This is a genomic window from Algibacter agarivorans (genome assembly GCF_039543245.1).
GTDB classification, from domain to species: Bacteria; Bacteroidota; Bacteroidia; order Flavobacteriales; family Flavobacteriaceae; genus Algibacter_G; species Algibacter_G agarivorans.
The window spans coordinates 1-46,430 of sequence record NZ_BAABJJ010000033.1; the positions used below are offsets into that span (position 1 = coordinate 1).

A 46,430-nucleotide genomic window follows, 5' to 3' on the forward strand; every position below is an offset into this window, starting at 1 on the left:
TGAAGAAATATGAATAATACTCCAATCCTTTTTAAAAATGAATAGTTTTTGGACTTACTTCTGAAAGTGCCTTTTCAGACAGCCTCATTTTTATTTTTGAGAGCCGTACAAAAAAGCAGGTCCGCTTAACGTTTAGGTCTTTTATTGCTCATGAAGGTTTTTGTGGAGTCTTCTAAAAGGTTATTCAATTCCTTGAACTCTTCTTTAGTCAATTCACGATATTGACCAACTGGCATATCCAACTTAACATTCATAATTCTTACCCGCTTCAGCGTTTCAACTTCATAAGTTAAGTATTCGCACATGCGTCTAATTTGTCTGTTTAAACCTTGGGTTAAAATAATACTGAAGGTATATGAGTTTATCTTTTTAACAACACATTTTTTTGTTGTTTTTCCTAACTCTTCTAAGATTATCCCGCCAGACATGCGCTTAAGAAAAGTTTGCGAAATAGGTTTGTCTACGGTAACAATATATTCTTTTTCGTGATTATTACTAGCACGAAGAATTTTGTTTACAATATCGCCATCATCTGTTAAAAGGATCAAGCCTTCGCTAGGTTTATCAAGTCTTCCAATTGGGAAAATACGTTTTGGGTAATTTAAGAAATCAATGATATTGTCTTTTTCTACGGAAGTGTCAGTAGTGCAAACAATACCAACAGGTTTATTAAAAGCAAGGTAGACAAAAGATGTTTTGGTATTCTTTATTTCTTCACCATCAACTGCAACCACATCATTAGGTGCTAATTTTGTTCCCATTTCAGGTATAACGCCGTTTATGGTTACTCTACCAGCTTCAATAAGTTTGTCTGCTTCTCTTCGTGAGCAATACCCCACTTCACTTAAAAATTTATTGATGCGCTTTAATTGTACTTCCATGGTGCAAAAATACAATAATCTTATACCAAATAAACATCAAAATAACTGAATAAATTCATTTGGTATTAAACGTTTATAAAGTCTAAAACATGTTGATAAACTTTATCTGATTTAAGACCATGACCTAGTCCTATCGTTTTTATCAGTTTAGCATCTTTATAGTGTTTCGAAATTTCTAAGGCATCTCGATAAGATATAATTCTATCTTTTTTGTCGTGAATGATGAGCCCTTTAAATGGAATGTTTTTAAATAAATTTTCTGTGGTAAAATATTCTGATAAATGGTCGTAGCGTTTTAAGTAATATTGATTCATAGCATCAAAAACCTTTTTATTGTAACTCATCATGTCAACATAGTTGTCTAAAAGTCTAATTAAACTAGATGGAGCGCCCAATAACACCAACTTATTAACCGATGGGAAGTTGTGTTTTTGTGTAGAAATAGCAGATGAAGTACCACCTATTGAATGCCCCACAATAATATTGGCTTCATATTTTTTGATGACGACATGCAAGCATTCCGAATATAATAAGGCATTGAACACTTTGCTTCCGGAATTGCCATGAGCTGGTGCATCTAGAGCGATTACGTTATAATCAAATGCTCTGAGTTGGTCAATTAAATCTTTCCATCTATAGGCGTTGCTTTCCCACCCGTGTGCTAATAAAACGGTATCCTTTTTCCCATTCCAACGATATGTTTTTAAGGTGAAATCATTATAGGTTACATCTTCTTGAATAGACGTGTTAAGGTAGTTTACTTCGTCTTCAGTACGTTTTTCCTTTTTAGGTGTTGAAAATAGTTTTACTGCTATTTTAGTAGCATAATGAATCGAAAAATGACTTATAAAGTTTATTGTAGAGCCAGCAATTTTTGGAAGATAGTTACTCATTTAATCTTCTCTGTTAACTAAATCCAAAGAGAAAGCTGGTGTGCAAATTGCAATATATTCGCATACTTCGGTAAACGGATTGGAATATTGAACTCTGGTATGTCTTTCAATTTTTATAGATTGCCCAGCTTCTAAAACAACTTGTTCTCCTTCTATAATGAATTGTTTTTTGCCTTTTATAATAAATGTAAATTCATCGAATTCTGGGGTTTGAAAAGGTTCGCTCCAACCAGCAGGAGCTATCATATGAGCAATACTTATTTCTGAATTTCCATCGGTGGTGTTTCCAAAGTGTTCTTTGATTATTTTTCCATCTGTTGTTGGAACAACAAATGGATTGTTTTGAATAATATATTTTTTTTGAGTCACAATTTTTAATTTTTATTCTAACTTTATTTCATTGGTTTTTTCTTTATCATCCCGCCTTTTAAATCTTTTACTACACCCATAATTATGAAAGCCTTTTTGTCTATTTTGTCAATTTCAGTTTGAAGTTTAGCAATTTCTAATCTAGTGATAACGGTGTAAATAATATCTTTATCATAACTTTCACCTGAAGTGCCATAACCACCTTTACCAGCATAAATAGTGCAAGCACGTCTCAGTTTTTTAGTAAGCATAAATCTTAATTCTTCATGTTTATTAGAGATAATAGTGACACCAATATATTCTTCAACACCATCAACAACAAAATCTACAGTTTTGGCGGCTGCTAAATACGTTAAGATAGCGTAAAGTGCAACTTCAATAGATAATACATAAGCACCTACTGAAAATATTACTAGATTAATAAGAAACAAAACATCACCAATTGTTAGTGATAGTTTTCTACTTAAAAAAATGGCTAAAACTTCTGTGCCATCAATAACACTTCCTCCTCTCATAGATAGTCCTATTCCAGAGCCTAAAAAGAATCCACCAAAAATGGCAATTAAAAGTTTGTCTTCGGTTATTGTTGGATAGTTAACAAAGTGAACAACGATTGCTAAAAGTGTAATGGCAACAATGCTTTTGATGGCAAATTTTTTACCAATAGTTCTTGAAGCTAGAATTACAAAAGGAAGGTTTATAATAATTAATAACCAGCCTAGGTTCAAACTTGTAGTATGTTCTAACAATAAAGAAATACCTGTAGCTCCACCATCAATAAAATGATTTGGTAATAAAAATCCTTTTAAGCCAAATCCTGCTGAAAACACACCAATAATTATATAAATATATTCTTTTATAGCATGAGAAACTTCTACTTCATACGTGCGTACTAAAGGCTCTATTTGTTTTTTTGTTACAGGCGTATTGACTTGTTTTTTCTCAAGTTTTTTGCGGGCAACATCTATTAATATTTTTGATATGAATGGGTTCATTTAGTTTTTTTAATGGTTCCAATTGATAAAAAAGTATTTCACTTTGGCATTATCCGGAATATGAGTGGGTTCAAACTTTAAATCCATATCAAACCTTAAGTTTGCAGGAAGTTCTTTTTTGTCAATAGTAAAACTAGCATTTATATCATCTACAGCAATGACGATAGAATTGATTATGTTGCTTATTCTAGATATTTTGTGTTGGTCTTTTATGTCTTTAAAAGTGCTTATAGTTGAAATGTTTTTTTCTGTTTTATATCGGGCATCAAGAAGCCTGACACTCCCTATTGTAGATGTTGAATCTAAGGCCTGTTTTGGTGTTAAGGTTAGTAGTTTTTTGCCGCCCTTTTCAAAAATTTCTATATTATTAATATTGCCAGTAAACTCATCACCACTAATAAATTTAACGATAGAATCGTTTGTGTATATATTTTTTAAATCTTTAACTTGAGTTGAATCTGTTAATAAACCTATATGTTGGTTGCCAATTTCAAAAGGATTTTTGGTTTTGTTGCAACTAGTAAAAAGAAAAGTAATAATAATGAGGCTGAAAAATGATTTATACATAAATTAAATAGGTTTTATTTTTTTGATTTTTTTCTATTGATTGTAAAGAAAGTGGTTTCTTTAGAATAATGGTTGTGATTCATGAATTAATAAATGTCGATTAGCGACCTATCTTTTCATCACTTTGGTTAAAATGCCAAAAACGCTTCTTATAAATGTGGCACTGGTTAATACTTTAACAATTGGATTCATTCTAGTGCTTTTTGCTCTAGAACGCGTTGCTCGTTTTTTAGATTCCGCTTTTTCAAGTGCTTCTTGTTCTTTTCGTGCTTTTTCTTTGGCTTCATCAGCCTCAGCTTGTTTTATTTTTTCATTAAGCATTTCATAAGCACTTTCTCTATCAATGGTTTCATTGTATTTTTTTACCATTTTAGATTTTGAAAGAAGTGTGCTTAATTCAACCTCAGTTAACACATCCATTCTACTCATAGGTGCGCGCATCATGGTAGCGGCCAATGGAGTAGGGCGCCCTTTTTCATCCAATGCAGATACTAGAGCTTCTCCAATTCCTAAAGATGTTAATACGTCTGCAGTATCATAATACTCAGAATCCGGATAGTTTTGAGCCGTTAATTTAATAGCTTTTCTATCTTTTGCTGTAAATGCTCTTAAGGCATGCTGAATTTTTAAACCGAGTTGCCCTAAAATAGCTTCTGGAACATCGGTTGGGTTTTGGGTTACAAAATATAAACCAACACCTTTACTTCGTATCAATTTTACAATACTTTCAATTTGGTTTAAAAGCGCTTTTGAAGCTTCGTTGAAAATTAAATGCGCTTCATCAATAAACATGATGAGCTCTGGCCTGTCGCTATCACCTTGTTCAGGGAATGTGGAATAGATTTCAGCTAATAAGCTTAACATAAATGTTGAAAATAATTTTGGTCTATCTTGAATGTCTGTTAATCTCAGAATATTTATATAACCACGACCGTCATCATCTACGCGCAATAAATCATCAACATCAAAAGAGGTTTCTCCAAAAAACAATTCAGCGTCTTGTTGTTCTAACTCTATAACCTTTCTTAAAATAGCACCTGTTGACGCCGTTGAAATTCTACCATAAGCTTCGGTAAATTCTTGTTTGCCTTCATTTGTTGCATATTGTAATATTTTTTTAAAATCTTTTAAATCTAGAATTGGCATTTTGTTATCATCGCAATACTGAAATATGACGGCAACAACACCAGATTGTGTTTCAGATAGATCTAAAATCCTCGATAATAATACAGGGCCAAATTCGCTAACCGTAGCGCGTAATCTTACACCATCTTGTTCAGAAAGTGTTAATATTTCAACAGGAAAGGATTTTGCTTCAAACGGAAGTCCTATTTTTTCGTGGCGTTCATCAATTTTTGGATGTCCAGGACTTGGTTGTGCCAGACCACTTAAATCGCCTTTTATATCCATTAATAAAACCGGAATGCCTTTATCGCTTAAATTTTCAGCTAAAACTTGTAAGGATTTTGTTTTTCCTGTTCCCGTAGCACCAGCAATTAAACCATGGCGATTCATGGTTTTTAAAGGGATTTTTACGTGAGCGCCTGTAACGGTTTCTTCATCTAACATGGCAGCGCCAATGGGTATAAAATCGCCTTTAGTTGTATTGCCTTCGGTTATGTATTTAAAAAACGTCTCTTTAGTGCTCATCTATGCTAGAATTTTGCATAAAAATACAGGAAAAATGAAGAAAAAAAAAATGGTGCTTTAGTGGATAATTATTTTATTCTTTCAATATAAATATTAGAAGTACCAATGCTTCTAAAAACAGCAGGTGCAGAATTTCCGCCTCTTTTGGTTTGTACACTAATGGTTTGTCCTGCCGTTATATTGAAAACCTCAGTAACGTGCAGAGAGGCTTCTACATGACCATTGGAATGTCGTACATAGCCGGTGTTTCCGATAGCGCCTGTTGGTGTGCCGTTTATGGCTATTTGCGCTTCTACAGAAACACGTAGATCAGAATTATTGGCAATGGTAGGTACTATATAAGCAATGTTAGCAGTGATTTTATATCTGCCTGTAGTATTTATAGTCATGGTATTGCCTAATAGGTTGTATAAAGTGGTATCGTCGTTCCAATCTAGAGATCCAAAAATAGGAATGTTGGTATAGGCTGCTGAGTTAATATTGGTGGCTGTATTGGTATTGCTATATTTTACAGAGCTACCATGTGAGATCTTACTCCAATCGGGAGTTGCTGGAACACTACAGTTAAACTGAAATTCATTCAAGTCAGAGTTATATACCATTAAACCAGTTGCAGGACTAACCATATTACTAATTTGTAAAGTCGTTAATCTGGGTATTAAAATACCTTGGCTATCTGATTTAATTTCCAATATGGATGAAGGGTCTGGATTAGTTGTACCAATTCCAACTTGTGAAAAAATATAGCCGTGACTAAGAGCCATAGCTATAAGCAATATTTTTTTTAACATCTTGAGAGAAATTTGAAAAAACAATTTACATTTATCGGTCAAATGTACTAAAAATAAGTTGAAGTGCAAATTATGGCGCTGAAATGTTTGAAAATGTGAAAAATCAAATTATTTATACGCAGCATTTTTGTTTTATTTAGTTAAGTCTCTTTAAATAGATGTACATTTGTTTCCTAATTTTTTTAGATGAATCAAGAGGTTTTAGCATTGGTTGAAAAAGGTGAAATGTTACCTTTAATGGAAGAGTTTTATACGATTCAAGGTGAAGGCTTCCATAAAGGGACTGCAGCGTATTTTGTGCGCATTGGTGGTTGCGATGTGGGGTGCCATTGGTGCGATGTTAAGGAAAGTTGGAATGCCAAATTACACCCACCAACAGAAATCTCAAAAATTGTAGAAAACGCTAAAAAATATAGCGATACCATTGTGGTAACAGGAGGAGAACCGCTAACTTGGGATATGACTGCGTTAACGTCTCAACTAAAAGCTGTAGGTCTTCAAGTGCATATTGAAACCTCAGGAGCATATAAACTTACAGGGGTTTGGGATTGGATTTGTTTATCTCCAAAAAAAATGAAATTGCCTACCCAAGAAGTTTATGATAAAGCCGATGAACTTAAAATGATTATCTACAATAGAGATGACTTCCGCTTTGCGGAAGAACAAGCAGCTAAAGTTAATAAAAACTGTATTTTGTATTTGCAACCAGAATGGAGTAAACGCGATAAAGTAGTTCCTGAAATTGTGGATTACGTCATGGCTAATCCAAAATGGAAAGTGTCTTTACAAACGCATAAGTATTTAAATATTCCTTAAAATAGAGGTTGTCTGAAAAGTTGTCCCGGTTGTCATTTTGAGCGCAGTAGAAAAAAATATAATCTTGATTTTCAATGCATTTCGACTGCGCTCAATGTGACAGTTAACTCTGAAATTGACTTTTCAGACAGCCTCTTTAGTTTTAAAAAGTAAGTAGGAACTATTCTGTAAAAGGAACAGCAACTCGAACAGTTCCCCAGCCTATGTGCATGGTGCCATCTTCAGAAAAAGCAATGGAAAAGGCTTCTAATAAATCCCCGGTGCTTACAGGAGCCGTAACTCTAACAATATCGTTAGTTTCTTTATAAGAATAGGCGCCCCAAACATTAATATCTTTATTAAAAATAATAGTCCATTCTTTTTCACCTGGAATAGTAAAAAGCGAGTATTCTCCAGCACTAACAGCTTTCCCAGAAATTTTCAGATTCTTATATAAAGTAATATTAGCCGCTTCGTTTGCCCCAGTTCTCCATACTTTTCCGTTCGGTGCAAGCTTAGATAGCGCTCTTCCTTTAAGCTGAGGTCTACTATAAACTATTTTTATCAGTTTGTTAGATTCCTTGTAGCTGGCAGGAAATGCAGCAGCATCCATAGGGCTTTTATCTAATTTGCTAAATTTTTGAGCGTTTACATTTGTAGTTAATAGCATAATAAATGCAAAAGCCATACTTGTAAATAAAGTTGTTTTTTTCATGATGAAATTTTTAATTGTTAGAATTTTTAAAGTTAAAACATAATGGTCTTAAAGTTTTTATAAAAGTCAAAAGCGAATGTTAAAGTTTACATTTTATGGTAAATATTTATCTAAATAAAATTCGTGAATATCTCGTAAATTGGTTAAGTTTTATTTGTTGTAATCGGCTTGTAGATAGGATTTTATTATGTTCAGTAAATCGGCCTATATTGATAAGTGTCATTTTTTAAATTAAATAAATAATTTATATTTCGCTTAAATGTCAAACACTATAAATTTACATTTTTGAAAGTAAGCAAATTAAAACAAGCAAAGATTAATGAAACTTTAAAAATGAGTATTATGAAAACACTAATAATGATTATTTCAGTTTTAGGATTTATAATTTTAAGTAATTGTACCCAGAAAATAGACGTCAATAAATTGCTTGATAATTCTGAAATAAGAAGTGATATTTTTGAAGCCATTGCGAACGACCATGACCAAATGACGTTATTTATGGAATCAATACAAAGTAATAAACATGCCATGCAAATGATGCAAGGTCATTATATGATGAAGGGAAATATGATGAAAGATAGTATGATGATGCACAATATGATGGGCAACATGATGAAGAACGAAAAAATGATGGAAAAAATGATTCAAATGATGAACAATGAAGGAATGATGAGCAATGAATGTATGCAAGCTATGAGTAAAACAATGAATGATAAGGGTATGCATATTAGTGGGATGGAAATGAACCAAGATGAAGATAATAAGTAATTATAAAGATAGTTAACAACTTAAAGATTAGTTTGATTATGCATCACTGTAATGGACATTTTTTTGGAATGCATTTTCTATGGTGGATTGTAGGATTATTTGTGTTGATTGGAATTTTCTGGTTTCTTTTTAAAACATCTTTTCGAGAACCAACCAAAGATAACGCTTTACAGATCCTTAAAAAACGATTTGCTAATGGTGAAATCTCGAAAGAAGAATATGAAGAGTCAAAGAAAACTTTAGAAGCGGATCTTTAATTATTTAAAAATCAAATAAGCCCTCTGTTGTATTTCTGAGTCGACTCTTTTTGTAGCTTGTTTACAACGGCTTGGTCTATACTTTCGTTGTGGAAAAATATGATAGATTTTTATACTATAACACTTTTCTTATAAAAAAACAAGGATTTTTCTGGTATAAAAACCTACAACAATACAATATAGTCATCGTTGTACTTTAATATAAATAAATTATTGGTCCTTCTTTAATGGTTTTTAAGATGCTTGCATTCAGTTTTTTAACGTTATTTAATTCATTGGTGGCTTCTTGCATCCTAGTATAGCGATTTGAAATATAATCCTCAAACAAAGGTCTAAAGCTAATCCTTTATAGTTTGAATTAAATTTACTTTCACCTAATTCTTTTCTAACGGTGCTTCTGAAATTTACATTTCGAATATATTTTTCAATTACAGGCTGTGATATCATACGTGTATTATATGCTATTTCTTCATTTTCCTTGGCATCAGCAACAACGTCATCCCAGCTAAAAAGCATATAAATTAATATTTTATTTTCAATAAAATTGATTTCTCCTGAAGAAATACCAGACCGCAAAGTTCCATTTTGTGGATCAAAAGTCCAGACCCAGCTGGTTTCTTGCATTAAAAAACCCCTATAAGTCATAGCATTAAGCAAAATGTTTAGGCAATCCAAATAATGAACTTAAATGTGTAACAGTGGTTTTGATTTTAGGAATTTTTTATACTAGAAAACAATAATTTAAACTTTTTTGCTTATAATCTATGTTATTGGTAACATAATCTGATAAATTGTTTTGATGATTATGACATGGTATATATTTATAAAATAAAGATACCTACTTATGTTTTTAAATTCAATTAATCATTTTAGAGCAATAGCTATTGTAATAATAGTAGCTGGCCATCTTTATGGTGTGTCCGACATTAAATTTGATAGTTTTTCGCAAAATGTATTTGGAAACCTGATTACCGGAGGAACTATTAATTTTGTTTTTATTTCTGGATTTTTATTCCATTCTGTTTTTTATGATCGTTTTAAATACAGTAAATTTCTTAAAAGTAAAATGAAGAGGGTTCTGGTGCCTTATTTTTTTCTATCAGTAATACCAATATTAATTAGTTTATATACCGTTCCTGATTATTGGAATAGAATAAAATCAGATGATGTTATTTTTGGAATGTATTTTATATCTTCTTTAAAGTTTCTAATAAGTGGCTCTCATTTAATTGCATATTGGTATATTCCATTTATAATCTTAGTCTTTTTAATGTCTCCTTTACACATTAAATTTATTCAATTAAAATTTACAAATCAAATTTTAATTTTGATTCTTTTAGGATTAGTATCACTTTTCATACATAGGCCTTTCGAGAGAATTGAAGTATTCCAAGCTATTCACTCATTAGTTTATTTCACGCCAATATATCTTTTCGGAATTATTTGTTCCATGCATAAAGACAAAATTTATAAAGCAGCAAAAAATAAAGAGTTAGTTTTACTATTGGCAGCAGTTTTGTTAGCGGTTATACAAGCGTATCTTGGACAAAATGGTAATTATATGCAGCCTTTAAACAATATTAGTGGTATTGTTGATCTTGTGCTTATTCAAAAAACGATTATGTGTTTGTTTTTTATGGTGTGGCTAAACAGATTTGAAAATATTACTAACCCTTATGTCAACACTGTCGCTAAGTTTAGTTTTCCAATCTTCTTTTTACATCCTTATTTTTTAAGTTTTTCATTTAGGGTTAAAAGCCACTTTAATATTAATTTCGATTATCCATGGTTAATGCTTATTGGGTTTACTATGTTTTTTGGGATAGGAAGTATTCTAGTTGCTAAATTGATTGGGGAAATTCTTCCAAAATATTCTGTAATGTTGATTGGTTATGGTAAGAAGAAAAAAAAATACAAAATTTTAAAAAAAACTTAGTGGAACAGAACCTAGCGGTTTCTAAGGCATAGAGAATACTTTCTAGGAATTAATAGATGAATTTCATTTTTAAAATCATTAAGCTTAAATTTATATAAAGACTGTAGCAATACGGTCTTTATTTTTTTATATTTGGCGTATGATTGCAAGATGGTGCATTAGTGTTTTAATTTTTAGCCTTACCTTATTTGGTGTTGTGTCTCAGCATCAGGTTTCGGTGCCTAATCAAGAAATTGTATTGCAGTTTGAAGATGTTGACTTAACATCAGAGGATGCTGAACATACAGTTGCCATTGTAAAGAAACAATTGCATGATTTAGGCGCTAAAAATATTAAGGTTTTATCACAAGAAAAAGGCAAACTAAAAATAACGTATTATAGTGACGCTGGTATTGCAAGCATCAAAAAAACGTTTTCAAAAGAAAATAGTTTAACACTTCATATTACTTCTCAAACTCAAGATAAAGAGTCATCGAAATTTCCTAGAGATGAAAATAGTATCAGCTATAACCTTGATGTTTACGAAATACAAAAAGGGCAAAACTCTGGTTGGGATTTAGATGGTACATTTACCTTAGAATTTGAGCCAAAAAGTAATCGGTTTTTAGACCCCAATTATCTGTCTATAGATAATGTTGGTTATGAATATGAAGATAACTTAATAAAAGTTGCTTATAAAAATCGTAAACACATTACGATTCAATTAAGTGAACCATTACACAATAAACCCGAAGTTAGAGCAGGACCCATTTGCTAAAAGGGTTAAATAACTTGTTTCTGAGGGATATATGATGACTTCAAAAAAAACACGAATATTTTAAAACGCCCCAAACACATTTACAAAATAAATCTAAAGAAATAGGGGTGTTGTTCTGAATTTATTTCAGAATCTCAAAAATCACTTTCAGACAGATTTATAAAAATCATACTCAATAAATAAAAAATTGTCAAATCATACAGTAAATTCTATATTTGCTCGTTTTAAAAATTTGACCACTAAAAAATACAACAATGCAAAACAAAGGATTAGTAAAACTATTTGCCATTTTATTTGGACTGGTAAGTATTTACCAATTGTCTTTCACTTTTAAATCAAATCAAATTGAAAAAGAAGCTGAAGAAATAGCAATTAATAAAATTCCAGAAACGGAAGCCAATTATCGTGCACTCCGTAGTCAAGAAGAAGCCAACTATCTTCAAGAAAAATCTACCGATACCGTTTATAATATTGGTATTGCAAAATTCACTTATAACGAAGTGAAGCAAAAAGCCATGAACCTAGGTCTTGACTTAAAAGGTGGTATTAACGTTATTCTTCAAGTATCTGTAAAAGACATATTAAAAGGATTGGCAAACAATACAACCGACCCAGTATTTAATAAAGCATTAGATGATGCTACCGAGCTTCAAAAAAATAGCCAGAACACCTATCTAGAAGATTTCTTTATTGCTTTTGATGCGATTAAAGGTGATGTGAAATTAGCATCTCCAGATATATTTTATACCAAAGCACTAGATGGTGAGATTGATGGAAGTATGTCTGACGAAGACGTAAAAACAGTTATAGAAACCAAGATTGATGAATCTATTGTTTCTGCTTTTGAAGTATTACGTAAACGTATTGATGAGTTTGGGGTAACATCTCCAAACATCCAACGTTTAGGAACATCTGGACGTATTTTAGTAGAGTTGCCAGGTGTTAAAGATGTAGAACGTGCTACAGGATTATTACAAAGTACTGCTCAATTAGAGTTTTGGGATGCCTATAAAGGGGAACAGTTCTTCCCGTTTTTGTCCCAAGCCAATACCGTTTTGAAAGATATTGTTGATGCTAAAATAGCTTCTGAAGAAGAGCCTCAAGATGAAGAAGATGCTCAGGATTCTCAAATTGATGCCTTATTAGGTGATGCAGAAACAGATTCTACAGCAGTTGCAACAGTAAATCCTATCTTCGATTTGTTAAGAGGGCAAGGGTACCCTGGTGGTCCGATTATTGGAAAGTTTGAAATTAAAGATAAAGAAACGGTTCTTGAATATTTAAGCAAACCAGAGGTTAGAGCTTTGCTTTCTCCAGAACAACGCTATGCAAAGTTTGTTTTTGGAAAACCAGAAAAAGATAGTGAATTAGTAGATTTATATGCCTTAGTTGGCAATAGAGAAAACGTGCCGCAATTAAGCGGTGCGGTAGTAACCGATGCTCGTAACCAATTTGGACCAACAGGAAAGTCTGAAGTATCTATGCAAATGAATGCAAAAGGTGCTAAGATTTGGGAAGAAATGACGGGTAAAGCGTATTCTCAAGGGAGTCAAATTGCTATTGTTTTAGATAACGTAGTATATTCTGCGCCTGGTGTTACTACAGGACCTATAGCAGGAGGAAGTTCTTCTATTTCTGGAAACTTTACTTTAAACGAGGCAATCGATTTAGCAAACGTATTACGTGCTGGTAAATTACCGGCTTCAGCAGATATCATATCTAGCGAAGTTGTTGGGCCCTCATTAGGAAAAGAGGCTATTGAAAGTGGTACCATGTCGTTTTTAATTGCTTTAGCTTTAGTCTTGTTATGGATGATTTTTTACTATGGAAAAGTTGGTGGTTTTGCCGATATTGCCATGTTATTAAACCTGTTGTTAATATTTGGTATTTTATCGGGACTAGGCGCTGTGTTAACCTTGCCTGGTATTGCAGGTATTGTATTAACCATTGGTATGTCTGTGGATGCAAACGTACTTATTTTTGAGCGTATTCGAGAAGAATTAGCTAAGGGTAAAGGTCAAAAAGAGGCTATACAAGATGGATTTAGTAATGCCTTATCATCTATTTTAGATGCGAATATTACAACAGGATTAACCGCATTAATTCTATTCATATTTGGTACAGGGCCAATTAAAGGATTTGCAACGACCTTATTAATAGGTATTGCTACATCTTTATTCACTGCAATTTTTATTACTAGATTATTAGTCGATTGGTACTCTAACAGAGGTGGTAAATTAGACTTCTCTACAGCAATTACTAAAAATTTATTTAGAAATATAAACATCGAATTTTTAAAGAAACGTAAAGTGGCTTATATGATTTCTGGTGCTTTTATTCTTTTAAGTTTAGGGTCGCTGTTTACAAACAGTTTAGATCAAGGTGTCGATTTTGTTGGAGGTAGAACCTATCAAGTGCGTTTTGCTCAAGATATAAGTGCTTCAGAAATTACAGATGTATTATCCAAACCAGAAATTTTTGGTAGTGCAGATGCAAAAACCTTTGGTGATGCCAATCAGTTAAAAATTACCACTAAATACAAAGTCAATGAAACAGGTGCTGAGGTAGATGAAGAAATCAGAAAGGCCTTATATGATGGACTTGTACCTTATTTAGAAGGTGTGTCTTATGAGAAATTCTTAGATTTAAACGATGAAAATAAGCAAGTTGGTTTATTAGAATCGTATAAAGTATCTCCAACCATTGCAGATGATATTAAGCAAGCATCAGTTTGGGCGGTATTAGGATCATTAATTGTTGTATTTCTATATATCTTAATTCGTTTTAAAAAGTGGCAGTACTCATTAGGAGCAGTTGCAGCGGTATTCCATGATGTATTAATTGTATTAGGCGTATTCTCTTTAACGTACAGATTTATGCCATTTAACATGGAAATAAACCAAGCGTTCATTGCAGCAATACTAACAGTAATTGGTTATTCATTAAATGATACGGTGGTTGTATTTGATAGAATTCGTGAGTTCTTTAACGAGCACACAGGTTGGAAATTCGACCGTGTCGTAAACTCATCATTAAGCAGTACATTAAGTAGAACCTTAAATACCTCATTAACAACATTAGTTGTGTTATTAGCCATCTTTATTTTTGGTGGCGATTCTATCAGAGGCTTTATGTTTGCCTTAATAGTAGGTGTTATTGTAGGTACGTATTCATCATTATTTATTGCAACACCAATAATGTATGATACTGTAAGTAAATTAGAAGATAAAAAGAAGAAAAAAGACTAACTCAAAATTTTTTCTTTGCAAGAAGCCTATTAACTTATGTTAGTAGGCTTTTTTGTGTTTATTAAAATGTTAGTTGGGCGTTACCACAAGGGTCGGGCTATCACTACTCGCTCCCTCCTTTGGTCGGGGGGCTCAAACAGACCGTTCTATCCCTAACGCAGCTATCTGCTAGTTTTAGTGTTTTTGTCAATGCAGGTGATGTATTTACTATGCACTTCTTTAACACTAAAAAAGAAATAATTTTGAAGCTTCGTTTAACAGTTTGTATATAAAATCATAGCACCTTGATAGGGTGCTATGATTTTATATACTTCATAAGTTTGTCTTTTGTTATTTTTACAATAAGCGGAAATTGAAAATGATAAGTAGCTGCTTTTCTTATTCGATTTCAGCGTTTACTTGGGCAACTCGTTTTTCTATTTCATTCAAAATGATGTTCGCTATTTTACACAGAAAATCAATATTACTTTATAAAAAGCTCCTCAATAGAAAGGTAGCGTTCACCAGTATCGTAATTCATAGTTAGTATTGTTTCTTTGCCATTTAAAGTTTGCAATTGTTTTCTAACAGCAGCTAAGGAAGCTCCTGTAGAAATACCAACTAAAATGCCTTCAGTCGTTGCTATATTTTTAACTTCTGCAAAAGCTTCTTCTTTAGTTATTCTAATGGCACCGTCAATTATTTTAATATTGAATACTTCAGGAACAAAACCAGGTCCAATGCCTTGTAAGGGGTGTGGTCCAGGTTCGCCCCCAGAAATTATGGCAGAATCATCTGGTTCTACTGCAAACACTTTTAAATCAGGGAGTTTTTCTTTTAAAACTTCAGACATACCGGTAATGTGTCCGCCAGTACCAACACCAGTAATTAAATAATCTAAGCCTTCAGGAAAGTCTTTAATAATTTCTAAAGCAGTCGTTTTACGGTGTATTTCTGGGTTTGCTTGGTTTGTAAATTGAGAAGGCATCCATGCATTTTTATTATTAGCAACCATTTCATTTGCTTTTGCTATAGTTCCTCCTAAGCCTAGCTCTTTTGGAGTTAGTACAAGATTAGCGCCATAAGCCGCCATAAGTGCTCGTCGTTCAACAGACATGGACTCTGGCATTACCAGTGTAAGCTTGTAGTTTTTTACAGCAGCAACCATTGCTAAACCAATACCAGTATTTCCAGAAGTAGGCTCAATAATTTCTGTGTCTTGAGTTAAAATATTTCTTTTTTCAGCATCCTCAATCATTGAGAGTGCAATTCTGTCTTTAATGCTTCCTCCAGGATTAGCTTTTTCAAGCTTCATCCAAACATTTGCATTCGGAAATAATTTAGACAATCGTACAACAGGTGTGTTTCCAATGCTTTCTAAAATGTTATTGATTTTCATATTTAATATATTAATGATTTAGTTCTGAATACGTTTTATCATTTAAATGCCAGTATTTTTTTTAATTGTTTTGTTCTTTGAAAGATATGAAAAAGTATAGTATTTAATAACTAATATGGTCACCAACAGCAACACCCCAAGTATCAGCCAAACCTGCATTAACTTCTAAAACATATTTAGCAGGAGCGTTTGATGGTAATGAGGATTCATCAAAAGGTTGAGCATGCTTCTGAAAACTGACAATCTTTTTATTGTTATCAATAAAAATTAAGTCTAACGGAATTTTTGTGTTTTTCATGTAGAAGAAACGTTCTTTAACATCATCAAAAACAAAGAGCATGCCTTGGTTTGTTTTCATGGCGTTTCTATACATTAAACCTGTTTGGATGTCAAAATCGGTATCAGCAATTTCTATATCTAATTTTATTTGAGTAGAATCAGCGGATTTAAAAATAGTAAGCTCGCCTTCTTTTTTAAAACTAACTTCAGTCTGCTTTATAACTTTTTTGTCCTCTTTACATGCGCAAAGACTCAAAAAGATACTTAGCAATAAGAATAAAGTATAGCGTTTTAAAAGCATATTGTGCTAATTATATTTTTGAATTAGTTCTGAATTATTTGGTGTAATTCCGATATAGTATGCAAACAGTTCCAATGTATTGGACAGTATTGAATACATAATCGTTACTATTTAACTTCAGATTTCGGTTTGTAAATAAACATAAAATACAAGCCTAACAAAACAAAAGGAATACTTAACCATTGCCCTGTATTTAATCCAAACCAATTGATGTATTCTTCGCCTTGTGGTTCTTTTGTGAATTCAACAAAGAAACGAATGGTCCAAAGTAGGATTAAAAACAAGCCAAATAGAAAACCTGATTGGTTTTTTTTATCCGTTTTAGTATAGAAATATAATAAGATTAAAAACACAAAAATATAACAAAAAGATTCATATAACTGTGAAGGATGCCTATATGGTACAGCGTCTAATAGATTTTGAAATTGAGGATTATCAGTTACCGCATTATACGCTTTTTGAACATCTTTAATGCCCGTTCGTTGTACAATTTCTCTTTTATAATATTGGTCTTGGATAAAACGAACACCTAAATTAGAGTCTGTTATTTTTCCAATAATTTCAGAATTGATAAAGTTTCCAATTCTAATAAAAACAGCTCCTGAAGCTACTGTTATTACAACGCGGTCTAAAATCCAAAGTAATGATTTATAGTTGTATTTTTTTCTATATAAATACATGCCAATTATAATACCAATGGCCGCGCCATGACTTGCAAGCCCTTGAAAACCTGTAAACTCAAAGCCGCCTTTAAACTTGAAAGGCAGAAAGATGCTAAAAAAATCTTCTGATATTAATTCCGATTGGTAAAACAAAACATGCCCTAATCTAGCACCAAGCATGGTGGCTAAAACCGTGTATATAAAAAGTGGGTCTAAATAATCTAATGATACTTTCTCTTTAGTGAAAATACGCTTCATAATATACCAACCTAATATAAAAGCGATAACCCACATAAGGCTGTAAAAGTGGAGTTTAAAATTTCCAACAATATCAATTCCCGTTATCGGATTCCAATCAAATTTTAATAGTTGCATAGGTTTTGTTTTTCGACGTAAATATAAACGTTCGAGATGTTATTAGTGTTAAAATTTATTTAAGAAGTTCTATGACTTCAACTTCAAAAATAATATTAGATTTCCCAGGAATGCCTCTTGTTCCAGCTTCGCCATATGCTAAATGGTAAGGAATAAACAGTGTGGCTTTATCGCCTACACTCAATTGCCGTAAGCCTTCTTTAAACCCTGGGATCATTCGTGCATCGGGACCAATATCAGCAGTAATAGGTTCGTATTTATTGGCTGCTTTACGTTTTTCATTAACAGCATCTAGTGCTTCAGCAATTGCCAATTTACTTGTTTCTAGTAATTTTCCGTCTTCAAAATATACAGCATAATGCGTTGATACTTGAGCTTCATTTGGTAATTTTTCACCTGTTCCTTTTTCAGAAATAAAATATTTTAAGCCAGAGTCTAATGTTATTGCTTTTGCGCGTTGTATTTCAAATTTTTCTTTAGTGGCGTTCAATATAGCTTCAGCTTTAGCCTTTTTTTCTTTTTTAAGGCGTTCATCTTCAGCAAAATGATCATTAAAAATTTTAGGAGCATCAAAAGATTTTGCTGCTTTCCCTTTTCTAATAATATTTAGTTCTTCTATAACAACATCCTTAATTGGTTTGTTTCTGTTATCAACTTTCACATTTGAAATAGAATCCTGAATGTTTAATCCTGATACCAATTCTCCAAATACATTATAACCATTATCTAGGTGAGGTTTAGGGATTTCTGTGATAAAAAATTGACTTCCATTGGAGTTTGGGCCAGAATTAGCCATAGATAGAATACCGGGTTTGTCGTGTTTTAAGTCTGGATGAAACTCTCCCTTAAATTTATAACCAGGGTTTCCTTGTCCGGTTCCTAAGGGGTCGCCACCTTGAATCATGAAGCTGTCTATAACCCTATGGAAAATTGTGCCATTGTAAAATTTCTTCTCTTTATATTTACTATCCACCATCGTATTGGTGCCCTCTGCTAACGATACAAAATTAGCTACCGTAATTGGGGCTTTGTCTTCTGCCAATTTAGCAAGCATAACGCCTTTATTGGTAATGATTTCTGCGTAAATACCATCTTCTAAGTCTGGGTATTGGGCTTTACATGACGTAAAAATTACAAATAGTACAAGTGCTAAAGCTTTAATAGCATTTTTTAGTAAGGTCATTATTAATTTGTTTGATTTTGGGTAATTGAATTGACGGTTACTTCACAAATTAAAGGGGTGTTACGTCCAATTTTGTTAGCGTCGCCGTAATAGCCATAGGCTTTTTGAGATGGAAATAAAAACGTGACAGTCTCTCCGGTTTTCATTAGTTTTAAACCTTCGCGTAAGCCTGTAAACAACTCTTGTTTGTCCATAGCATAGGTTTGTGTTTTGATGACTTCGGTAGAATATATAACGCTGCCATTAAGACTTTTAACGTTGTAATTATAATTCACGATATCTCCAAAGTCCGGGGTCTTTAAAGTGTCTATGTCAATTTTATTATTGTAGTAGTACCAAAAACCACTTTCGGAAGCCATATAGTTTTCTTCTTGTTGCTTCATAAGTTGTTCTATGGCATGCTGTTCTTTGGCGTTGAGTTTTTTATTACGTTCTACAGAAGCATCAATAAAAGAGCCTGTTTTTACAGAAACAGGTTGTCTGGCTTCTGGTGTTTTACAGCTAAATACTAGTAAAACAAAGACCAGTGTTAGTAATTTATTCATCATTCAGGGCTTTATTATAACTAGGCAATATACTAATAAATTTTTCAACGGTATCGTTTAAGGATAGATAGCTCTTGCCGCCAGCGGCATTTGTATGGCCACCACCTTCAAAATGTGCTCTAGACATTTCATTAACAGAAAAATTACCTTTTGATCGTAATGAGATTTTTATAATACCTTCTTTCCTGTCTTCTATAAAAATTGCAGCAAGTACAATGCCGTCCAAAGATAATCCATAATTTACCACGCCTTCAGTATCACCTTTTTTATAGTTATACTTTTGAAGTTCATTTTGTGAAAGCGTTATAAAAGCTGTACGAGATTCAGTAATAACTCTTAAATTGGTTAGTGCGCATCCTAAAAGTTGCAAACGCTCATAGCTATTGGTGTCATATATCTTGTTATGAATCTCAGTGTTATTAGCACCTTTCTCAATAAGTTTGGCTATAACTTGATGCGTAGTACTTGTCGTGGAACGAAACCTGAAAGAGCCTGTATCGGTCATAATCCCCACATATAAAGCGGTGGCAATATCGGTATCAACTAAATTGGTGTCGCCTAACATATTTATAAAATGATATACCATTTCGCAGGTAGAACTCATGCTAACATCACTAAATATATAAGTGGCATAATCATCTGGTGCTTGATGATGGTCTATCATTATTTTTAAGGCGCTACTTTCTGTTAGAACCGTTTCCATGTTACCAGTTCTATGAAATGCATTAAAGTCTAAGGTGAAAATAATATCTGCATCTTTAATTAAAGCATTGCACGCCTTAGTTTGAGTATCGTGTTTTAAAATAGTATCATTCCCAGGAATCCATTTTAAAAATGTTGGGTAATCATTTGGCACCAAAACATGAGCTTGATGATGGCCTTTTAGAAGGTAATGATATAGTCCTAATGTAGAGCCAATAGCGTCTCCATCTGGGTTTTTATGAGGAACAATGACTATCTTTTTTTTAGTAGATAATAACTGTTTAATACTTGCAATGTCTTCTTTATTCATAGCTGACGAAGATACAATTTTTTTAAAATTGATTGTCTTGTTTTAAATAGAAATACATTACTTTTGCACGCAAATAAAACAATAAAATGGCAACAAATAGAACATTTACAATGCTTAAGCCAGATGCTGTTGAGAAAGGACACATTGGTGCAATATTAGAAAAAATTTCAGCTTCAGGGTTTCGAATCGTGGCTATGAAATTAACACAAATGACAACATCAGATGCACAAGCATTTTATGCAATCCATAACGAACGTCCGTTTTTTGCAGAGTTAGTTGAGTATATGACTAGAGGTCCAATAGTTGCAGCTATTCTAGAAAAAGACAATGCTGTTGATGATTTTAGAACTTTAATAGGTGCTACAAATCCTGCTGATGCAGCTGAAGGGACTATACGTAAATTATACGCCGCTTCTATTGGTGAAAATGCAGTACACGGAAGTGATAGTGATGATAACGCAGCTATTGAAGGTGCTTTTCATTTCTCAGGAAGAGAGATGTTTTAGTCGATAATATCTCCTGCAAGCTTTTTAAAACCTTGCAGGTATGAATTTCATATAAAACAAAAGTCCCGCAACTAAGTTGCGGGACTTTTTGTTTAAAAAAGTATTTATGTTATACTAAATTACTTTAACGTTTACGGCGTTTAAGCCTTTTCTACCTTCCTGTAAATCAAACTCAACGTTGTCGCCTTCGCGAATGTCATCGATTAATCCAGAAATGTGAACAAAATGTTCGTTGTTTGAACCTTCTTCAGTTATAAATCCGAATCCTTTAGAATCGTTGAAGAATTTTACTGTTCCTTTACTCATTGTATTTAAATATTAAATTATTAGAGTGCAAAGTTTGTGCCACAAAAAAAACCTATCAAATAAATGATAGGCCCTTAATTGTAATTGTTAAAGTATATATCTTAGATTACTTTTACGTTTACGGCGTTTAATCCTTTTTTACCTTCTTGTAAATCGAATTCTACGGCATCACCTTCACGAATTTCATCAACTAATCCAGAAATGTGTACGAAATGTTCTTTGTTGTTGTCATCTTCAGTTATGAATCCAAATCCTTTAGAATCATTGAAAAATTTTACGGTACCTTTACTCATTGTATTTGTGTTATAATAATTAATATTATGCGAATATACTGCCAATTAACTTATAAATCACTAAAAACAAAAAAAGCCTATCAAATAAATGATAGGCCTTAAGTTGTAATTGTTAAAGTATAAATCTTAGATTACTTTTACGTTTACGGCGTTTAATCCTTTTCTACCTTCTTGTAGATCAAATTCAACTGCATCACCTTCACGAATTTCATCGATAAGTCCTGAAATGTGTACGAAATGTTCTTTGTTGTTGTCATCTTCAGTTATGAATCCAAAACCTTTTGAATCATTGAAGAATTTTACGGTACCTTTACTCATTGTATTTGTGTTAAAATAATTAAGTGCCAAAGATAACACAAAAATCAATAATTTGGTAATTTTAATTAAAAAAAATCTATTAAATATGAATTTGTAATCATCTTAGAACCAGTTTTTTAATGATTTCTTTTCCTAATTCGTCATTAAGCATATCAATTATTTTTTGCTTACCGTAGCTTAGTTCTTCTCTTAGTACGCTAGAGCTGAGTTGTACATATAAGGTTTCGCGTTCTAAATTTACTGAAGTTGTGTAGTTGTTAACGCCATTACCCATAAGGCTGGCCCAAGCATCGGCAACATTAACTTTATTTAAACCTTTTTCTAGCTTATTGGTTTCCACAAATTCTTTTAAAGCGTCTTGAATACTGATATGTTCGTTGTTGCGTTTTGCCATAACACTGTCGTTTTTCTTTTAATATTATTTTGGCTTTACACTCCCGATAGCTATCGGGAGGTCGAGCTAGGAATTTATCTTGAGCGTAGTCGAAGGGTTCCAAGTCCTCGTTTCTGCGGGCTTTCCTTTACTATCCCTAACGCAATTATTTGTTATCTTATTTTTTAAATTGAAAGTTATTTTGTTTTTGGAAAGGTTCGTTTAACGTAGGTTGGGTGTAGTTTTATTCTTTTTCAATTTGTATATCATCAATCCAAAAAGTTCCCGGTTTTAAAATATTGACTTCAAGTCTAATTTGGTCAAATTCTTCTGTTATAGGTACACCATATACATATTGCTTCCAGTCATTAGTTTGATCGCTAGTTTGTAAAAGTGTTTTCATGTCTCCAGTTTTTGGTGCAACTCCACCAGCCATTACACGAAATTCTGCCCCATCATTCTTAATCCAGAAACTCAATTTATAAGTATTTCCTTGTTCTGCATTAAATTGGTTTGTAAATCCTGGTGAACCCCAACCTCCATTAGAAGAACATTCTTCTACTTCAAATTTTAGCGACTGTTTTCCCTCTTTAAATTCTTCTTTGTCTAGAATGATTTTAAACTTCCCATTTGGTACAGTATTCGGTGTGTACATAAGCCAATTTACAGGAATCCCATTCTTTGTTACTTCAAATCCACCGTTCATACCAGCAGATTCATCTTTTATTTGCTCACTCATTTGATTACAACTACCAAGCATTAAAAGTGAGCAAAGAGTTATCAAAAAACTCAATTTACTTCTTAATTTTAGTGTTTTCATATCTATTGTTTAAAAAAAAACATTCTTTTTTAATTACACCCAACCTACGTTAAACGAAGGTAGCTGAAAAGTTTTACAAAGTCAAATAATAAACTAAATCGATTTATAAATTATTAGCTTAGTAATTAATTTAAGCCATAGAAAAAACATTCGTGAATTTCCCGAAAAAAAATCGGGACAAGCTGTGGCAAAAAAAAAGCATCACAACCTGAAAATCTCATAAGATTGATGCACCTGCTTCACAGCATTTTCGGTACGTTCTGCATGTGTATCGCTAATAAAAAGTTGCCCGAAATTTTCATCATCTACTAATTTAATGATTTGAGCGACACGCTGTTCGTCTAATTTATCAAAAATATCATCCAATAACAAAATGGGATTCACGCCGCTTTGTGCTTTTATAAAATCGAATTGTGCCAACTTTAGGGCAATTAAAAACGATTTTTGCTGCCCTTGGCTCCCGAATTTTTTAATAGGATGTCCTGATATATTAAAATGTAAATCGTCTTTATGGATACCTACGCTTGTGTATTGTAAGGCTTTATCTTTATTAATTACGGTTTTTAAAAGCGTGTTTAAATCGTCTTCAAATAAATCACTATGGTACACTAAATCTACCGTTTCGTTACCATTACTTATAGCCTCGTAACGCGATTTGAAAATAGGAATAAAGGTTTTTAAAAACGCATCACGTTTTTCAAAAATTTGCGTTCCGTAATCAGTAAGCTGAATATTGTATACTTCTAAAGTATCATTATTAAACGTATGGTTTAAAGCAAAATATTTTAACAAGGCATTTCGTTGCGCTAATATTTTATTGTAATTTATTAAGTGGTTTAGGTAACTTTTATCGCTTTGCGAAATCACTGAATCAATAAACTTTCGGCGCGTGTTACTGCCTTCGGTAATTAAATCTCTATCTGCAGGCGATATGATGACTAAGGGTAAAAAACCAATGTGTTCGCTAAATTTTTCATAAGCTTTTGCATTGCGTTTAATCACCTTTTTTTGTCCGCGTTTTAAACTGATAGCTACTTTTTCTATTTTGTCATCTTTTTTGTAATCACCATTAATTACAAAAAAGTCTTCGTAGTGTTTAATGTTTTGAGTGGCAACTGGATTAAAATAACTTTTTCCGAAAGATAAATGATAGATCGCATCAAGCACATTTGTTTTCCCAATACCATTATTACCAACAATACAATTTATTTTATCATTGAAAATGAACGATTTACTATCGAAATTTTTATAATTAAGTAATGAAAGTGATTTTAAAATCATACAAAAAGCAACTTAAATCAGGTTTATAGGCTAAACTCTTGAAAAGAAGTGCAAATTATTGAAAAATATCAATTAGACTATGGTTTTATGCTAAAATAATTTTAATTAATTTTCGCTGTAAATAGCTACAAAACTCAAGAATAGCATTGCTATTGTTGTGTTTTTTAGTGAAGTTACAGTAGAATAGAAAACAAATTATTAGTATAAAATTATGGTTTAATTGGTATTTGTTATGAAGAAAAATTATATTTTTGCGCCACATTAATAAAAATGTGTTCAAACGTTTTGTTCTGAACCAAATCATATAGAGAAACAGATGGCAACTTATAGTAAGAGAGGTTACAAACCAAAAACAAAAGTAGAAAAGGAACAAAATATAGAAGACGGTTCTACAACTGCAGAGGTTTTTAACACACTTGATGAAACAGCTTCTAAAACAGAAGACTTTGTAGCAAAAAACCAGAAATATATTTTTATAATTATAGGACTGGTTGCAGTTGTAGTTTTAGGGTCTTTGGCATATAAAGAATACATTGCTAAACCAAAGCAAACAGCTGCTATGAACGATATGTTTCAAGCGCAAAAATATTTTGATGAAGCGGTTACTGGTACAGCAAAGGACTCCTTATATAATTTAGCGTTAAATGGTGGAGAAGGTAAGTTTGGTATGCTAGATATTATTGAAGAATACAGCGGAACACCATCTGCTAATCTAGCTAGTTATTACGCGGGTACGGCGTATTTAAGACTGAAGGATTATAAAAATGCGGTTGAATATTTAGGTGATTTTAAAAGTGATGACGAAATATTGGCACCTTTAGCAAAAGGGAATATAGGCGATGCCTTTGTGCAATTAAATCAGAAAGAAGATGCCCTAGGATATTATGAGCAAGCGGCTGAAATGCGTGATAATGAATTTACAACACCAATGTATTTATTTAAAGCTGGAACAATTGCTCTAGATTTAGGAAAAGCGGATAAGGCATTGGCTTATTTTAAAAGAATAAAAGACGATTATGCTAATTCTACTGAAGCTGCTAAAGTGGAGGTGTTTATTGGAAAAGCGCAAGTATTGGCTAATAAATAATAACATGGCTACGGTAAATAACAATTTATCCGATTACGATAAAACAACAATCCCAAACGCGAATAAATTTCGGTTTGGGATTGTTGTTTCAGAATGGAATGACACTATAACCGAAGGCCTGTATCAAGGCGCGTACAATACATTAATTGAGCATGGCGCATTACCTAATAATATTGTCCGTTGGGATGTTCCTGGAAGTTTTGAGCTTATTTACGGAAGTAAAAAAATGCAGGAGCAAATGGTAAATGCCGTTATTGCTATAGGTAGTGTTATTCAAGGTGAAACCAAACATTTCGACTTTGTTTGTGAAGGCGTAGCTCAGGGCATAAAAGACTTAAATGTATTACGTGAAACTCCGGTAATTTTCTGTGTACTTACAGATAATAACATGCAACAAGCCATTGACCGTTCAGGCGGTAAACACGGGAACAAAGGTACGGAAGCTGCTGTCGCGGCTATTAAGATGGCAGAGCTACGTGAAAATAGTTAATTAGTCTCTAGTCAATTTCTTAACATTTTTTGGCATTTCAATCCTTAGTTTCTGAGCAATTTTGAGTACTTTTGAAAGATAAGCAGTACTAGATTTTGTTTAAACAGCGAAAAAATAAAAACTTCAATTATCAATCTCGGTTTTCTAAAGAAAGTCAAACAGACTCTAGTTTAGATGATGATTCTAAAACCAAAGATTTTATTTCTAAATGGCGACGAAAAAGTGGTAGTAAACCCAAAACTCGTGCTGCCATGCCTATAAGGACTTTAATTTTGATTTTGGTATTATTATTGATTTGTATGTATTTATTAGAAAAAAAATACATGTAACCAAAAAACTTAGAAAACATGGGACTTTTAAAAACGCGTAAAAATAAAAAATTCAGTTATACACCTCGTTATTTTGATGATAAAGGCGAAGGCAACCCTTTTGAAATTAAGCATAAGTTTGATGAACACAGAAAAACGATAGGTCCTAGCAAAGGCTTAAAAGGAAAATTTATTGATGCATTTGATGACTTAAAAAGCAATCCAAATAGAGATGTAAATAGGCGCACTTTAATTATTATTGCTGTGCTTATTTTAATATTTTTGTTCATCATCGATTTCGATTTATCTATATTTTTTTCCAAATAATATATGGCTGATATTATTCAACTTTTACCCGATCATGTAGCAAATCAAATAGCTGCTGGAGAAGTTGTACAACGTCCGGCGTCTGTTGTAAAAGAGCTTCTTGAAAATGCCATTGATGCAGGAGCAGATACCATAAAACTAATTATAAAAGACGCAGGTAAAACCCTTGTTCAAGTCATAGACAACGGGAAGGGTATGAGTACTACCGATGCTCGATTGAGTTTTGAGCGCCATGCGACTTCAAAAATTAGAAGTGCCGAAGATTTATTTCAACTCCATACTAAAGGTTTTCGTGGTGAAGCTTTAGCAAGTATAGCAGCTATTGCTCATGTAGAATTGAAAACCAAACAAGAACACGACGATGTTGGTAATGTACTTGTTATAGAAGGCAGTAAAGTCACTTCGCAAGAAGTAATTGTAACGCCTACAGGGACTTCCGTTTCAGTAAAAAACCTCTTTTTTAATATTCCTGCAAGACGAAACTTTTTAAAGTCAGATACCGTAGAGTTGCGTCATGTTATAGATGAATTTCATCGCGTAGCATTAGCACACCCTAATATAAGTTTTGCTTTGTATAACAATGGAAGCGAATCGTTGAACCTTCCGATTAGTAATTACAGACAGCGTATTGTAAATATTTTTGGAACTAAAACCAATGAAAAATTAGTACCTGTAGAAGAAGATACCGAAGTGCTGAAAATTTCAGGGTTTGTTGGGAAACCAGAATTTGCTAAAAAAACCAGAGGAGAGCAGTACTTTTTTGTGAATGACCGTTTCATTAAAAGTGCTTATTTAAATCATGCTATTGCTTCAGCTTTTGAGGGTTTGTTAAAAAATGGGACGCATGCTAGTTATTTTTTAAATTTAACGGTCAATCCGCAAACTATTGATATAAATATTCACCCAACAAAAACAGAAATTAAGTTTGATGATGAGCACACGCTTTATGCTTTGCTGCGTTCTGCAGTAAAACATAGTTTAGGGCAGTTTAATATTGCGCCGGTACTTGACTTTGAGCGAGACCCCAATTTAGATACGCCATATAGTTATAAAAGTGAGGGTTCTAATATCCCAAAGGTAGAAGTGGATAGAAGTTTTAATCCGTTTCAAGAGGAAACTAGTTCTCGTACAAAGGCAGTTGCTTATAAAAAAGAATCAACCGAAAATTGGGAAGGGTTGTACGTAGGTTTAGAATCCAAAGGGAATATATCCCAACAAGATTTTGGAGAAGTCCGTTTTGAAAGTGAAGAAAGTACAGCCTCAATTTTTGATAATGATAATCAGGTCGAGCAAAAAAACTCAACTTATCAACTTCATAACAAATATATTGTTAGTACTATTAAATCAGGGATGTTGATTATAGATCAGAACCGTGCACATCAACGTATTTTGTATGAAGATTTTCTTAAGAATATGACCATAAAAGAAGCCGCAAGTCAGCAATTATTATTCCCGCTTGAGCTTTATTTTTCAAAACAAGATATTGATATTATTAATCAGTTAAAAGATGATTTAGAACATACAGGTTTTGTGTTTTCGGACGTTAAAGAAGAGTCTGTTGCTATTACAGGTGTGCCGGTAAGTGTTCCAGAAAGTGAAGTGTCGATTATTTTGGAGCAATTAATAAGTGATGTTGAAAACGAAGTGCCTGATAGTAATTTTAGTGCTACCGATTTATTGGCAAAATCTATGGCGAAAAGTTTAGCTATTAAAACGGGACAGTTTTTACAAAAAGACGAACAAGAACATTTGGTAAATAAGCTTTTTGCTTGTAAAGAACCCAATGTATCGCCCACTAATAGAACAACATTTGTGACTATGAGTGTTGATGAATTAGATAAAAAATTTATTTAGAATATGATGAGAATTTCAGATACCGTTAAACATTTATTAATCATTAACGTGATTATGTTTATTGGTACATTGTTTATTGGAAATGGTAATTTGTTTTATGAATGGTTTGCCATGTATTTTCCGAAAAATGATGCGTTTCAGCCTTGGCAAATCATTACTCACATGTTTATGCATGGTGGAGCCATGCACATTTTCTTCAACATGTTTGCCCTTTGGATGTTTGGTGTACCTGTAGAACAGACTTTAGGTTCAAGGCGATTTTTGTTTCTCTATATTTCGGCTGGTTTAGGGGCTGTTTTGTTACAAGTTGGACTTTACTATTTTCAATATGTCCCAAGTTATAATGCTTTGTTAGAATCTGGATTATCTTCAGAAAGCATTAAACAAATGCTTACTAATAATGAAACCATTACTGGCGTAACTCAATCTCAAGTTTCAATGCTGAAGGATATTTATCCAGCTTACAATGCGTCTATGGTAGGTGCATCTGGTTGTATTATGGGAGTTTTAGCGGCTTTTGGTATGATGAATCCTGAAGCTAAACTCATGATGATTTTTTTACCTATTCCTATTAAGGCAAAATATTTTATTCCAGGTATTATTATTTTAGACTTAATTTCTGGGTTAACAGGGCAATCCTTTTTTAGTCCAAGTAATACGGCATATATGGCTCACGTTGGAGGCGCTTTAACAGGGTTTTTAATTATGTGGTATTGGAAAAAAACGCAGTTTAACAGAAACCGTTGGAATTAATGACTTCGCTCAATCAAGATATAAAAGACAAACTGTCTAACCTCAATGTTTTAGAGAAAATAATAGCCATTAATGTTGTGGTTTTTCTGTTGGGACTCATTCTAAAACCTTATTTAATTTGGTTTAAGTTACCAAGCGATTTTTCCGATTTCATATTTAAACCATGGGCAATTATTAGCTATGCTTTTCTGCATTATGATTTTTTACACCTCTTTTTTAATATGCTATGGTTGTATTTTCTTGGGAAAATGTTTTTAAATCTATTTAGTTCGAAAATGGCATTAAACATATATTTTCTTGGGGCTATTTCTGGTGGTTTATTGTTTATGTTGGGTTACACGGTGTTTCCTGGGTTATTTGGATTAAATTCTACATTAGAAGGAGCTTCGGCTGCAGTCAGAGCTTTGTTGATTTTTCTTTGTGCTTATATGCCCAATCAAGGCATGCGTTTTTTTACTTTTAATTTAAAACTTTGGTATATAGGTGCTGCAATTGTAGTTATAGATGTTATTGGTTTATTTGGAGTTAATGCAGGTGGTAACTTAGCGCATTTAGGAGGAGCTTTATTAGGTTATTTTTACGCAAAACAATTACTAAAAGGCCAAGATATAGGCAAAGGCTTTGAGCGATTTATGGATGGCATAGCTCATATGTTTAAACCTTCTAAAAAAGGTCCTTTAAAAACGGTACATAAAAACAAAAGTAAAGTTGGTGGTTATACGAAAGGTGAGTTTGATAAATTTAATAACCAGAAGAAAATCGATGTTATTTTAGATAAAATCAGTAAAAGTGGTTATGATAGTTTAACCGCTGAAGAAAAAGAGTTTTTGTTCAAGGCAGGGAAGTAGTAATCTATGAAAAAGCTGAGTTTTATAAATAAAATCATCTATTTCATCAATAGTATTGTTGCGGTATTGCTTCTGCTCTCATTTACGCTACCGTTTTTACCTCCAAAAACATTTCCCTTTCTATCTGTAATCAACTTAGGAGTCTCTTTTTTAATTTTGATTAATGGTTTGTTCTTTATATACTGGTTAGTCAAGTTGAAGAGGCAATTGATGCTATCGCTTATAGTACTGGTAATTGGATATTTTTCTTTTGGTTCATTATACAAGTTTTCATCTTCAAAAAAGATTGAAACCCCGGAGAATTTGAAAGTCGTCAATTATAATGTGAGGCTTTTTAATCTTTATGAATGGATTCCTGAAAAAGGTATTGAAACCAAAATTATCGATTTTATAAAAACGGAAGCTCCAGAGGTTTTAAGTGTTCAAGAATATCATCCGCATAAAAACATTGATTTATCTTTTTTTAAATATAAATACGAGCATTTATCAGGAAAAAAAACAAAATACGGGCAAGCTATTTTTTCGCAATTTCCTATAGTGAATTCTGGTTCTATTGAGTTTCCCGATACGGCTAATAATGCCATCTTTGCTGATGTTGTAAAAGGAGAAGACACTATAAGGGTTTATAATATTCATTTAGAATCCATGCGGATTGACACTAAAGTTGAAAATCTTAAAAAAGAAGATTCTGAAAGACTTTTTAAAAGGATAGGCACAACCTTTAAAATGCAAGAGTTCCAAACAGAATTGTTTTTAACACACAAAAAACAATGCAAATACAAAATGGTGATTTGTGGCGATTTTAATAATACCGCGTTTTCGTATGTGTATAGAAAGATTAAAGGGAATTTAAACGATACTTTTAAAGAAGCAGGAAATGGTTTTGGACGTACATACGATTTTAAGTTTTTTCCTGTTCGTATCGACTTTATTTTTGCTGATGAGGCCTTCTCTGTAAACGGGTTTAAAGCGTATAATGACCATTATTCTGACCACTACCCAATTATGGCAACTTTGAGTTTGGGAAAATAGTTTTTAGTCACAGTCACAGTCACAGTCACAGTCACAGTCACTGTCACAGTATTCAGTTGTTCACGTAAAGATTAAGATATATAGGTTTTTAATACATTTATGTGTCCTCTCAGTTAGCAGCGAGTTGCGTGTCGCTTTGTGCCTTTGCGTCTCTGCGCGACAATATTCACATAAACGAACAATCCACTGCATCTGCAATAATATGAATCACTAAGCCCAAAGCAATTAACCGTGTTTTCCTAGGAAGGATTAAAATAATATACAAAACAAGGGCATAATACGTATGCAACGGATGGAAATTAATACTACATCTATTGGAATCAAAAATAGGGTTTGCTACTAGATGGTCTAAATCAATCCACATTCCTGAAAACATAATTAAAAAGGCTATTTTCCAATTTGATTTATACCAAACAAGTGCAACTGCAAGCGGAATAAAAATATGACTACCATAATGAGCAAAAGTTTGAAGCATTATAGTGGAATTATAGTTTGCGATTCTAAATAGTTAAGTGCATTGGGGCCTTCATTAAAGAGTAAGTCTAAAATGCTTAAATTAGGAATGAAACCATATTTACTATTGAAAACCTGAGTGTAGGTGTCATAATCTTGAGGATGTTCTTTTTTCGCGTTTACAAGAAACCTAAAGTCCATTTTGTTTTCAATAGATTTCTGATAGGTTACGGTTTTTGAAGTATTCAATTCTAATTGTAAACAATCACAAATCACCTCAAAACACTTCAAATTAAAATCTAAGATATATTCAGTTTTTTCTGTGAATAAAGGCTGAAGTTCATCTTCATAGTATTCAAAAAAAGGGGATGTTCTGTAGGCTGAAAGTAATGATTTCCAATGTAGACTTTGCCAGTTTTCTTCATTAAAAATTTTAACATTTCTATGTTTTTGACGATTTTTTTGTGAGTGGATAACAGGAACATTTAGGCCTAGTTTTCCGTTAGCGCCATAAATATAGGTTCTATTTCTGTAGGTCTGCTTTAAGAAATTATCATCTACTTCAAATTCCACATGGTCAGCATTGGCAATGGCAACGAAATGCGCAATATTTGGAAAATATGTAGGATGTAGTATGATGTTCATTTGCTCTGTCATTCCTACGAAGGCAGGAATCTTATAAATTGAAACTTTATTTTATTATAGTGGATTCCTGCCTCCGCAGGAATGACAAAATATTCACCAAAAAATAAATCAGCTATTTTTTCTTGCGGGCTCTCCATTTATTAAATCCAATCCATCCAAAAAGTAAAATTAAAAAAGGAATAAAATAGGATGTGGCTTTTCCACTTCCACTAACTGTAGTAAAGAAACGTTCCCATCGTGGATTTTTTATGCCATCCCAACTCATCCATATAAATACAGGTTTGCCAACTACATGATCAAACGGTACAAACCCCCAAGCTCTAGCGTCTATGGAATTATGGCGGTTATCACCCATCATCCAATAGTAATTTTGTTTAAAGGTGTATGTGTTTGTTACTTTACCATTAATTAAAATTTGGTTACCATTTACTTGCAAAGTATTGCCTTCATATTCTGAAATAACACGTTTGTATAATGGTAAAACCTCTAAATTGATATCTATTGTTTTTCCTGCTTCAGGAATATAAAGTGGGCCAAAGAAATCGACATTCCAGTTATATGCTGGGTTGTGTGGAAATATATTAGAATCTCTAACGCCTTTTTCTTTTACGTTACGTGAAATACTTAAAACATTAGGGTGGTTTTTAAATTTATCTCTGGCTTCATCAGAAATTGCGGAAAAATAATAGGTGTTTTGATTGTTTATTATTCCAAAACCATCAGTAATATCATAACGGTCTTTAATAAATTTAGGGTTAAACTGGTTCGTTTTTGGTTGCACATGATAGCTGAATTGTAAATGTGCTCGATCTGGGAGCTCATTTTTCTTGCCATTTATATAAACATAGCCATTGCGAACTTCTAAAGAATCACCTGCAACGCCAACACAACGTTTTACTAGATTTGTTTTTTTATCGATGGGTTTGTAATAGTTTCTATCTGGTCTAAAATCATTCATGTCCAACAAGGTGTCGGCTGGCTGATTAAAAACAACAATTTCGTTCCTATCTATCTTTTCAAACCCTGGAAGTCTTAAATAAGGCAGTTGTAATTTGTTTTTCCAAGATGTTTTTCTCTTAGTGAAATCATCGTCAAATAAATAAGATTTTACGCCTAACTTTGGGATGGTGTCATGAACCATAGGCGCAGCTACGGTAGTCATAGGTATTCTTGCGCCATAGTGAAATTTACTAACAAAAAGAAAATCGCCAACTAGCAAAGACTTCTCTAAAGAAGACGAAGGAATGGTAAATGGTTGTATGAAATAAGTGTGTACAATAGTAGCGGCAACAATGGCGAATAAAATAGAACTTGTCCATTCGCCGGATCCAGATTTTGGATGTATACTTCTGCCTTTTATATATGCAACATCTTCGATATAATTTAAATAGAAATTATAAAAACCTAATGTTACTACTGCTAAAAGCGTGTCTAAAGTTTTGTTTTTCCCGAAACTTCTAGCGGTTTCAACCCAAACAACGGCAAACATAATTAAATTAACAATGGGTAAGAATAATAGAATAACCCACCACCATGGTCGATTTATAATCTTCATTAAAACAATAGCATTATAAACTGGAATAAATGCCTCCCAAGCTTGTCTACCTGCTTTTATATATAATTTCCACGTGCCTAAACCATGAATTATTTGAATAATCAAAATGAATATAAACCATTGCATTAATGTCATAATCTAAAAATTTTAAATAATTTAATAGCTCTCGACTGCGCTCGAGGAGACTTTTTTAATTGTTGTATGAGTTGTTAAAAGTATTCATGCTGTTACATATAAATAAAGCATTAACCAATATTTAACACATCGTTCATAGTGAATACGCCCGTTTTTCCTGCAATCCATTCGGCAGCAATAACAGCACCTAAAGCAAAACCTTGTCTGGTATGGGCTACATGCTCTATGGTAATTGAATCTACTTCACTTTCGTAATTTACGGTATGGGTTCCAGGCACATCTTCAATGCGTTTAGCGACTATAGGGATGATGGTTTCACCGTTTTCATCTAACTTCCAGTTATCGTAACCTGTGTGTTGCGAAATAATATCATTGGCTAAAGAAATAGCTGTTCCACTCGGCGCATCTAGTTTTTGAGTATGATGAATTTCCTCCATAGAAACATTATATTGTTTAAGTGTACTCATCATTTTAGCAAGCGTTTTATTTAGCTCGAAAAATATATTAACTCCCAAACTATAGTTTGATGCATAAATAAAAGCGCCTTTTTTTTCTTGACATAACGCAACAGCTTTATCGTAGTTTTCTAACCAACCTGTTGTGCCAGAAATAACGGGTACGTTATTGTTTATGCAATTGGAGATATTGTTGAAAGCTACGGATGGAATACTAAAATCTATAGCAACATCAGCTTTTGTAATGTCGTAATTGTTATCCCCTTTATCAATGGTCAAAACCACATTATGCCCGCGTTTAATGGCAATCTGTTCGATGGTTTTTCCCATTTTTCCGTATCCAAGTAAAGCTATGTTCATAAATGTATCTAATTTTTTTTGACTTAAATGCCCATTATGGGCTAAAATTTAAAATTTAAAGTTAATCCTATATTGCTTGATGCATCAAATTCGTTAAACTGGTATCTAGGTGCTAAAGATAAATTTTCATCTACATTATATTGTAATAGATGGGCATCCACATTGGCATCAATTATGTTTAAAGCATATAAACCAAAAGTTACTAAAAGTGATATTTCTTTATTTCTTCTGTAAAATTTTTGGGCATCTTCAAGTCTTTCTGTAGAGATTCTAGGCGTGGTTAATTGATTGCCTTGGGAATCCAAATAAAATTCATCATTTGTAAAACCAGCTAATCTACTTTTGTATGCATCGCGATATCTGTTGTATTCTTTATTGTTACTGATGTAAAAATAAACTCCGGTTCCAATGGCGGCATAAACAAGAGGTATTTTCCAATATTTTTTATTGTAGGCTTGTCCTAGGCCAGGCAAAATGGCCGAATAGAAAGCCGCTTTTGCAGGAGAAAGTGGATTGATAGGTTTACTGATTTTAACAATAGAATCAATAACAACCTCTTTAGGAAGTTGTTCCTTTTTTTTGGTTTTATCTTGAGCTATCAAAGACAAGCAACACAAAAAAGCGAGTACAATTGTTATTAGAGATTTATTTAGAATCACCTTGAACTAATTTTTTAATACGATTAAAGTCTTCTTCTGAATGAAATGGAATTGTAATTTTTCCTTTCCCGTTTTTAGAGACTTTAACGTCAATTTTGTGTCCAAAGTATTCTGAAAATGCAGTAATACCTTTTTTAACAAATTTTGGCATAGCGTTGTCTGATTCTGTTTTCGAAGGGGTTTTAACAACTTCTGAAGTATTAAAATCGCGAACTAAAGTTTCTGTTTCTCTAACCGATAATTTGTTGGATAGTATGTTTTCGTAAATTTCTAATTGAATGGTTTGATCCTCAATAGCAATTAAAGCACGACCATGGCCCATAGAAATAAATCCATCACGCATGCCTGTTTGGATAATAGGGTCTAGTTTTAATAATCGTAAATAATTGGCAATAGTGGAACGTTTTTTTCCAACACGTTCGCTCATTTGCTCTTGTGTTAAATTGATTTCATCAATTAAACGTTGGTATGACAAGGCAATTTCAATAGGGTCTAAATCTTGACGCTGAATGTTCTCAACCAATGCCATTTCAAGCGATTCTTGGTCGTTTGCAATTCTTACATAAGCTGGAATCGTTTCTAGACCAAGTAATTTTGAAGCTCTGTACCGACGCTCTCCAGAAACGAGTTGATATTTATTTAAGCCTAATTTTCTAACCGTTATAGGTTGAATAATGCCTAATTCTTTAATAGAAGATGCTAATTCTCTAAGGGATTCTTCACTAAAATTAGTACGTGGTTGAAATGGGTTAACCTCGATAAAATCAACATCTAACTCAACAATGTTTCCAATAACTTTATCGGCGTTTTTATCTTGTACCGATTGAATGTCGTTACTTGGGTCTTTTAATAGTGCCGATAAACCTCTACCTAAAGCCTGTTTTTTAGTTGCCTTAGCCATAATTTAGGAGTTTTTATTGATGATTTCTTTTGCCAAACTTAAGTAATTGTTAGCACCTTTACTACTCGCATCATAATTAATTATGCTTTCGCCATAACTTGGTGCTTCACTGAGTCTTACGTTTCTTTGAATGATGGTTTTAAACACCATGTCGTTGAAGTGTTTTTGCACTTCTTCAACCACCTGATTTGATAATCTTAACCTAGAATCATACATGGTTAGTAATAGACCTTCAATATCTAATTCTGGATTGTGTATTTTTTGAACACTTTTTATGGTGTTTAAAAGTTTACCTAATCCTTCAAGTGCAAAATATTCACATTGAATAGGAATTATTACAGCATCTGCAGCGGTTAACGCATTTAGGGTTAGTAAGCCCAATGATGGTGCACAATCAATGATGATGTAATCGTAATCATCTTTTATATCTTTTATTGCCTTTTTAAGCATGTATTCGCGTTCCTCTTTATCAACAAGCTCTATTTCAATAGCCACTAAGTCGATGTGAGCAGGAATAATATCAAGGTTAGGTGTTTGGGTGCTTACAATAGCCTCTTTAGCTGTGTTAGAATGCTCTAAAAGTTGATAGGTGCCTATTTCAACACGCTCTACATCTATACCAATTCCTGAACTTGCATTTGCTTGAGGGTCAGCATCTATAAGTAATATTTTCTTTTCTAGAACGCCTAGTGAAGCAGCTAAGTTTATTGAGGTTGTTGTTTTTCCAACACCGCCTTTTTGATTAGCAATTGCAATGATTTTACCCATTAGATGATTTGGTTTTATTAGCCGCAAAAATACAATTATTTATGTGGAATGAAAGTGTAACTTGTTAACAAATCGGTAAAGGGGAAGTCAATTATCTTATTGATAATTATTTGTTTAGTCTATTAAGATTTCTAAAATTTTTATGGCTGCATCGCTAATTTTTGTTCCTGGGCCAAAAACGGCAACGGCACCAGCATCAAATAAATATTGATAATCTTGTCTGGGAATCACACCGCCAACAATAACCATAATATCATCACGACCATACGCTTTTAATGCATCTATGACTTGTGGGACTAAAGTTTTATGCCCCGCAGCTAATGAAGAAACGCCTAGGATATGCACATCGTTTTCAACGGCTTGCTTAGCTGCTTCTTGTGGGGTTTGGAATAGAGGACCTATATCCACATCAAAACCTACATCGGCATATCCGGTAGCGACTACTTTTGCGCCACGGTCATGACCATCTTGTCCCATTTTTGCAATCATAATTCGTGGTCGTCTACCATCTTGTTCTGCAAAAGCATCAGCTAGTTCTTGAGCTTTTTTAAAGGATTCATCGTCTTTTATTTCTTTACTATACACGCCGGAAAATGATTTTATTTGTGCTTTATAGCGCCCGAATTCTACTTCTAAAGCATCACTTATTTCACCAAGTGTAGCACGTTCACGAGCAGCTTCAACAGCTAAAGATAATAAGTTTTCTTGTCCTGTTCGTGCAGCTTCAGTTAATTTTGATAAAGTAGTTTTTACCTTTTTAGAATCTCTTTCAGCTTTAATAGCGTTTAATCGCTCTATTTGAGAATTTCTGACGGTTTGATTATCCACTTCAAGTGTGGAGATAGGAGCTTCTTCTTTAAGTCTATATTTATTAACGCCAACAATAATATCTTGACCAGAATCTATTCTAGCTTGTTTTCTAGCTGCGGCTTCTTCGATTCTAATTTTGGGAATCCCTGCTTCAATGGCTTTGGTCATGCCTCCCAATGCTTCAATTTCTTCAATTAAAGACCATGCTTTTTGAGCGATATCATGTGTTAGTTTTTCAACATAATAGCTGCCTGCCCAAGGGTCCACCGTTTTAGTGATTTTGGTTTCTTCTTGTAAAAATATTTGTGTGTTCCTCGCAATTCTTGCTGAAAAATTGGTTGGCAATGCAATGGCTTCATCTAAAGCGTTAGTGTGTAAACTTTGAGTACCTCCAAATACAGCAGCAGCAGCCTCAATAGTTGTTCTTGCCACATTGTTAAACGGGTCTTGCTCTGTTAAACTCCAACCCGAAGTCTGGCAATGGGCTCGTAAAGCTAAAGATTTTTCATTCTTAGGGTTGAATTGTTTCACCAATTTTGCCCATAACATTCTAGCAGCTCGCATTTTGGCAATTTCCATAAAATGGTTCATGCCAATTCCCCAAAAGAAAGATAGGCGAGGAGCAAAGGTGTCTATGTCCATGCCTGCTGCCAATCCTTTTCTAATATATTCTAAACCATCTGCTAGGGTATAAGCCAATTCAATATCGCAGGTGGCGCCAGCTTCTTGCATGTGGTATCCTGAAATACTAATGCTATTGAATTTTGGCATGTTTTTACTGGTGTATTCGAAAATATCTGAAATGATTTTCATGGAAGGCATTGGTGGGTATATATAGGTATTACGCACCATAAACTCCTTTAAAATATCATTCTGAATAGTGCCTGCTAACGCTTCGGGTTTAACGCCTTGTTCTTCTGCTGCAACAATATAAAATGCCATAATGGGCAAAACGGCACCGTTCATAGTCATGGAAACCGACATTTTATCTAGTGGAATCTGGTCGAAGAGGATTTTCATGTCTTCAACAGAATCAATGGCAACACCAGCTTTTCCAACATCGCCAACAACACGTTCATGGTCTGAATCATAACCTCTGTGAGTAGCTAAATCAAAAGCAACAGACAGCCCTTTTTGTCCAGCCTCAAGATTGCGTCTGTAAAAGGCATTACTGTCTTCTGCTGTAGAAAAACCAGCATATTGCCTAATTGTCCACGGTCTTCTAACGTACATGGTACTGTATGGTCCCCTAAGGTTTGGTGTAATTCCAGCAACAAAATCTAAATGCTCTAAACCTTTAAGGTCTTCTTTGCTATAAGTTGATTTAACCTCAATATCCTCAGCAGTTCGAAAAGTAAAAGCTTCTAAGTTCTGACTTCTAACTTCTGATTTTATTTCGATATGTTGCAGTTTTTTTCTCAAATCAATTAATGGTTATGGCCTGCGTGCGGGTCTGTTTTTGCTTCTGCTTCAGGTAGCGTTACATCAAAATCAGCAAGTGGTTCTTTTTTGTCGAAATTAATTTTAGATAAATCCACATCAAAAAGTTTCGCATAATATAAATCTAAAGCAATATAAGTAGCTAGGTATTTGTCATTTGATGTTCTCGTGAATTTTGACATTAATGGTGCTCCGAATAGTTTTGGGCTCATGCTGTTAGTTGAGACAAGTGCATTAAAAGTGGTGTTTAAGGACTTGTCTTGAATGTTTTTCGAGATACAATCTATAACAATGCTGTTGTAATTTAAATGACTTGTTGAGCTATTTGCATCCCATAAACGGTCTTCTTTTTTTAAAGCTTCAAAAACGGCTACCGTATGGGCGGAAATGATTTCTTCAAGTTTTATTCTTCCGTAAACAGCATTTCTAATTAATTGGGAATAGGATTGAACCAATGATGTGTTTGGTTTGGCTTTTTTATAATAATTCAAAATATCATCTTCAAAAGTATAAAGTGCTTCTTTGTATAGTTTTGAGTTTACGCCTTCGCAATTTATCGTAGCGGGTTTATCAGCATATTTGTAATCTGTAAATGTGTTTTCTTTTTTACAGCTCAATAAAGCGATGGTTAATGTGATTACTAAAAGTTTAAAAAATGGTGTTTTCATTGGTGTTAAAGTTTAAATATTACTCTATTTTTAATCGTTTTTGTTCTAATTGTTCTGCTAATCGTTTTTCTATTATGGGTTCAATCAGTGTCTTTCTTTGGTTTGTTTTTACAAAAGGGTAAAGTTCTAACTCGTTTTTCATTTTGTCATTTACATTTGGGTGTTTGTTTGTTCCCAATAAAATATCTTCTCCAGAATCAAATTGTTGCTGCTCTTTGGTAGCGCTTTCTTTAATTTTACGTTGAATAGTGCCTTCCTTTAATTGTTTTAAAAAACCACCGTTGGCTTCTATATTCTTGAATAAATCTAATGCTTTTTCAGCTAGTTGATTGGTTAAGCTTTCTATGTAATATGAACCATCTGATGGGTTGTTAACCTTATCAAAATAGCTTTCCTGTTTTAAAACTAATAACTGGTTTCTTGCAATACGTTCGCCGAATTCATTGTTTTTATGGTAAATAGCGTCAAAAGGTAAATTACATATCGTATTTGCGCCACCAAGTATTGCGCTCATGCATTCTGTGGTTGTACGTAACATATTGGTGTTATAGTCGTAAAGTGTTTTGTTGCGTTTTGTTGGTGTTGCTAAGATATAGCAATTTGTATTGGTCTTATATTCTAGAGCTAGTGTATGCCATAGTTCACGTAAGGCTCTAAGTTTTGCTATTTCGAAAAAATAGTTGGTGCCAACGGAAATTTTAAAATTAATATTGAAAGATTGCTTCTCCTGATAACTATCCGAATTGGTATAATTTAAATATTCATTTGCATGCGCCAAAGCATAAGCAAGTTGTTGCACCATTGTTGCTCCTGCGTTTTGGTATAAAGAAACATCAACGCTTAATTGAGATGTACGTTTTATAATAGCTTCGAATTTTTTAAAGTCATCATTTAGATTATTGAGCCAATTTCCAGTTTTAGCTAGATTTCCTATAATGTCCGTTTGAATATGAATTCCTTCTCCATAGTTAGCGGGATTCTTAGGAATGGCTGATAGTTTTTTAACAAATGCTTCTGAAAGAAACTGCAATTCGAAATATAAAGCAGTTGAATCTAAATCTATGTTTTTTAATAAATTTTCAATTGAAATATCTTCAGAAGGTAAAATAAATTGAATACTTTCTGCGCCACGTTGAATAACATCAAGCGCTTTTAGGTTTGATTTTTCAACATCAGCAACAAAAATAGATTGACAAATTTTCCATTGGGTTGCTTTTGTGTTTGAAACGTTTTGCAAATCTTTAAAATCGTCGGCATGATAAAATGGTTTAACGGGAATACCTTCGTTGGTTTGCCATATAAGTGTGTCGTTGTAATCAGCTCCTTTTAAATCGAACTGTATTTTTTGCTTCCATTGTTTGGAAGACACAGCATCAAATTCACTGAACAACGCTTTATTCATCTTGCTTTGTTTTTAAACTGTCTTCATATTCAATAATGTAAATTTCTTCATTATCGCGTTTCATATAATATGCTTCTCTGGCAAATTTCTCTAAGCCTTCTTCTGTACTTAATTCTTTTAGAGCTTTGTTGTCTTTTTCTATTTCTTTCTTGTAATATTCCTTTTCGTTTTCTAAATCTTCAATATCGGTGTTTAATTCATGATGAATAAGCCAAGAATTGGCATCGAAAAATAACATCCAAACAGCAAAAACCACTAAAATAAGTATGAATATATTTTTGAAGGGTTTTAAGTATTTGCTTTTAGGAATAGCCATATTAAAGTTTTTCTGTTATTATGGTTCTAACAATATCAATAGCCACTGTATTGTATTTATTGGTTGGGATAATAATATCTGCATACTCCTTTGTGGGTTCAATGAATTGATTATGCATGGGTTTTAGCGTATTTTGGTAACGTGTTAAAACTTCATCTAAATCTCTCCCTCTCTCAGATGTGTCTCGTTTTAGGCGTCTTATTAGGCGTTCGTCACTATCGGCATGAACAAATATTTTAATATCAAACATATCTCTTAACTCAGGATTTGTAAGGATTAAAATACCTTCAACAATTATAACCTTTCTAGGGTTTGTTATAATAGTGTCGCCAGTTCTATTGTGTTTAGCAAACGAATATACGGGTTGGTGTATAGGTTTGCTGTTTTTTAAATCTTTTAAGTGGGTGCTTAATAAATCGAAATCAATGGATCTGGGGTGGTCAAAATTTATTTTTACACGCTCTTCATAACTTAAATGCGACGTGTCTTTGTAGTAAGAATCTTGAGACAGAACACCCACTTCGCCTTCAGGGAGTTCATTAAGTATCTGATTGACAACCGTAGTTTTGCCACATCCTGTACCCCCTGCGATTCCTATTATGAGCATGATTTATTGTTTTAAGAAGCTTTTTACAAAGTTAGTTAAATGTAAAATCATTTGTAGAGCATTTCGCTTATTTTTTAACCTTTGATACTTCTTCTATGGTAACTATTTTGTCGTTTTTATTGCCCCAACTGTTTGTGATGTAATTCATAACATCGGCCACTTCATCATCACTTAGTCCTAAAGCAGCCATATTACTATTGTAGGTTTTTCCGTTTACAACAATTTCACCTTGTTGCCCATATTTAATACCTCTAATGCTTGCTTCGTGGTTTTTTATAAGGTAGTCTGATTTTGCTAAAGGCGGATAAACATTTTCAACACCTTCGCCATTTGGTAAATGACAAGACATGCAAAAATCTGTATAAATTTCGCGCCCTCTTTCTATACTTTCTTTTAAAGGGTCTTGAGACGTGTATGAATTTGTTTTTGAATGAAATATAAATAATGTTGCTAGTGCCAAAAAGCAGTTTGTAATTAATTTCATGTGTTTGTTTTTATTCTTGGTGAACAATTTTATAAATACCTTTTCCCTCAACAGCAATGTAAATAAAACCATCTGGAGCCTGAACTACATTTCTAACACGACCAATATCTTCAAATAATTTTTCACGTTTTACGACTTCATTATTTTCTAAAATTAAGCGTTCAAGGTATTTGAATTTTAACGAACCAACAAGCACGTTAGTTTCCCAGTCTGGATATTTTTTTGAAGATACAATAGCCATTCCACTTGGAGCAATAGACGGTACCCAATAAAAAAGAGGTTGCTCCATGCCTTCCTTTTCAGTAATATCTGTAAATGAAGTGCCACTATAATTGATGCCATATGAAATGACAGGCCAGCCAAAGTTTTTGCCTTTTTCTATAATATTTATCTCATCGCCTCCTTTTGGACCATGTTCGTTTACCCAAATGGCTCCTGTGAAAGGATTTTTCGCCATACCCTGCGGGTTGCGGTGGCCGTAGCTAAATATGGCTGTCTTGGCATTTTCTGTATCAATAAATGGGTTGTCATTTGGAATACTGCCATCGTCATTTAGTCTGTAAATTTTACCACAATCTCTAGTAATATCTTGAGGATTTACATCGCGATTGCCTCTGTCTCCAATTGAAAAATATAAATAACCGTCATTGTCAAATTCTATACGCGAACCCCAATGCTGTCCTTTTTTTGTGTTCGGGCCAGCCTTATAGAGTTGTTGTAACTCTACTAGGGTATTATCAATCAATTTAGCTCTGATTAAGGCTGTGTTTCCACCATCGCCCTCTCCTTCAGATGAGGCATAAGTGATATAAATCCATCCGTTATTTTTATAATCTGGATGAATTTCGATATCCAATAAGCCACCTTGACCGCGAACATAAACTTCAGGAACACCTTCAATTGTTGTTTTTACGCCATTTTTAAAATGAATGAGTTCTCCTGATTTTTCTGTAATAAGCATGCTGCCATCAGGTAAAAATGCCATACCCCACGGGATACTTAATTCTGGAACAACTAACTCTGTAGTATAACTTAAGTTATTGGGTTCTTTAGCTTTTATTTCAGAATCTGTTTGTTGCGCACAAGCATTAATAGCAATAAAAACTATTATAAGTAATGAATGAATCTTTTTCATTTTTTTTTATTTAAATATACATTAAAAAACATAATTTATATATACTCCCGTATAATAATTTATTGGGTTTCCAGGATAATAATACCGTGGAGCACTTCCATTAAAACTTGAAGCATTTATCAAAATTTGTGAAGCATATTGTTCATCAAAGATATTATTTAGTCCAAAGAAAACCTTCAGTTTTAGCGTTTTATTTAGATTTGATTGATACCCTATTTTAAGGTTAGTTAAGTTATAGCTGTCAGAATATAAGCTGTTACTATCAGTAATTGGCATACTGCCAACATATTGAAAGTTAATGTTTCCGTAAAACCCAAAAACTGAATCAAAATCAATTCCAGCATTGAATATATCTGAGGGTACTCCTGTTAAATCGTTTTCAGAAAAGTCATCGGTATTATCAATAAAATCCTTGAACTTAAAATCATTAAGTGTATAGTTTATTAAAGAACTTATCGATAAAGCATCGTTTTCGAGCCATTTGTAGCGTACCTCAAATTCTAAACCATTATGTTGCGTTCTGCCAGCATTAATGCCAATAAATTCATCTTCGGCAGTTCTTCTAGAAACCAATAGGTTTTTTATATCCATTCGATAAATAGATATATTAAATTGTAATTTATTTTCTAAAAGTGAACCTCGCATACCTATTTCAAAATTCCATCCCGTTTCTGGTTTCAAATTAGTGTTTAGTTGACCGTTTGGTAATAAGGTTTCATTAAGAGAAATAGGAGAGAAGCCATGACTTATATTTGAGAAAACGCCCATGTTGTCGGAAATTAAATGAGAAACCCCAATTTTTGGTGATACAATACTTTTAAATTTAAAGTTGCCAGATTGATTTGGATTTGATTCTGAAACCATGAATCTATCATCTAAATGATAAGCTGTTTCGTTTAAATTAAAACCTATTGAAACCGTTGTTTTCTCTGAAAGTTCATAATTGGTTTCGGTAAAAACATTATAATAGTTTCGCTTTTCTTTAAAATCTGATAATTTGTTTCCTTCTACGCTTCCTGTCCCAGAGGGGAAATCTTTATATAAATTCTCGAAAGTTCCATAGGTATATGTGTCTTTAAAAAGTTCGCCTCCAATGGTCCAATTAAGATTTTTGTTGAATAGTTTTGAGTTGCCCAATACCCGAGTTCTGATGCCAATAGCAAAAGTTTTTTCTTTTAAAATATTAAAAGGCCTCGGTTCGTATGCATCTCTAAAAGATGTAAAAATACTAGTAGATTGTTTTAGTTTGGTATTGTAATCATGCTCCCAACTTAAGCCAAAAATACCGCGTTTGGCATCTTCAAAACCTTTAGCTTGTTTCCAAGTAAAAGCTGCTTTTTTCGGATTATTTAAATAATCGGTTTTATTAATAGAACTTGGGATAAACGCTTTTAAATCAACATAGCTTGCTAGAAATGTTAATTCATCTTTTTTACTTAAAAAATGATTTGATGTTATTGTAAATGTTTGTCTATCATACGCGTTGTTTTCACGATATCCTTCACTATGCGTATTGCTGTATATGGCTCTAAAACTATTTTTTGAGGTGCCATAGTTAATATTTGTAGTGCTTTTTAGTAACCCAAAGGAACCTATAGATAATCCAGTATCTAAATTAGATTGATTTAAAAAAGCATTTTGGGGTATGATATGAATTGTACCGCCTAGGCCAGCGCCGTAAGTACTTGATGCTCCTTTAATAATCTCGAAACGTGATATTGAAGCTAACTCAAAATCTTCAATTGTGGTTTCTCCGCTGCCATTCGTTAAAGGAATATCTTTAAAATAAGCTCTAATTTTAGAAGTTCCAAAAAGATTTCTAGAACCAATACCTCTAATTGTAATGCGGTTGGTGTTAAGTGCGCCACGCTGCATAAACACTCCGGGTGTTTTATTTAAAATGGGAGCAAAATCTGTGTTGTTTGATAATTGAATATCCTCAGAAGATATAATATGAATTGACGTGGATGCCTTTTTTAATTTTTTAGGTATCTGATTGGCATTAATGATGACTTCGTCTAATTCGGAAGGGTTTATATGTAGTTGAATGATATAATATTGACTTTCGTTGAGTTCAATTATCTTTTCAAAATAACCTTCTTTTTTAAATAAATAAGTCCCAGAATCGTTTATTTCAAAAGTACCGTCTAAATTAGAATTAATAGTTATATTACTGGTAATATTTCTTATTTGAGTTTTGGCTAAAGAAACATTATTGTTGCTATCAACTATTTTACCTAGAATGTTTGATTGGCCAAAACTTATTAAAGTGATATTAAAAATTATGTAGGCTAAAATATATTTTGAAGTTGAATTCACAATACTATTTGAAAAGGTTCAGGATGTAAAAGTATCAATTTTAAACAAAAAATATTTTTCTGGAAATGTAATTGCAAAATGAATAAAAAAAGTATATTTGCATCCCGTTACAAGATAACCATAATTCGGGGTGTAGCGTAGCCCGGTTATCGCGCCGCGTTTGGGACGCGGAGGTCGCAGGTTCGAATCCTGCCACCCCGACTAACCTAGAAATAGGAAATATCAAAACACTGTTAATCGTATGATTTTCAGTGTTTTTTGTTTTTATGCATTTTATTTATATCAAATAAAAGCGGGTCAAGTCAAAAAGTTGTGGGATTTTAGGGTTATGCAAAAATAGTAGTAAGCCTAAACAGGAAGAAATC

Annotated in this window: 51 protein-coding genes and 1 tRNA gene; 16 read left to right on the top strand and 36 right to left on the bottom strand. The window is 33.1% G+C overall.

All coding sequences use genetic code 11. The features are described from left to right. Positions 1-125: 125 nt before the first annotated feature. The 7 genes from ABD935_RS10925 to ABD935_RS10955 all read right to left on the bottom strand — a co-directional run bounded on the left by ABD935_RS10925 (position 126) and on the right by ABD935_RS10955 (position 6,146). A complete protein-coding gene (locus ABD935_RS10925; protein WP_345192072.1) occupies positions 126-881 on the bottom strand; it encodes a pseudouridine synthase in 756 nt (251 codons plus the stop codon). A gap of 65 nt (positions 882-946) precedes the next feature. Continuing rightward, positions 947-1,774, bottom strand: coding sequence for an alpha/beta fold hydrolase (locus tag ABD935_RS10930; RefSeq protein ID WP_345192073.1), 828 nt, complete (start codon positions 1,772-1,774; stop codon positions 947-949). Beyond that, entirely contained in the window at positions 1,775-2,146 is a 372-nt protein-coding gene (locus ABD935_RS10935; RefSeq protein ID WP_425550218.1) for a cupin domain-containing protein, read from the bottom strand. Positions 2,147-2,166: 20 nt separating this feature from the next. Beyond that, positions 2,167-3,138, bottom strand: coding sequence for a YitT family protein (locus ABD935_RS10940; protein ID WP_345192075.1), 972 nt, complete (start codon positions 3,136-3,138; stop codon positions 2,167-2,169). Between the two features lie 9 nt (positions 3,139-3,147). Further along, the gene (locus ABD935_RS10945; RefSeq protein WP_345192076.1) at positions 3,148-3,705 is read right to left on the bottom strand and encodes a hypothetical protein; all 558 of its coding nucleotides are present in this window, start codon (positions 3,703-3,705) and stop codon (positions 3,148-3,150) included. Positions 3,706-3,813: 108 nt separating this feature from the next. Continuing rightward, positions 3,814-5,355 carry a helicase HerA-like domain-containing protein gene (locus tag ABD935_RS10950; protein ID WP_345192077.1) on the bottom strand — a complete coding sequence of 514 codons (1,542 nt, stop codon included), beginning with the start codon at positions 5,353-5,355 and terminating at the stop codon, positions 3,814-3,816. Positions 5,356-5,423: 68 nt separating this feature from the next. Continuing rightward, positions 5,424-6,146 carry a hypothetical protein gene (locus tag ABD935_RS10955; RefSeq protein ID WP_345192079.1) on the bottom strand — a complete coding sequence of 241 codons (723 nt, stop codon included), beginning with the start codon at positions 6,144-6,146 and terminating at the stop codon, positions 5,424-5,426. A 186-nt stretch (positions 6,147-6,332) separates the two neighbouring features. Here ABD935_RS10955 and ABD935_RS10960 point away from each other — a divergent pair, with 186 nt between their 5' ends. After that, positions 6,333-6,962: a 7-carboxy-7-deazaguanine synthase QueE gene (locus tag ABD935_RS10960; RefSeq protein WP_345192080.1), complete on the top strand. Its 630-nt coding sequence runs from the start codon at positions 6,333-6,335 to the stop codon at positions 6,960-6,962. A gap of 160 nt (positions 6,963-7,122) precedes the next feature. On the opposite strand, the gene ABD935_RS10965 is transcribed toward ABD935_RS10960, so the two are convergent. Further along, positions 7,123-7,656 carry a DUF2911 domain-containing protein gene (locus ABD935_RS10965; protein ID WP_345192081.1) on the bottom strand — a complete coding sequence of 178 codons (534 nt, stop codon included), beginning with the start codon at positions 7,654-7,656 and terminating at the stop codon, positions 7,123-7,125. Positions 7,657-7,998: 342 nt separating this feature from the next. Between ABD935_RS10965 and ABD935_RS10970 the strand changes: the two genes are divergently transcribed. Together ABD935_RS10970 and ABD935_RS10975 are read left to right on the top strand one after the other, a co-directional pair. Beyond that, positions 7,999-8,424, top strand: a complete 426-nt coding sequence (locus tag ABD935_RS10970) for a hypothetical protein (RefSeq protein ID WP_345192082.1) — start codon at positions 7,999-8,001, stop codon at positions 8,422-8,424. Positions 8,425-8,462: 38 nt separating this feature from the next. Beyond that, positions 8,463-8,681, top strand: coding sequence for an SHOCT domain-containing protein (locus tag ABD935_RS10975; RefSeq protein WP_345192083.1), 219 nt, complete (start codon positions 8,463-8,465; stop codon positions 8,679-8,681). A gap of 267 nt (positions 8,682-8,948) precedes the next feature. Here ABD935_RS10975 and ABD935_RS10980 read toward each other — a convergent pair whose 3' ends face one another. Then, a complete protein-coding gene (locus tag ABD935_RS10980; RefSeq protein ID WP_345192085.1) occupies positions 8,949-9,305 on the bottom strand; it encodes a hypothetical protein in 357 nt (118 codons plus the stop codon). A gap of 220 nt (positions 9,306-9,525) precedes the next feature. On the opposite strand from ABD935_RS10980, the gene ABD935_RS10985 reads away from it, so the two are divergent. From ABD935_RS10985 to secDF, 3 genes are all read left to right on the top strand, one after another. Further along, positions 9,526-10,617, top strand: a complete 1,092-nt coding sequence (locus tag ABD935_RS10985) for an acyltransferase family protein (protein ID WP_345192086.1) — start codon at positions 9,526-9,528, stop codon at positions 10,615-10,617. A 139-nt stretch (positions 10,618-10,756) separates the two neighbouring features. Then, positions 10,757-11,374, top strand: a complete 618-nt coding sequence (locus ABD935_RS10990; RefSeq protein WP_345192087.1) for a hypothetical protein — start codon at positions 10,757-10,759, stop codon at positions 11,372-11,374. Positions 11,375-11,628: 254 nt separating this feature from the next. Then, complete coding sequence (gene secDF / locus ABD935_RS10995) at positions 11,629-14,622, top strand: protein translocase subunit SecDF (protein ID WP_345192088.1); 2,994 nt, start codon at positions 11,629-11,631, stop codon at positions 14,620-14,622. A gap of 463 nt (positions 14,623-15,085) precedes the next feature. Here the strand turns inward: secDF and cysK are convergent, their stop codons facing one another. The 6 genes from cysK to ABD935_RS11025 all read right to left on the bottom strand — a co-directional run bounded on the left by cysK (position 15,086) and on the right by ABD935_RS11025 (position 20,357). Next, positions 15,086-16,000 carry a cysteine synthase A gene (gene cysK, locus ABD935_RS11000; RefSeq protein WP_345192089.1) on the bottom strand — a complete coding sequence of 305 codons (915 nt, stop codon included), beginning with the start codon at positions 15,998-16,000 and terminating at the stop codon, positions 15,086-15,088. Between the two features lie 103 nt (positions 16,001-16,103). Then, complete coding sequence (locus ABD935_RS11005) at positions 16,104-16,580, bottom strand: DUF192 domain-containing protein (protein ID WP_345192091.1); 477 nt, start codon at positions 16,578-16,580, stop codon at positions 16,104-16,106. A 107-nt stretch (positions 16,581-16,687) separates the two neighbouring features. Beyond that, the gene (lgt, locus tag ABD935_RS11010; protein WP_345192092.1) at positions 16,688-17,617 is read right to left on the bottom strand and encodes a prolipoprotein diacylglyceryl transferase; all 930 of its coding nucleotides are present in this window, start codon (positions 17,615-17,617) and stop codon (positions 16,688-16,690) included. A 55-nt stretch (positions 17,618-17,672) separates the two neighbouring features. Beyond that, positions 17,673-18,800 carry a peptidylprolyl isomerase gene (locus tag ABD935_RS11015; protein WP_345192093.1) on the bottom strand — a complete coding sequence of 376 codons (1,128 nt, stop codon included), beginning with the start codon at positions 18,798-18,800 and terminating at the stop codon, positions 17,673-17,675. A 2-nt stretch (positions 18,801-18,802) separates the two neighbouring features. Next, entirely contained in the window at positions 18,803-19,345 is a 543-nt protein-coding gene (gene gldI / locus ABD935_RS11020) for a gliding motility-associated peptidyl-prolyl isomerase GldI (RefSeq protein ID WP_345192125.1), read from the bottom strand. Continuing rightward, a complete protein-coding gene (locus ABD935_RS11025; protein ID WP_345192094.1) occupies positions 19,338-20,357 on the bottom strand; it encodes a DHH family phosphoesterase in 1,020 nt (339 codons plus the stop codon). Before ABD935_RS11025 ends, gldI begins: the two co-directional genes overlap by 8 nt. Positions 20,358-20,443: 86 nt before the next feature. Between ABD935_RS11025 and ABD935_RS11030 the strand changes: the two genes are divergently transcribed. Beyond that, positions 20,444-20,863: a nucleoside-diphosphate kinase gene (locus ABD935_RS11030; protein WP_345192095.1), complete on the top strand. Its 420-nt coding sequence runs from the start codon at positions 20,444-20,446 to the stop codon at positions 20,861-20,863. Between the two features lie 114 nt (positions 20,864-20,977). On the opposite strand, the gene ABD935_RS11035 is transcribed toward ABD935_RS11030, so the two are convergent. The 6 genes from ABD935_RS11035 to recF form a co-directional block, all read right to left on the bottom strand. Beyond that, the gene (locus ABD935_RS11035; protein WP_345192096.1) at positions 20,978-21,169 is read right to left on the bottom strand and encodes a cold-shock protein; all 192 of its coding nucleotides are present in this window, start codon (positions 21,167-21,169) and stop codon (positions 20,978-20,980) included. A 101-nt stretch (positions 21,170-21,270) separates the two neighbouring features. Then, a complete protein-coding gene (locus ABD935_RS11040) occupies positions 21,271-21,462 on the bottom strand; it encodes a cold-shock protein (protein WP_135876672.1) in 192 nt (63 codons plus the stop codon). Positions 21,463-21,588: 126 nt separating this feature from the next. After that, positions 21,589-21,780 carry a cold-shock protein gene (locus ABD935_RS11045; RefSeq protein WP_034044451.1) on the bottom strand — a complete coding sequence of 64 codons (192 nt, stop codon included), beginning with the start codon at positions 21,778-21,780 and terminating at the stop codon, positions 21,589-21,591. A 97-nt stretch (positions 21,781-21,877) separates the two neighbouring features. Then, on the bottom strand, positions 21,878-22,174 hold the full coding sequence (locus ABD935_RS11050; protein WP_345192097.1) for a DciA family protein: 297 nt from the start codon (positions 22,172-22,174) through the stop codon (positions 21,878-21,880). 223 nt (positions 22,175-22,397) lie between these two features. Then, on the bottom strand, positions 22,398-22,973 hold the full coding sequence (locus tag ABD935_RS11055) for a hypothetical protein (protein ID WP_345192099.1): 576 nt from the start codon (positions 22,971-22,973) through the stop codon (positions 22,398-22,400). A gap of 201 nt (positions 22,974-23,174) precedes the next feature. Further along, positions 23,175-24,254 carry a DNA replication/repair protein RecF gene (gene recF, locus ABD935_RS11060; RefSeq protein WP_345192100.1) on the bottom strand — a complete coding sequence of 360 codons (1,080 nt, stop codon included), beginning with the start codon at positions 24,252-24,254 and terminating at the stop codon, positions 23,175-23,177. Between the two features lie 316 nt (positions 24,255-24,570). On the opposite strand from recF, the gene ABD935_RS11065 reads away from it, so the two are divergent. From ABD935_RS11065 to ABD935_RS11100, 8 genes are all read left to right on the top strand, one after another. Beyond that, positions 24,571-25,341: a tetratricopeptide repeat protein gene (locus ABD935_RS11065; RefSeq protein ID WP_345192101.1), complete on the top strand. Its 771-nt coding sequence runs from the start codon at positions 24,571-24,573 to the stop codon at positions 25,339-25,341. Positions 25,342-25,345: 4 nt separating this feature from the next. Beyond that, complete coding sequence (ribH, locus tag ABD935_RS11070; protein WP_345192102.1) at positions 25,346-25,831, top strand: 6,7-dimethyl-8-ribityllumazine synthase; 486 nt, start codon at positions 25,346-25,348, stop codon at positions 25,829-25,831. Between the two features lie 95 nt (positions 25,832-25,926). After that, the gene (locus tag ABD935_RS11075) at positions 25,927-26,160 is read left to right on the top strand and encodes a hypothetical protein (RefSeq protein ID WP_345192103.1); all 234 of its coding nucleotides are present in this window, start codon (positions 25,927-25,929) and stop codon (positions 26,158-26,160) included. An 18-nt stretch (positions 26,161-26,178) separates the two neighbouring features. Next, the gene (locus ABD935_RS11080; RefSeq protein ID WP_345192104.1) at positions 26,179-26,466 is read left to right on the top strand and encodes a riboflavin synthase subunit beta; all 288 of its coding nucleotides are present in this window, start codon (positions 26,179-26,181) and stop codon (positions 26,464-26,466) included. A 3-nt stretch (positions 26,467-26,469) separates the two neighbouring features. After that, on the top strand, positions 26,470-28,320 hold the full coding sequence (gene mutL, locus ABD935_RS11085) for a DNA mismatch repair endonuclease MutL (RefSeq protein WP_345192105.1): 1,851 nt from the start codon (positions 26,470-26,472) through the stop codon (positions 28,318-28,320). Positions 28,321-28,323: 3 nt separating this feature from the next. Continuing rightward, positions 28,324-29,073, top strand: coding sequence for a rhomboid family intramembrane serine protease (locus tag ABD935_RS11090; RefSeq protein ID WP_345192106.1), 750 nt, complete (start codon positions 28,324-28,326; stop codon positions 29,071-29,073). Continuing rightward, positions 29,073-29,921, top strand: a complete 849-nt coding sequence (locus ABD935_RS11095) for a rhomboid family intramembrane serine protease (protein ID WP_345192109.1) — start codon at positions 29,073-29,075, stop codon at positions 29,919-29,921. The genes ABD935_RS11090 and ABD935_RS11095 overlap by 1 nt, the downstream gene beginning before the upstream one ends. 6 nt (positions 29,922-29,927) lie before the next feature. Beyond that, the gene (locus ABD935_RS11100; RefSeq protein ID WP_345192110.1) at positions 29,928-30,953 is read left to right on the top strand and encodes an endonuclease/exonuclease/phosphatase family protein; all 1,026 of its coding nucleotides are present in this window, start codon (positions 29,928-29,930) and stop codon (positions 30,951-30,953) included. A 166-nt stretch (positions 30,954-31,119) separates the two neighbouring features. Here the strand turns inward: ABD935_RS11100 and ABD935_RS11105 are convergent, their stop codons facing one another. The 15 genes from ABD935_RS11105 to ABD935_RS11175 all read right to left on the bottom strand — a co-directional run bounded on the left by ABD935_RS11105 (position 31,120) and on the right by ABD935_RS11175 (position 46,065). Further along, entirely contained in the window at positions 31,120-31,428 is a 309-nt protein-coding gene (locus ABD935_RS11105; protein WP_345192111.1) for a DUF6122 family protein, read from the bottom strand. Then, positions 31,428-32,051, bottom strand: coding sequence for a WbqC family protein (locus ABD935_RS11110; protein ID WP_345192112.1), 624 nt, complete (start codon positions 32,049-32,051; stop codon positions 31,428-31,430). Before ABD935_RS11110 ends, ABD935_RS11105 begins: the two co-directional genes overlap by 1 nt. 112 nt (positions 32,052-32,163) lie before the next feature. Then, positions 32,164-33,741, bottom strand: a complete 1,578-nt coding sequence (gene lepB / locus ABD935_RS11115; RefSeq protein WP_345192113.1) for a signal peptidase I — start codon at positions 33,739-33,741, stop codon at positions 32,164-32,166. Positions 33,742-33,851: 110 nt separating this feature from the next. Next, complete coding sequence (dapB, locus tag ABD935_RS11120; protein WP_345192114.1) at positions 33,852-34,556, bottom strand: 4-hydroxy-tetrahydrodipicolinate reductase; 705 nt, start codon at positions 34,554-34,556, stop codon at positions 33,852-33,854. A gap of 41 nt (positions 34,557-34,597) precedes the next feature. Next, a complete protein-coding gene (locus ABD935_RS11125; RefSeq protein ID WP_425550219.1) occupies positions 34,598-35,212 on the bottom strand; it encodes a DUF5683 domain-containing protein in 615 nt (204 codons plus the stop codon). Next, complete coding sequence (locus ABD935_RS11130) at positions 35,202-36,116, bottom strand: ParB/RepB/Spo0J family partition protein (protein WP_345192116.1); 915 nt, start codon at positions 36,114-36,116, stop codon at positions 35,202-35,204. The genes ABD935_RS11125 and ABD935_RS11130 overlap by 11 nt, the downstream gene beginning before the upstream one ends. 3 nt (positions 36,117-36,119) lie before the next feature. Next, positions 36,120-36,884, bottom strand: a complete 765-nt coding sequence (locus ABD935_RS11135; protein ID WP_345192117.1) for a ParA family protein — start codon at positions 36,882-36,884, stop codon at positions 36,120-36,122. 114 nt (positions 36,885-36,998) lie between these two features. Next, positions 36,999-39,116 (bottom strand): methylmalonyl-CoA mutase, encoded by a 2,118-nt coding sequence (gene scpA, locus ABD935_RS11140; RefSeq protein ID WP_425550217.1) that lies wholly within the window; start codon positions 39,114-39,116, stop codon positions 36,999-37,001. A gap of 5 nt (positions 39,117-39,121) precedes the next feature. Further along, the gene (locus ABD935_RS11145) at positions 39,122-39,802 is read right to left on the bottom strand and encodes a hypothetical protein (protein WP_345192118.1); all 681 of its coding nucleotides are present in this window, start codon (positions 39,800-39,802) and stop codon (positions 39,122-39,124) included. Between the two features lie 19 nt (positions 39,803-39,821). Beyond that, a complete protein-coding gene (locus tag ABD935_RS11150) occupies positions 39,822-41,204 on the bottom strand; it encodes a methylmalonyl-CoA mutase subunit beta (RefSeq protein ID WP_345192119.1) in 1,383 nt (460 codons plus the stop codon). Further along, complete coding sequence (locus ABD935_RS11155; RefSeq protein ID WP_345192120.1) at positions 41,197-41,520, bottom strand: FtsB family cell division protein; 324 nt, start codon at positions 41,518-41,520, stop codon at positions 41,197-41,199. Before ABD935_RS11155 ends, ABD935_RS11150 begins: the two co-directional genes overlap by 8 nt. A gap of 1 nt (position 41,521) precedes the next feature. Next, positions 41,522-42,127 (bottom strand): uridine kinase, encoded by a 606-nt coding sequence (gene udk / locus ABD935_RS11160; protein WP_345192121.1) that lies wholly within the window; start codon positions 42,125-42,127, stop codon positions 41,522-41,524. Between the two features lie 67 nt (positions 42,128-42,194). Continuing rightward, complete coding sequence (locus tag ABD935_RS11165) at positions 42,195-42,611, bottom strand: c-type cytochrome (RefSeq protein ID WP_345192122.1); 417 nt, start codon at positions 42,609-42,611, stop codon at positions 42,195-42,197. Between the two features lie 10 nt (positions 42,612-42,621). Continuing rightward, a complete protein-coding gene (locus ABD935_RS11170; RefSeq protein WP_345192123.1) occupies positions 42,622-43,746 on the bottom strand; it encodes a PQQ-dependent sugar dehydrogenase in 1,125 nt (374 codons plus the stop codon). Positions 43,747-43,767: 21 nt separating this feature from the next. Then, positions 43,768-46,065 carry a TonB-dependent receptor family protein gene (locus ABD935_RS11175; RefSeq protein ID WP_345192124.1) on the bottom strand — a complete coding sequence of 766 codons (2,298 nt, stop codon included), beginning with the start codon at positions 46,063-46,065 and terminating at the stop codon, positions 43,768-43,770. Positions 46,066-46,191: 126 nt separating this feature from the next. Between ABD935_RS11175 and ABD935_RS11180 the strand changes: the two genes are divergently transcribed. Next, a tRNA-Pro gene (locus ABD935_RS11180) sits at positions 46,192-46,266 on the top strand. Positions 46,267-46,430 lie beyond the last annotated feature (164 nt).

Bases quoted from the DNA above. Each gene is read 5' to 3' on its own strand.
- ABD935_RS10925 (WP_345192072.1), bottom strand. From the start codon at position 881: ATGGAAGTACAATTAAAGCGCATCAATAAATTTTTAAGTGAAGTGGGG.
- ABD935_RS10930 (WP_345192073.1), bottom strand. From the start codon at position 1,774: ATGAGTAACTATCTTCCAAAAATTGCTGGCTCTACAATAAACTTTATA.
- ABD935_RS10940 (WP_345192075.1), bottom strand. From the start codon at position 3,138: ATGAACCCATTCATATCAAAAATATTAATAGATGTTGCCCGCAAAAAA.
- ABD935_RS10945 (WP_345192076.1), bottom strand. From the start codon at position 3,705: ATGTATAAATCATTTTTCAGCCTCATTATTATTACTTTTCTTTTTACT.
- ABD935_RS10950 (WP_345192077.1), bottom strand. From the start codon at position 5,355: ATGAGCACTAAAGAGACGTTTTTTAAATACATAACCGAAGGCAATACA.
- ABD935_RS10955 (WP_345192079.1), bottom strand. From the start codon at position 6,146: ATGTTAAAAAAAATATTGCTTATAGCTATGGCTCTTAGTCACGGCTAT.
- ABD935_RS10960 (WP_345192080.1), top strand. From the start codon at position 6,333: ATGAATCAAGAGGTTTTAGCATTGGTTGAAAAAGGTGAAATGTTACCT.
- ABD935_RS10965 (WP_345192081.1), bottom strand. From the start codon at position 7,656: ATGAAAAAAACAACTTTATTTACAAGTATGGCTTTTGCATTTATTATG.
- ABD935_RS10970 (WP_345192082.1), top strand. From the start codon at position 7,999: ATGAAAACACTAATAATGATTATTTCAGTTTTAGGATTTATAATTTTA.
- ABD935_RS10975 (WP_345192083.1), top strand. From the start codon at position 8,463: ATGCATCACTGTAATGGACATTTTTTTGGAATGCATTTTCTATGGTGG.
- ABD935_RS10980 (WP_345192085.1), bottom strand. From the start codon at position 9,305: ATGCAAGAAACCAGCTGGGTCTGGACTTTTGATCCACAAAATGGAACT.
- ABD935_RS10985 (WP_345192086.1), top strand. From the start codon at position 9,526: ATGTTTTTAAATTCAATTAATCATTTTAGAGCAATAGCTATTGTAATA.
- ABD935_RS10990 (WP_345192087.1), top strand. From the start codon at position 10,757: ATGATTGCAAGATGGTGCATTAGTGTTTTAATTTTTAGCCTTACCTTA.
- secDF (WP_345192088.1), top strand. From the start codon at position 11,629: ATGCAAAACAAAGGATTAGTAAAACTATTTGCCATTTTATTTGGACTG.
- cysK (WP_345192089.1), bottom strand. From the start codon at position 16,000: ATGAAAATCAATAACATTTTAGAAAGCATTGGAAACACACCTGTTGTA.
- ABD935_RS11005 (WP_345192091.1), bottom strand. From the start codon at position 16,580: ATGCTTTTAAAACGCTATACTTTATTCTTATTGCTAAGTATCTTTTTG.
- lgt (WP_345192092.1), bottom strand. From the start codon at position 17,617: ATGCAACTATTAAAATTTGATTGGAATCCGATAACGGGAATTGATATT.
- ABD935_RS11015 (WP_345192093.1), bottom strand. From the start codon at position 18,800: ATGACCTTACTAAAAAATGCTATTAAAGCTTTAGCACTTGTACTATTT.
- gldI (WP_345192125.1), bottom strand. From the start codon at position 19,345: ATGAATAAATTACTAACACTGGTCTTTGTTTTACTAGTATTTAGCTGT.
- ABD935_RS11025 (WP_345192094.1), bottom strand. From the start codon at position 20,357: ATGAATAAAGAAGACATTGCAAGTATTAAACAGTTATTATCTACTAAA.
- ABD935_RS11030 (WP_345192095.1), top strand. From the start codon at position 20,444: ATGGCAACAAATAGAACATTTACAATGCTTAAGCCAGATGCTGTTGAG.
- ABD935_RS11035 (WP_345192096.1), bottom strand. From the start codon at position 21,169: ATGAGTAAAGGAACAGTAAAATTCTTCAACGATTCTAAAGGATTCGGA.
- ABD935_RS11040 (WP_135876672.1), bottom strand. From the start codon at position 21,462: ATGAGTAAAGGTACCGTAAAATTTTTCAATGATTCTAAAGGATTTGGA.
- ABD935_RS11045 (WP_034044451.1), bottom strand. From the start codon at position 21,780: ATGAGTAAAGGTACCGTAAAATTCTTCAATGATTCAAAAGGTTTTGGA.
- ABD935_RS11050 (WP_345192097.1), bottom strand. From the start codon at position 22,174: ATGGCAAAACGCAACAACGAACATATCAGTATTCAAGACGCTTTAAAA.
- ABD935_RS11055 (WP_345192099.1), bottom strand. From the start codon at position 22,973: ATGAAAACACTAAAATTAAGAAGTAAATTGAGTTTTTTGATAACTCTT.
- recF (WP_345192100.1), bottom strand. From the start codon at position 24,254: ATGATTTTAAAATCACTTTCATTACTTAATTATAAAAATTTCGATAGT.
- ABD935_RS11065 (WP_345192101.1), top strand. From the start codon at position 24,571: ATGGCAACTTATAGTAAGAGAGGTTACAAACCAAAAACAAAAGTAGAA.
- ribH (WP_345192102.1), top strand. From the start codon at position 25,346: ATGGCTACGGTAAATAACAATTTATCCGATTACGATAAAACAACAATC.
- ABD935_RS11080 (WP_345192104.1), top strand. From the start codon at position 26,179: ATGGGACTTTTAAAAACGCGTAAAAATAAAAAATTCAGTTATACACCT.
- mutL (WP_345192105.1), top strand. From the start codon at position 26,470: ATGGCTGATATTATTCAACTTTTACCCGATCATGTAGCAAATCAAATA.
- ABD935_RS11090 (WP_345192106.1), top strand. From the start codon at position 28,324: ATGATGAGAATTTCAGATACCGTTAAACATTTATTAATCATTAACGTG.
- ABD935_RS11095 (WP_345192109.1), top strand. From the start codon at position 29,073: ATGACTTCGCTCAATCAAGATATAAAAGACAAACTGTCTAACCTCAAT.
- ABD935_RS11100 (WP_345192110.1), top strand. From the start codon at position 29,928: ATGAAAAAGCTGAGTTTTATAAATAAAATCATCTATTTCATCAATAGT.
- ABD935_RS11105 (WP_345192111.1), bottom strand. From the start codon at position 31,428: ATGCTTCAAACTTTTGCTCATTATGGTAGTCATATTTTTATTCCGCTT.
- ABD935_RS11110 (WP_345192112.1), bottom strand. From the start codon at position 32,051: ATGAACATCATACTACATCCTACATATTTTCCAAATATTGCGCATTTC.
- lepB (WP_345192113.1), bottom strand. From the start codon at position 33,741: ATGACATTAATGCAATGGTTTATATTCATTTTGATTATTCAAATAATT.
- dapB (WP_345192114.1), bottom strand. From the start codon at position 34,556: ATGAACATAGCTTTACTTGGATACGGAAAAATGGGAAAAACCATCGAA.
- ABD935_RS11130 (WP_345192116.1), bottom strand. From the start codon at position 36,116: ATGGCTAAGGCAACTAAAAAACAGGCTTTAGGTAGAGGTTTATCGGCA.
- ABD935_RS11135 (WP_345192117.1), bottom strand. From the start codon at position 36,884: ATGGGTAAAATCATTGCAATTGCTAATCAAAAAGGCGGTGTTGGAAAA.
- ABD935_RS11145 (WP_345192118.1), bottom strand. From the start codon at position 39,802: ATGAAAACACCATTTTTTAAACTTTTAGTAATCACATTAACCATCGCT.
- ABD935_RS11150 (WP_345192119.1), bottom strand. From the start codon at position 41,204: ATGAATAAAGCGTTGTTCAGTGAATTTGATGCTGTGTCTTCCAAACAA.
- ABD935_RS11155 (WP_345192120.1), bottom strand. From the start codon at position 41,520: ATGGCTATTCCTAAAAGCAAATACTTAAAACCCTTCAAAAATATATTC.
- udk (WP_345192121.1), bottom strand. From the start codon at position 42,127: ATGCTCATAATAGGAATCGCAGGGGGTACAGGATGTGGCAAAACTACG.
- ABD935_RS11165 (WP_345192122.1), bottom strand. From the start codon at position 42,611: ATGAAATTAATTACAAACTGCTTTTTGGCACTAGCAACATTATTTATA.
- ABD935_RS11170 (WP_345192123.1), bottom strand. From the start codon at position 43,746: ATGAAAAAGATTCATTCATTACTTATAATAGTTTTTATTGCTATTAAT.